At 65.6% G+C, this 54,957-nt stretch carries 52 protein-coding genes; 29 read left to right on the forward strand and 23 right to left on the reverse strand.

The genetic code is table 11. From position 1 onward, the window contains the following. The first annotated feature begins 693 nt into the window (after positions 1–693). Positions 694–1,434: a hypothetical protein gene (locus AC1DJH_RS16410; protein WP_478186377.1), complete on the forward strand. Its 741-nt coding sequence runs from the start codon at positions 694–696 to the stop codon at positions 1,432–1,434. An 86-nt stretch (positions 1,435–1,520) separates the two neighbouring features. Here AC1DJH_RS16410 and AC1DJH_RS16415 read toward each other — a convergent pair whose 3' ends face one another. From AC1DJH_RS16415 to AC1DJH_RS16440, 6 genes are all read right to left on the reverse strand, one after another. Further along, the gene (locus tag AC1DJH_RS16415; RefSeq protein WP_478186378.1) at positions 1,521–2,276 is read right to left on the reverse strand and encodes a hypothetical protein; all 756 of its coding nucleotides are present in this window, start codon (positions 2,274–2,276) and stop codon (positions 1,521–1,523) included. Positions 2,277–2,405: 129 nt separating this feature from the next. Further along, entirely contained in the window at positions 2,406–2,858 is a 453-nt protein-coding gene (locus AC1DJH_RS16420; RefSeq protein ID WP_478186379.1) for a hypothetical protein, read from the reverse strand. A gap of 240 nt (positions 2,859–3,098) precedes the next feature. Next, a complete protein-coding gene (locus AC1DJH_RS16425) occupies positions 3,099–4,379 on the reverse strand; it encodes a hypothetical protein (protein ID WP_478186380.1) in 1,281 nt (426 codons plus the stop codon). 11 nt (positions 4,380–4,390) lie between these two features. Next, the gene (locus AC1DJH_RS16430; protein WP_478186381.1) at positions 4,391–4,855 is read right to left on the reverse strand and encodes a hypothetical protein; all 465 of its coding nucleotides are present in this window, start codon (positions 4,853–4,855) and stop codon (positions 4,391–4,393) included. After that, complete coding sequence (locus tag AC1DJH_RS16435) at positions 4,842–5,297, reverse strand: DUF7665 family protein (RefSeq protein WP_478186382.1); 456 nt, start codon at positions 5,295–5,297, stop codon at positions 4,842–4,844. Before AC1DJH_RS16435 ends, AC1DJH_RS16430 begins: the two co-directional genes overlap by 14 nt. Before the next feature lie 9 nt (positions 5,298–5,306). Further along, positions 5,307–5,789: a hypothetical protein gene (locus AC1DJH_RS16440; protein WP_478186383.1), complete on the reverse strand. Its 483-nt coding sequence runs from the start codon at positions 5,787–5,789 to the stop codon at positions 5,307–5,309. A gap of 304 nt (positions 5,790–6,093) precedes the next feature. Here AC1DJH_RS16440 and AC1DJH_RS16445 point away from each other — a divergent pair, with 304 nt between their 5' ends. Then, positions 6,094–6,942, forward strand: a complete 849-nt coding sequence (locus AC1DJH_RS16445) for a hypothetical protein (RefSeq protein WP_478186384.1) — start codon at positions 6,094–6,096, stop codon at positions 6,940–6,942. A 194-nt stretch (positions 6,943–7,136) separates the two neighbouring features. Here the strand turns inward: AC1DJH_RS16445 and AC1DJH_RS16450 are convergent, their stop codons facing one another. The 3 genes from AC1DJH_RS16450 to AC1DJH_RS16460 are packed head-to-tail and all read right to left on the reverse strand — an operon-like array spanning position 7,137 to position 11,804. Continuing rightward, positions 7,137–10,478 carry a UvrD-helicase domain-containing protein gene (locus AC1DJH_RS16450; RefSeq protein WP_478186385.1) on the reverse strand — a complete coding sequence of 1,114 codons (3,342 nt, stop codon included), beginning with the start codon at positions 10,476–10,478 and terminating at the stop codon, positions 7,137–7,139. Position 10,479: 1 nt separating this feature from the next. After that, a complete protein-coding gene (locus tag AC1DJH_RS16455; protein ID WP_478186386.1) occupies positions 10,480–11,097 on the reverse strand; it encodes a hypothetical protein in 618 nt (205 codons plus the stop codon). Further along, complete coding sequence (locus AC1DJH_RS16460) at positions 11,094–11,804, reverse strand: RNA polymerase sigma factor (RefSeq protein ID WP_478186387.1); 711 nt, start codon at positions 11,802–11,804, stop codon at positions 11,094–11,096. Before AC1DJH_RS16460 ends, AC1DJH_RS16455 begins: the two co-directional genes overlap by 4 nt. A gap of 562 nt (positions 11,805–12,366) precedes the next feature. Between AC1DJH_RS16460 and AC1DJH_RS16465 the strand changes: the two genes are divergently transcribed. Then, entirely contained in the window at positions 12,367–13,218 is an 852-nt protein-coding gene (locus tag AC1DJH_RS16465; protein ID WP_478186388.1) for a hypothetical protein, read from the forward strand. A gap of 222 nt (positions 13,219–13,440) precedes the next feature. Here AC1DJH_RS16465 and AC1DJH_RS16470 read toward each other — a convergent pair whose 3' ends face one another. Genes AC1DJH_RS16470 through AC1DJH_RS16490 form a run of 5 tightly spaced genes read right to left on the reverse strand, consistent with a single transcriptional unit; the run spans position 13,441 to position 16,386 of the window. Further along, positions 13,441–14,286, reverse strand: a complete 846-nt coding sequence (locus tag AC1DJH_RS16470) for a metallophosphoesterase (RefSeq protein WP_478186389.1) — start codon at positions 14,284–14,286, stop codon at positions 13,441–13,443. Next, on the reverse strand, positions 14,286–14,735 hold the full coding sequence (locus tag AC1DJH_RS16475) for an HAD domain-containing protein (RefSeq protein ID WP_478186390.1): 450 nt from the start codon (positions 14,733–14,735) through the stop codon (positions 14,286–14,288). Before AC1DJH_RS16475 ends, AC1DJH_RS16470 begins: the two co-directional genes overlap by 1 nt. Positions 14,736–14,766: 31 nt before the next feature. Then, the gene (locus AC1DJH_RS16480) at positions 14,767–15,711 is read right to left on the reverse strand and encodes a metallophosphoesterase (protein ID WP_478186391.1); all 945 of its coding nucleotides are present in this window, start codon (positions 15,709–15,711) and stop codon (positions 14,767–14,769) included. Between the two features lie 19 nt (positions 15,712–15,730). Then, positions 15,731–15,961 carry an HAD domain-containing protein gene (locus AC1DJH_RS16485; protein ID WP_478186392.1) on the reverse strand — a complete coding sequence of 77 codons (231 nt, stop codon included), beginning with the start codon at positions 15,959–15,961 and terminating at the stop codon, positions 15,731–15,733. A gap of 2 nt (positions 15,962–15,963) precedes the next feature. Further along, positions 15,964–16,386, reverse strand: coding sequence for a hypothetical protein (locus tag AC1DJH_RS16490; RefSeq protein WP_478186393.1), 423 nt, complete (start codon positions 16,384–16,386; stop codon positions 15,964–15,966). A gap of 196 nt (positions 16,387–16,582) precedes the next feature. On the opposite strand from AC1DJH_RS16490, the gene AC1DJH_RS16495 reads away from it, so the two are divergent. Continuing rightward, complete coding sequence (locus AC1DJH_RS16495; RefSeq protein WP_478186394.1) at positions 16,583–16,828, forward strand: helix-turn-helix domain-containing protein; 246 nt, start codon at positions 16,583–16,585, stop codon at positions 16,826–16,828. 290 nt (positions 16,829–17,118) lie between these two features. Here the strand turns inward: AC1DJH_RS16495 and AC1DJH_RS16500 are convergent, their stop codons facing one another. Then, positions 17,119–17,832, reverse strand: a complete 714-nt coding sequence (locus tag AC1DJH_RS16500) for a YebC/PmpR family DNA-binding transcriptional regulator (RefSeq protein ID WP_478186395.1) — start codon at positions 17,830–17,832, stop codon at positions 17,119–17,121. 183 nt (positions 17,833–18,015) lie between these two features. Between AC1DJH_RS16500 and AC1DJH_RS16505 the strand changes: the two genes are divergently transcribed. Continuing rightward, the gene (locus AC1DJH_RS16505; RefSeq protein WP_478186396.1) at positions 18,016–19,719 is read left to right on the forward strand and encodes a M14 family zinc carboxypeptidase; all 1,704 of its coding nucleotides are present in this window, start codon (positions 18,016–18,018) and stop codon (positions 19,717–19,719) included. A gap of 10 nt (positions 19,720–19,729) precedes the next feature. Here AC1DJH_RS16505 and AC1DJH_RS16510 read toward each other — a convergent pair whose 3' ends face one another. Continuing rightward, the gene (locus AC1DJH_RS16510; RefSeq protein WP_478186397.1) at positions 19,730–20,644 is read right to left on the reverse strand and encodes a LysR family transcriptional regulator; all 915 of its coding nucleotides are present in this window, start codon (positions 20,642–20,644) and stop codon (positions 19,730–19,732) included. A gap of 100 nt (positions 20,645–20,744) precedes the next feature. Here AC1DJH_RS16510 and AC1DJH_RS16515 point away from each other — a divergent pair, with 100 nt between their 5' ends. The 6 genes from AC1DJH_RS16515 to AC1DJH_RS16540 all read left to right on the forward strand — a co-directional run bounded on the left by AC1DJH_RS16515 (position 20,745) and on the right by AC1DJH_RS16540 (position 27,831). After that, entirely contained in the window at positions 20,745–22,154 is a 1,410-nt protein-coding gene (locus AC1DJH_RS16515; protein WP_478186398.1) for an aminotransferase family protein, read from the forward strand. Continuing rightward, on the forward strand, positions 22,151–24,496 hold the full coding sequence (locus AC1DJH_RS16520; RefSeq protein WP_478186399.1) for a N,N-dimethylformamidase beta subunit family domain-containing protein: 2,346 nt from the start codon (positions 22,151–22,153) through the stop codon (positions 24,494–24,496). The genes AC1DJH_RS16515 and AC1DJH_RS16520 overlap by 4 nt, the downstream gene beginning before the upstream one ends. Beyond that, positions 24,493–25,797, forward strand: coding sequence for an MFS transporter (locus AC1DJH_RS16525; protein ID WP_478186400.1), 1,305 nt, complete (start codon positions 24,493–24,495; stop codon positions 25,795–25,797). Before AC1DJH_RS16520 ends, AC1DJH_RS16525 begins: the two co-directional genes overlap by 4 nt. A gap of 80 nt (positions 25,798–25,877) precedes the next feature. Continuing rightward, entirely contained in the window at positions 25,878–26,624 is a 747-nt protein-coding gene (locus tag AC1DJH_RS16530) for an energy-coupling factor ABC transporter ATP-binding protein (RefSeq protein WP_478186401.1), read from the forward strand. Further along, positions 26,617–27,210 (forward strand): CbiQ family ECF transporter T component, encoded by a 594-nt coding sequence (locus AC1DJH_RS16535; protein WP_478186402.1) that lies wholly within the window; start codon positions 26,617–26,619, stop codon positions 27,208–27,210. The genes AC1DJH_RS16530 and AC1DJH_RS16535 overlap by 8 nt, the downstream gene beginning before the upstream one ends. A gap of 30 nt (positions 27,211–27,240) precedes the next feature. Beyond that, positions 27,241–27,831, forward strand: coding sequence for a biotin transporter BioY (locus AC1DJH_RS16540; RefSeq protein WP_435438934.1), 591 nt, complete (start codon positions 27,241–27,243; stop codon positions 27,829–27,831). 12 nt (positions 27,832–27,843) lie between these two features. On the opposite strand, the gene AC1DJH_RS16545 is transcribed toward AC1DJH_RS16540, so the two are convergent. After that, the gene (locus AC1DJH_RS16545) at positions 27,844–28,332 is read right to left on the reverse strand and encodes a DUF6314 family protein (RefSeq protein ID WP_478186403.1); all 489 of its coding nucleotides are present in this window, start codon (positions 28,330–28,332) and stop codon (positions 27,844–27,846) included. A 268-nt stretch (positions 28,333–28,600) separates the two neighbouring features. On the opposite strand from AC1DJH_RS16545, the gene AC1DJH_RS16550 reads away from it, so the two are divergent. Both AC1DJH_RS16550 and AC1DJH_RS16555 read left to right on the forward strand, forming a co-directional pair. Then, a complete protein-coding gene (locus AC1DJH_RS16550) occupies positions 28,601–28,981 on the forward strand; it encodes a helicase SNF2 (protein WP_472125886.1) in 381 nt (126 codons plus the stop codon). 140 nt (positions 28,982–29,121) lie between these two features. Then, positions 29,122–29,712, forward strand: coding sequence for an isochorismatase family protein (locus tag AC1DJH_RS16555; protein WP_435487109.1), 591 nt, complete (start codon positions 29,122–29,124; stop codon positions 29,710–29,712). A gap of 1 nt (position 29,713) precedes the next feature. On the opposite strand, the gene AC1DJH_RS16560 is transcribed toward AC1DJH_RS16555, so the two are convergent. Continuing rightward, positions 29,714–30,508, reverse strand: a complete 795-nt coding sequence (locus AC1DJH_RS16560) for a hypothetical protein (RefSeq protein WP_478186404.1) — start codon at positions 30,506–30,508, stop codon at positions 29,714–29,716. A 241-nt stretch (positions 30,509–30,749) separates the two neighbouring features. Here AC1DJH_RS16560 and AC1DJH_RS16565 point away from each other — a divergent pair, with 241 nt between their 5' ends. The 4 genes from AC1DJH_RS16565 to AC1DJH_RS16580 all read left to right on the forward strand — a co-directional run bounded on the left by AC1DJH_RS16565 (position 30,750) and on the right by AC1DJH_RS16580 (position 34,809). Beyond that, entirely contained in the window at positions 30,750–31,355 is a 606-nt protein-coding gene (locus AC1DJH_RS16565) for a DUF6891 domain-containing protein (RefSeq protein WP_435487107.1), read from the forward strand. A 124-nt stretch (positions 31,356–31,479) separates the two neighbouring features. Then, positions 31,480–32,085: a hypothetical protein gene (locus AC1DJH_RS16570; RefSeq protein WP_478186405.1), complete on the forward strand. Its 606-nt coding sequence runs from the start codon at positions 31,480–31,482 to the stop codon at positions 32,083–32,085. A 10-nt stretch (positions 32,086–32,095) separates the two neighbouring features. Further along, positions 32,096–33,775, forward strand: a complete 1,680-nt coding sequence (locus AC1DJH_RS16575) for an FxLYD domain-containing protein (protein WP_478186406.1) — start codon at positions 32,096–32,098, stop codon at positions 33,773–33,775. Positions 33,776–33,819: 44 nt separating this feature from the next. Next, a complete protein-coding gene (locus tag AC1DJH_RS16580) occupies positions 33,820–34,809 on the forward strand; it encodes an LLM class flavin-dependent oxidoreductase (protein ID WP_478186407.1) in 990 nt (329 codons plus the stop codon). Between the two features lie 3 nt (positions 34,810–34,812). Here the strand turns inward: AC1DJH_RS16580 and AC1DJH_RS16585 are convergent, their stop codons facing one another. After that, the gene (locus AC1DJH_RS16585; protein WP_478186408.1) at positions 34,813–36,471 is read right to left on the reverse strand and encodes a long-chain-fatty-acid--CoA ligase; all 1,659 of its coding nucleotides are present in this window, start codon (positions 36,469–36,471) and stop codon (positions 34,813–34,815) included. A 273-nt stretch (positions 36,472–36,744) separates the two neighbouring features. On the opposite strand from AC1DJH_RS16585, the gene mnmA reads away from it, so the two are divergent. After that, on the forward strand, positions 36,745–37,857 hold the full coding sequence (gene mnmA / locus AC1DJH_RS16590; protein WP_478186409.1) for a tRNA 2-thiouridine(34) synthase MnmA: 1,113 nt from the start codon (positions 36,745–36,747) through the stop codon (positions 37,855–37,857). 12 nt (positions 37,858–37,869) lie between these two features. On the opposite strand, the gene AC1DJH_RS16595 is transcribed toward mnmA, so the two are convergent. The 3 genes from AC1DJH_RS16595 to AC1DJH_RS16605 all read right to left on the reverse strand — a co-directional run bounded on the left by AC1DJH_RS16595 (position 37,870) and on the right by AC1DJH_RS16605 (position 39,651). Further along, a complete protein-coding gene (locus AC1DJH_RS16595; RefSeq protein ID WP_478186410.1) occupies positions 37,870–38,358 on the reverse strand; it encodes an NUDIX hydrolase in 489 nt (162 codons plus the stop codon). 10 nt (positions 38,359–38,368) lie between these two features. Then, positions 38,369–38,803 (reverse strand): DUF4019 domain-containing protein, encoded by a 435-nt coding sequence (locus tag AC1DJH_RS16600; protein WP_478186411.1) that lies wholly within the window; start codon positions 38,801–38,803, stop codon positions 38,369–38,371. A gap of 134 nt (positions 38,804–38,937) precedes the next feature. Next, on the reverse strand, positions 38,938–39,651 hold the full coding sequence (locus AC1DJH_RS16605; protein ID WP_478186553.1) for a response regulator transcription factor: 714 nt from the start codon (positions 39,649–39,651) through the stop codon (positions 38,938–38,940). A gap of 425 nt (positions 39,652–40,076) precedes the next feature. Between AC1DJH_RS16605 and AC1DJH_RS16610 the strand changes: the two genes are divergently transcribed. The 10 genes from AC1DJH_RS16610 (at position 40,077) to AC1DJH_RS16655 (ending at position 51,461) form a co-directional block, all read left to right on the forward strand. Then, positions 40,077–41,207: a Re/Si-specific NAD(P)(+) transhydrogenase subunit alpha gene (locus AC1DJH_RS16610; protein WP_478186412.1), complete on the forward strand. Its 1,131-nt coding sequence runs from the start codon at positions 40,077–40,079 to the stop codon at positions 41,205–41,207. Positions 41,208–41,249: 42 nt separating this feature from the next. Continuing rightward, entirely contained in the window at positions 41,250–41,582 is a 333-nt protein-coding gene (locus AC1DJH_RS16615) for an NAD(P) transhydrogenase subunit alpha part 2 (protein WP_116912477.1), read from the forward strand. Further along, positions 41,579–43,078, forward strand: a complete 1,500-nt coding sequence (locus tag AC1DJH_RS16620) for an NAD(P)(+) transhydrogenase (Re/Si-specific) subunit beta (protein ID WP_478186413.1) — start codon at positions 41,579–41,581, stop codon at positions 43,076–43,078. Before AC1DJH_RS16615 ends, AC1DJH_RS16620 begins: the two co-directional genes overlap by 4 nt. A 98-nt stretch (positions 43,079–43,176) precedes the next feature. Next, positions 43,177–44,856, forward strand: a complete 1,680-nt coding sequence (locus tag AC1DJH_RS16625) for a long-chain-fatty-acid--CoA ligase (protein WP_478186414.1) — start codon at positions 43,177–43,179, stop codon at positions 44,854–44,856. Positions 44,857–44,918: 62 nt separating this feature from the next. Beyond that, the gene (locus tag AC1DJH_RS16630; protein ID WP_478186415.1) at positions 44,919–45,923 is read left to right on the forward strand and encodes an ABC transporter permease subunit; all 1,005 of its coding nucleotides are present in this window, start codon (positions 44,919–44,921) and stop codon (positions 45,921–45,923) included. A 4-nt stretch (positions 45,924–45,927) separates the two neighbouring features. Continuing rightward, positions 45,928–46,833, forward strand: coding sequence for an ABC transporter permease subunit (locus AC1DJH_RS16635; protein WP_478186416.1), 906 nt, complete (start codon positions 45,928–45,930; stop codon positions 46,831–46,833). Between the two features lie 131 nt (positions 46,834–46,964). Next, positions 46,965–48,002 (forward strand): ABC transporter ATP-binding protein, encoded by a 1,038-nt coding sequence (locus AC1DJH_RS16640; RefSeq protein ID WP_478186417.1) that lies wholly within the window; start codon positions 46,965–46,967, stop codon positions 48,000–48,002. Continuing rightward, positions 47,999–49,018: a dipeptide ABC transporter ATP-binding protein gene (locus tag AC1DJH_RS16645; protein ID WP_478186418.1), complete on the forward strand. Its 1,020-nt coding sequence runs from the start codon at positions 47,999–48,001 to the stop codon at positions 49,016–49,018. The genes AC1DJH_RS16640 and AC1DJH_RS16645 overlap by 4 nt, the downstream gene beginning before the upstream one ends. A gap of 46 nt (positions 49,019–49,064) precedes the next feature. After that, positions 49,065–50,696, forward strand: a complete 1,632-nt coding sequence (locus AC1DJH_RS16650; protein WP_478186419.1) for an ABC transporter substrate-binding protein — start codon at positions 49,065–49,067, stop codon at positions 50,694–50,696. A 3-nt stretch (positions 50,697–50,699) separates the two neighbouring features. After that, complete coding sequence (locus AC1DJH_RS16655; RefSeq protein ID WP_478186420.1) at positions 50,700–51,461, forward strand: 5'-methylthioadenosine/adenosylhomocysteine nucleosidase; 762 nt, start codon at positions 50,700–50,702, stop codon at positions 51,459–51,461. 10 nt (positions 51,462–51,471) lie between these two features. Here the strand turns inward: AC1DJH_RS16655 and corA are convergent, their stop codons facing one another. Next, positions 51,472–52,458: a magnesium/cobalt transporter CorA gene (gene corA / locus AC1DJH_RS16660; RefSeq protein WP_435438956.1), complete on the reverse strand. Its 987-nt coding sequence runs from the start codon at positions 52,456–52,458 to the stop codon at positions 51,472–51,474. 232 nt (positions 52,459–52,690) lie between these two features. Between corA and AC1DJH_RS16665 the strand changes: the two genes are divergently transcribed. Next, positions 52,691–54,832, forward strand: a complete 2,142-nt coding sequence (locus AC1DJH_RS16665) for an ATP-dependent helicase (protein ID WP_478186421.1) — start codon at positions 52,691–52,693, stop codon at positions 54,830–54,832. The last annotated feature ends 125 nt before the right edge of the window (positions 54,833–54,957 follow it).

The raw sequence follows: 54,957 nt of genomic DNA on the forward strand, positions 1-54,957 counted from the left end.
TCCAGAGTGGTGGTCGACTCTTTCCTTGATTCGTCGATTGAATCAGGCGCAAAGACATTCATATCAATTTCGGCGTATCTAAAGAATTCCAGTAGCTTGTCTGCGCGAAACGCCTCCGCAATCGGCTTTCAGCCATGAAATGGCCAAACGTTCGACATCGGTGTTCTCGCTGGCCAGCTCCTTGTTGACCCTGACGATTGCGTGAAAAGCCAGCTTGCCATGGTCCGTATGCAGCTCATTGCGCACGCAGACTTTCGTTATCTTCGCCTTCTCGTACGGCACCAACCGGCCTTGCTATTCGGTGTCGAAAAAATCTGAGAAATACCACTGTTGATAGTCAAGGTCGTCATGAATCTTCTGGCTCAGGTCGGTTGAGTAAGCAGCATGTAAAACGAGGAGCGTTCTGCGCCACCCGTGGAGACACGCAAACCGGAAGCTGCAGTGCCGTGCGTGCAAGAGCGGACAGGCCAGTGCAGCGTTCGACCCACAGCATCCGCATGCTCATCGTGCACTACTTGACGATGCAGCTGTAGCGCGGATAAAGTTTGTGCAGGCGCATGTCTGACGCCTGCTGCTCGCCTTTGGCAAACCCAGTTGGGACAGACGTTCTCCCGTAGAACACCCATCCTGATTCCCTGTACGCGGATCGGGGCAGTGAGCACCTTCGATTCGCATACAGATAAGGAATCTGAGATGCGATTCATTCCCACATTCGACACACGCGTTGAACAGCTCAAGCTTGAGGCCAAGAAGATCCAGCGCAAGCGAGGTGGTAAGCACACCGATTTGCTGAATCGGGTCGCGCGCGGCGCCGGTTACGAGCACTGGCACCACGTGATCCTCTGCAATCGACAGACGGCGTCCGCGCAAGGAGCCTCGGCGCTGCTTGCCGAATGCGGCAACATAGTCCGTGCCGAACAGGCCGGCGAGATCAAAGTTGTGATGTCAGGGCCGGAGATTCAGGTTGGCCCCTTTGTGCTGTTTTCCACCGGGATCGGTGATGCCTGGCTACTTAGCCCAGAAGAAGACATTGGCCTGTGCTTGATGTGGCATGGACAGGTGAATGAGCCGAGCATCAAAGAGACGACTCGGGAACTTCACATCGGCTGGGATGCTGCCTATGAGCTCGCCGGTCAGTTCATGCGGCTGGAGCCCTTCGATGACCGGATACCCGCCCAGGCCGTCGGTGGATATCCGCTCGAAGCGGTGCGCTCGCTCATCGATAAGGCGCTTACTTTTGAGCGCAAATTCCCAGCCGTCATCGCCCAGGGCGACGCGATTGAGCTGACCGATCCAGTCATTGCGGATCTCGTTCGGCAAGGGTGGGCAGAAGACGAGCTGCGAACACATGCCGCCGATGGATTTCGATACTCCCCCTCCCGCAATAGCTTGCTTGGTCCAATCTTCGGGAGCGAGAGCTTCGAAGAGAACTAGTTCACTGCCGACGAATGCGTGGTAGCGCATTGGTCCTTTCAACCGCTTGCGCACTTCACGCCATACGTTGATGACAACAGCTCTAGCTATGTCCCTAGACGTCTGGCGAATGTTTGAAGCATGGCTTTGACGGGATGCTGCAGGGAGTAGAGCCAATCGGTGGAGATCTCGTCATGGACCTTGCTCAGATTCCGATGCTCGGCTTCGACCCACTCCTTTTGCGCCAGCAAAGTGCCGGCAAACACCAAGGTCGGGACCTCGGCAATGTTCACGCCCCAAGTTGATTTGGGATCAACCTCTCTGAGCTCCGCGGCCAGCATAGGGCGTGACCTACCTCCACGCTGTTCGACATCCTCGTATTCGAATGCAATGCCAAACTGTTCGTAGAACCGATTCCTGCGCAGTCTGTTCGGACCTCGGCCGTCCGACGCCAACAGCGTGATTGGGTTCAGCGCTGCGCCTGGCCATTGCTTTGCCCATCGCACCATCCGGTTCATCAAGTAGGTGCCGATGTGCTGGCCCTTGAGGTCAGTGCCGAGATCTGCAATCGTGATCGCTCCGGGCACGGCGCCGGCTCCAGTCAGAGATATGCGGCACAGCAGCGGCACGTAGCTGGCGGTGAACTCGAATTGCCCCGCCTCCCGATCCGTACAACCCGGTTGGATGCGTCGAAAGTGCAACCGAAGCATCGCCTCCTCCAACTTGTCCGGCTCGCCCTTGTGGTGTTTGTAGATCGGCTCCTCTTCTACTAGGAGCCAAGCGATTGGCTGTCGGTCAAGATGATTGACATCCCGGACTTCAAGGACAACAGAAGGGGTGGTTCGTCTGTCTAAAGCTTGCATGTGAGTGTGCATAGGAGCAGCGTCACGCGGTGAGGGCGTTCGGCGCTCACCTTGATGGGTGGAAAGCGCCACCTCTCGCTTCACCGGGACGAGGCCCTCGAACGGGAGCCATGACGTGGAGATGGCACATCACTTGATCTCGGTCGATTCTGCCCACAGCGTTTTGAACAATGACTCGAAGGTCCTGTTGAAAGCGACGGTTGAATGCAGACCAACTGCGGACTCGACCTTGGTTGTCTTGCCAAAATCGGAACTTGAAACCCAAACCGTCTCGGGTGCGATCAATACCGCCTTGGCATTGCAGTTGGGATGAAGCGCTATACAAATGGCAGGAAAGATGGTCTTGAGCGCACGCGCCTCATCGTGGGCACTGGCGTCCGCCACGATGAAAATGTTATGCGGGCGTTTGCCCAGCATCCGGGAGATGTACTGCGGGTCTGGAAGTCGCCCCGTCATGATGTAGATAGGGCCGGTGACGCGTGCAATCTGGGAGAGGCGCGTATTCCATGTACTTGCGCATATGGACATCTTCGCGTCGTCGCAAGAGAAAGCAAACCCACCGGCGTCGTCGCTGAATGCCATGTCGAATTTCCGAAGCTTGAAAAGCGCCTTGCGAGAAACTGCTGAATCTCGGCGGCAACGAAGTCTATACGCGACACCTCCTACGCCGTTAGGTAAAGCGATGGCAGGACTCGCCGCTCGCCGCTCGCGGCAACCGGGAGGCCGGCGACTGCAATGGCATCATTGATGGCGCCGGCGGTTCTCGACGCGATGGTCTTGCAATCAATCCGAGGGGCAATTGAGCGACAGTATCCGACCGGACTACTGGGTGACTATGTCGGCGTGTTGCGGGTCGCGGAGATTGAGATCGATGGCCGGATACGGACTCTCACCCAGTGTGTTGCGCACCAGCGCAGAGATGGCGTGGCCTGCGGCGACGCAACCAACGAACGGCGCCCCGACGCTTCGCGTAGCGAGCGTCGTGACGCCGCAAGGGTCCGCCCCCGACGCCAGTAGATGTCTGTATGCCGCGGCGTGTTCCGCGCCGTTCACTGCCGGCTGCGAAGCCCACAGGAGCGCTGCACTCGATGGGCCCGGAAATGTTCGGATGCGCATGGCACGAAAGTCTTTGAACCCGGAGCCCAGCCCGGCGTCCACGACATGAGCAAACCCCGCGTTCTCGAGCACTCGGCGCGCCGCGGCATTGTCCACTCCGAACAGCGCGCGCTGAGGTTCAGACGGCGCCACTCGTTGGCTGCCGTCGAATCGCCGTTCGACCAGGTGAGTTTGGAAGCCACGGGCTTCGAGCCAAGCGGCCGCTACCCGAGTTTTGTGCTGGCTGATGTCACAGACGTTCGAGAGTACCGAGGTCGACAGCGTTGAGCGAGTGACCACGTCGATATCCTGCAGGAACACCTTGGCGCCGGCGGCTGCCTTCATGAAACCCATCGTCCAGGCATAGGCCTGCCCGAGGTGGCCGAGTCCAACGAGCCAGACGGAGGGCAACATCACGTCGACAGGCCCCTGCGCGCCAGGCTGGCCGCCGACCAGCTCGGGGGTCCACAGCGAGAGGTGCAACGCTCGCCGCCCGGCGTACGCATTGTCGCCGCGAAGGACAGAGAAGGCCTCCGAGATCGCAAGTCCGGCAGCTGCGACACAGGCGGGCGCGAAGAAGGGCGCCCGGCCGCCATCGTGGGTACCGATGCCGTAGCTCCAGCCGTCGGCCCAGGCGCGAATTCCGCGGGCTCCGGTCGGCGTGGATTCGCCCACCTCGATGATCGGCCAACGGGATGGCGCGATGGACAGCTCCGTCTTGACGCCAGCCCAGTTCAGAAATTCAATCAGCGGCTGGCCCTCAAAGCCGGGTGCGATAAGTCGCAGGTCGTCTGGCGCCTCGACGACTACGTTTCCGAGGAAGCTGCGCGCGGCCGTGTTGATGGCCGTCAGCGCGATAACTTGGTCGATGATGTTGTGCGCGACGCGGGATCCGAGCACGATGCGGACGCCGTACGACGCGAAGGTGCTCGCCGCGGCTTCGAGCGTGGGGGACTCGCCGCTGTCGGCGAGCACCTTTGTCAAGCGATGAAAGTTGTCCGCTTCCATGTCGAACTCTCCTAGTTATTGATGAGCGATGCCGAGTTGGCACCGTAGTAACTGTTCCATCGGCCGCCACCCGCGTAGACGTTGAAGCTGACGTCTGATGGCTTGACCGTGCCGCGAGCGAATCGGGGGACGATGAGCGCGATGTGGCCCGTTAGGGCAAGCATCGGATAGGCGCGGTCCGACCGGCTCTGATTCGGCCTGCCGGGGTGCGTGTGGATGTCCGCAAGAACCTGAACTTCGCGGTCCGCGCAGACCTGCCACAGCCGAGGGAACGCGCTGGTGTCAAGGCGGATGATGGCGTGTTTGCGGGATGCAGGGTCGAGGTCCTCGTAGGAAACCCACTCCGAAACAATCTTCGCGTCCTGCGTCACTTGTCCCAGCAGGAAGGCGCCTGACTCTCGTCGGTCACCACCCCTGCGGTGCAGGTCGGCCATTAGTCCCTTCCAGACCTCGGGAAGAAATTCAAGCCGCTTCATCGATGAGCTCGCTGCTTTGCAGAATCTCGCTGATCGCTTCGACGTACTGAAGCAGACCTCGCGCCGGGCACCAGATGAGCCAGGGATGCTCTCCAGCCCATTGCGTGTGACCAGGGATGCTCTCCCGGTCGCAAGGAATGTAGAGCGCTGTCCCGCCTTTCCATCCAGGGTTGAACACTTGGCCGACCCGGCCTCCGCGCGGCCAGTTCGCCGCGGCGAGCTGGCACCGCGCGGCCCGGTCCCACACGGTCGCCGTCGGCGCGGTTTCCGGGTAGCCTGTGCAATCGAAGCGCAGCACGACCCGACGGCCGTCGCGCGCCAGGACATCGATGAAGGCGTACGGCCACTGTACCTCCAGCAGCTTCCACCTCCCCTTGGCGGCGCCGGCGCGGAAGCGGCCGCATCTCAGATGTTCCTCAAGGGCAGCATTTCCGGTCAACATGGCTGCTTCTTAGCCGTTGACACGGGGCGACGGCACCAGGTCGAACGTGATGCGGTGTTGCGGTGCGCTGACGAGCGTGCCGACGTGCACGTCCGCATCCGGACGGTTGTCCGTGCCGCTGACCTGCAGCATCAGCTCCGACGCGTCCGACGGCGTGATGCCCAGCTCGCGCGTCGACCAGTGCTTGATACGACCCACGGTCGCACTCGGGCGAAAAGCGCGGCGGACATCGCGACCGGCGTAGCGCACGACGACATCGATGACCTTCAGACGGTGCAGGTGCACACGAATGCCTTCCGGGATGCACTCGTGCTTGCCAAAGGGAAGCTCGTCATCGTCGTCTTCGATGAACAGGAAAAGCTCTTCGGCTGGCACCGCCCCGAGCTTGCCGATGCAGGTGCGGAGAAGCACCTCATGACCCGCCTGGGCGTCGATTTCCACGACCTCGACTTCGTTGAGCAGCTCGGACTGGAGAAAAACTTGAACTTGCATGGTCAGCTCGATTTCGGTGACCGTGGAATCACGGCCTTCTACTTTCTAAACCGAGATGAGAAGCTCAAAAGGAAAGTCCAGGCCTCGTGACAGCGCGTTCGCGGTAAGCGTCCGGTGATCCCGTCTTGACGGGGACGGCGATGAGGTGTTCGCTGCGGCGATCGCCTAGCGGTGCGGCAGGAGTTCTTCGATCAAACTGGTCGGCTGCGTCGGGTGCGTTCGAGCAGGTCGCGCAAAATAGGCGTGCGGCTCCGCGCGCTTGAAATGGCGAGCCACAGCCGTCCGACCCTTACCAAACGTGCCCATGGATCTTCAGCCCTACAAAACCCGCCTTGAAGAATTTTTCGACGAAGTCGCCGTCATCCAGCACTACCAACGACTCTCCGCGAACGTCGCCAAGCAGACCATTGCGGACCTGCAGGCGCGAGACAAAGATTTGGCTGGACTAGACGCCGAGGACCGAGAGCTCCTCGGGAGCAGCGCGCACCTGTTCTCTTTTTACAGCCCATATACGGGAGCTATCCATCCTTATTCCCACAAAAGGCTGAACCTCAAAGAGACGGCAAGGCTCGTTCACCTTCATAAAAACAAGCAATATCAATGGCTGCTGGTCGAGGCCTACGAGCTGTTTGAGGACTTCGTGGTCTCGCTGTATGAACTCGTCCGAGGCGAGTCCGCCCACTTCCGGCTGAGCAAGGATGGGGGCGCGACTATGCCCTCGGCCGAGCTTAAGAAGAAAGTGCCTCAGATCATCGACATGTTCCGGAAAAAACTTCCAGAACTCGCCAAGATCGAAATCGAAAACCAGAGTGACACCAACCTTCGACTGCACACCTGCATGTCTGAGAAATTCCGGCATGTCATCGTCCATAAGAACGGTAGGGCTGGTGATGCTGAAGCAATGGCCGATAACATTCTTAAGCGAGCTAATTTGGCGGGCGACAAGGCGCGAGAGCCTGCGGCCAGGGTCTGGATCGCCAACTACGTCGGCATCGACGACGTGGCGGGCGTGATCGTTTTAGTCGAGCAATCAGTCTTCAGAGCAGGCGGGTTAGCCATGGATATCAACAGACACGAGAACCTAGTGAATTCTTTGATGGCGCATGCCCTAGTCATGTCGCAATGCCTGGTCGACCACATCGGGAAGGCATAGTTCCGTATGCGTCTATCGGCAAGTTGGGCCCATCCGCCTATGCGCTTCGCTTTGACGCAGGCACTCAACTTGACAAAAGCCTGCCATCAAGCGGCTGGGCGCACCGCAGCAGCCTAGCGAGCTGACGCTCACGGCTGCTGCCTTCAAGCGAAAATGGCCTCATCGATGAACGACGAGGCCACGCCGGAGGGGGCTTACCACCAAGCTGACGGCTTGGTCGGACAGAGCGTCGTGTAAGGACACCACGAGCAGTGCCGCTTCACAACGGCAGCCCTATCACCGGTCTTGAGCTTCTGAACTGCCTTATAGGCGGCGGTTTTCTCAATCCATCCGCTGGGGCCATCCCCGATCTCTGTCTTCTCGAGTAATCCGTGGACTTCCACGCGTTTGCCTTGCCTGGGCTGCAGGCCGTTCAGCATCGGACGCAGCATCTTGACAGTGGAGCTCAAGCTTCCGTCTGCGACCTTGATGATGTGCACGGTCTGGGCGCCTGGCTTCCCCTCGACCAGCACAGAGGAGAGCTCGATGCTCAAGCCATCGAGTGTGGCCAACGGGCTGGCGAAGCCACCTGACATCTCTTCGACAAGACTTACACCCTCGAGTAGAACCGCAAGGGCATGTTCGTGAAGTTGAGCGTCGTCCTTGCTGTCGGGCAGCTTCTTTTGTCTCCACGCGTTGTCGAAATGCACCTCGATGCCGATAGCTCGATTCGCCGACCACGCGCGCAGCGCGTCATTTACTGCCCCTTGTGAGCGAATAGCGATGTCTGTGGAACTCTCTTGAGGCAACTGCAGTTCAAACTGATACCAGTGCTGCAGGGGGCATCTCGCGTACGACTCAAACTCCTTGAGTGGCATGGGCTTTATCGGCAGAGCGACGCCTGGTTTTGAGTATGGGGATTTCTCGACAGTAAACACCAAGCCGAAATTTCGGCGGTTGACATTCGCTCCCGCGCTTGACATCTGGGGTGCCAAGTTATTGCGGTTGTCCTTCTCTCCATCCTCGTAGACAAACAATCGCTGGCGTGCGCGAGAGACGGCCACATAGAGCAGATTGTTCATCTCAATCGCTGCCTCTTCTAGGTATCGAGGCATCGTGCTGTTCAAGACCTCGGGCGGTACGATGGTCAGGAGCGTCGGCATTCGCCAAGCGGGAAGTTTGGGGCCGTAGTCGTTCGTGTTGACGTCGGTGACATGCACGGCGTCGAACTCCAGGCCCTTGCTGCCGTGTACCGTCATCATGTGGACGGCGTCCAGAGCTGCGGCTTCTGCTGGGAGCGCACGGTCATGGTAAGTCTCCCCGATGCGCTGTCTCAGTCTCTGGCGCAGAAGGAACCGCGGCAGCGTAGGAATCTTGCGTTCGGCGTCGCCTGCCCGCGTTGCATAAGCGAACTGCCAAAGTGCGATGCGAGTGGCGTGTGCATCGATGGAGGTGTCTGACACCAGGGGAAAGCCCCATCGCCGTTCAAGGAGAAGATCGCAGACGAAGCCCCACGGGTTGGAGCTGCGGCGTTGCCCGCGCAACAGCTCTCGCACGTTTGTCAGTGCGGCCGCGGCGGTAGAGGATATGCCGTCTGGATGTTCGTAGAGCCAGCCTCCGCGCTGCAGATGAGGATGGGCTGCGCAGGCGTCAATCAGAATGCGAAGGCTCTTAAGATCAACGGAGAGCCCCGGAGTGCCCATCAGTCCAACCAGTGCGCGTGGACTGCGCTCGACCAGCAACTGCATGAGACAGAGTAGCTTCTTGACCTCGAGTCGACGAGCGAGCTCGCCGATGTAGAGGACTGGAATTCCCGCTTTCCGAAGGCGCGCGGCGTACTTCTCATTGTCCAAGTTGTCCCGGCTCAAGACTGCTTGCTGACCAAAGCGAAGACCCTCGTTGTGTGCCCTGGCTACTGCATCAACGACAGCGTCTTGCATCGAGCTACCGGGGTCACAAGAGATGAGTTCTGGTATCGGGCCTGCCGGTTCGGTTGATTTGGTATCTGGGAGACTGAGCGTCTTCTCAAGGACGTGCCGCCGTCCCACGTGCTTGACTAGGTCCAGGATCTGAGGACTGCTGCGCCGGTTCAACGCCAGCGGGTACTCGCGGATGCGGGCGGTGCCCGCCTGCTCCTTGAAGACCAGGGCGAATCTTCTCAAGCTTTCCACGGAAGCGCCTCGCCAGTGATGGATGGCCTGGCGCACGTCGCCCACGACCCAGAGCGATTTGGCGTTCTGCGCCAGTTGCTTGATGAGCTGCACCATGGCGAAGGTCACGTCTTGGTACTCATCCACCAAGACGTGTTGGAACTTGTCCGCTAGATCGCCGTAGTGGGGACGATCTACGGCGAGCGCCTGCGCTGGTTTTGCAACCAAGTCGACGAAGTCAACGAACTTCCGCTGCTGCATCAGAACTTCGTGCCGCTCATAAAGCATGGCCACGTCCTCGCGCATTAACTGCTCGTCTGCAGTGGTATCGAGCGTCTTGACGGCGGCGAGGTATTGATCAGGAGTAACCATCTCCTCCTTCAGGCGCTTGATTGCAGAGGCGACGCCGGGTAGCCATGTGTAAGGATCCTGGATGCGTTTGAAGTGCTTCAGCTCGACGTTTGGTAGGTCCGCATTCAGGAGGGTGATGGCGTTGAGGCGGTCTGCGACAACAAGGTCAGCATCCAGTCCGAATCGGTGGTGGTACTTCCTGAGGAACTCGAGGCCGAACGCGTGGAAGGTGCCTGCCCAGACGTCAGAGGCTCTGGCGATTCCACCCACACGAAGTCGCTCCACGAGCTCAAGGGCAGCTTTGTTCGTGAAGGTGAGAACCAGGATTTGGGACGGAGGAACTTTCTTCTTTTCGATGAGATACCGCACCCGTTCGACGAGTGTCAACGTCTTGCCAGAGCCCGGGCCTGCGACGACGTTCGCGAACCTTTCGGTGGCCTCTGCAGCCTCTTTTTGATCTGGCGTGGGCTCGTGCCGCTTGAGCTTGGTCGCGGGCGGCGTCAGGGCAGGCAGGAGAATTGCATCCAGCATCTGTTGGCGAGCCACCTCCAAGTCGACTCCGTAGTCGAGCGAGACGCGAGCCGGCCCTAGACCTTCGGCGAACAGTTTGCGCGCTACCGCACGCGGCAATAGCAGCTCACGAGCGAACACGTTCGCGCGAAGCTCCTGACGCTCACGCAGTCCGTAGGACTCAATCTTGATCAGCGCAGGTGTGCCCTCGGCCCCCGTCAGCGCTTTCAGCGACGCAATGGTGACGTCCTCGTGCTCTTCATCCAAGACGAAGTGGCCCAGCTCGTGGGCCACCAGGTACGCGCGTTGCGATTCGCTGAAGGTCTTGCGCACGTAGATGGCGTCCTCACTGCGACGGAGGATGGCTTCTGCGTCTCCCAACTCGGTCGAGCCTTGAGCGGCGTAGAACAGTCCCAGCTCCAAACACGCCTCAATCGGCGCCGGCGTTAAGAACTCTTTGACGTGGATTGCCTTATCGGCGTGCGACCCCAGCAACCTTTGTCGAAGTGCAACTGCCTCCTCCCGCGCACGCTGAAATGGGTTCACGTTAGGCCTCGTCGGAGAAACTGAGCAGTCTGGCAGTTTCCTTCGTGTCGAGGCTGAGCCCGCGGACGGCCTCGTCCCAGGTCGCAGGTACGGCAGCGACCACCGGCTTGTCCTCGCCGCCTTTGTGAGCGGGTATCGGAGTGGAATCGAAGAACCGGGCAAACGCTTCACGCAGTGCAATTCCGGGCACGTCGAGGGCGTCAGAAATGGCCTTCAGAAGTTTTTGCGGAGCAAGCGTTCGGCCAACAAGGACACCGGCCAAGAGGGAAACGTGCTCACCGATACCCACTTTCGTAGAGAGGTCCCGTCGTTGCGCGGGAGTCTTCACCGCCTTGACCCGCTGCTGCGCGAGCTCGAGCTGGGCGCTGCTGGTCTGGTGCAGCTTGCTCAGGCCCTTGCTAACCATGCGAGTGGCCAGTTCGCCGTCGAGCTGGTACGGCTCGGTGGAGGCATCAGCGGCGTCACCGATGGCGCGAACCAGCGCGGCATCGACGAATGCCGAGGCGTGCTCAGGATGTTTGTCAGCCAGCGCCCTCCAGTCGGCCGGCGTCGGACTGTCCGTGGCATCCAGAAATTCGACGATGAGCCGCTCAGCGTCGGGTCGATTTGTTGCAGTCATTCCATTGCTCCTTTGAGCTTTTCCATTGCTTGGTCGTGGTGCTTCCGAGCCGTCGGTACAGAACAGCCCAGCAGCTCGGCGACCTTCGCCCATTCGTATTTGAACTCTTCGCGGAAATAAAAGGCGTTGCGCTCGAGCTTCGGCAGGTCCAGCAGAACCTTGTGCACCTTGGCACTCTGCTGCTTGCGCATCAGCGATTCTTCCGGGCTTTCCGTGTTGTCGTCTTCAACGTCGTCGATCGTCAGGATCGGGCCGTCGTCCTCGTTCCGCATGCTGTCGACTGAGTCCATGCTGTTCTTTTCGGCACGAAGGTGGCGCAAGAAGTCATCAACACGGTTACCGACGTAGAGTCCGAACCGGTACTCTGCATTCGAGAATGGCCCCTTTTCCTCAAGGAGCTTGTCCCAAACGTAGTCGAGAACGTCTTCGAAGGCTTGGTTACCTCGCCGAAGCACCTCCGGGCGGCTCTTCATGCCCTGCCAGCGCTTGCCGACGAGCGCCTGAATGCGCTTGATGAGAGCCTCGGCCGCAGCGTCCGTGATGCCGCGGGCTTGGCCGATACGGTTCAGGACGAGAGTTGCCAGCACCTCAGATGCGATGTGGCCCGGGTCGTGATGGTCAAGTCCGAAACGGCGTGGCAGTTCGGAAGGGGTCAGCAGCGGGACGCTGTCAAGCTGGACCTGATGGTGTGTCTCGCGTTTGCGCATGCGGTGCTTTCTTGAAGGTTCTATCGCAAGTCATGGTTCTTCCCCCGTTTGACTTCTAAACCGAGGTGACCGCTTCAAAAGCAAACAAGTCCCTTCCCATTGTGAGGGATTGAGTGTGGCTTTTCCGAAGGCTGCGAGCATCGCAGCGCGAACGGCGAGATCTAGATGACTACCACCCACATTCGGGGGATGGGCCATGTGCGCGCACCCGAGCACCCGAGTACCCGAGCACGATGGTGCACGCGGAGGCCGGTAAGGGAAATACCTTGTTTTGGGGGTAATACGACTGCTCTTGTGAATAGGCTTGCTTGTCGTCAGCTATCTTCAGGCTAGTCGTTTTTCTTGTCATTTTCCTGCTCGCGATGAGATCTGGTTTGACTGGATGCAAAACGATTGATCCGTTGCAGCCCAAGGCAAACCTATCGAAGCCTGAACCTCAGATACATGAAGGCTAGTGCCAACAACGAAAGCGCCGTCAACGTGCAGAATACGCCCGGGCGCGGCTAGACGCCTTGTCCGCGGGGTGACGGCAAATCCACCCTTTGAATGCTCCTTACGAACCATGGCCAAGATCTACGTTATTGACCAGAACGTTATGCGTAAGAAGGAGCTCGTCACGCTGATCGAAGATCAGCCGAAGTCGAAATTCGTTATCCCGGACACCGGGTTGCTTGAAATGGTCAAGAGCGACCAATGGGAGGAGACGTTCCGGCTCAGCTTCGCCGCGCTGGTGCCTGTGGTGACGCGCTGCTTTATGTCAATGTCGGTTCAGGAAGCGTGCGAACTCGAAGCCGCTAAGCGGGTATCTGCTGAAGGGTATCTTTTGCCAGACGACTTCACGAAGTTGCTTCGTGGTGCCATCGTAGACAGTCAGTCTGGTAGCGGACCGACCCTCTCGATGCTGAGGGACCGGATGACAGAGGCCCGCAAGGAACTTCAAGCTAACGAGTTGAACGCTCCGGCCAACCGTGAAGTGCTGCTGAGCGTCATGAACGAGATGCGGTCCAAGCTCACCAAGGACGAGATCAAGTCCACGAGGCAAGACGGCATGGGCGGCAGGTTGGCACGCCTGCAGCACGCTCGCAGCATTGGTGATGCGTTCTACGTCGCACACATGAGGAAGATTGAAGTACCCGACTTGGTTTCACGGCGGTTGTGGAAGAAAAAAAGCATGACGAGACGCTGGTGCTACATGCTTGCACATCACGCGCTGCAGTGGCTTGGGGATGGTGGCGTGGAGAACGCGCCCGACAAGGTGATCGTGAATGATGTTCTCGATCAGGACTACGTGCTACTCGGCTCCTTCTTCGATGATGTCTTGTCGTTCGAAACGGATGTGCGCAATGCCAGTCAGGACCTTAATTTGATGCTGGAACTGCCGCCGACTGTGAACTCGCCGGTCTCGAAGGAGTGAGTCTTCAGCGGGTCAGCGATCGCACCTTGGCGAAATGTCACACATTTCTCGGAGGACAGACTTCCGTCGGCCTTCAAAAGCGAAGAGAGAGAATCGATCATTTATGGGTTGGAAACGCACGTGCCACGATGATGCTCGCTAAGACGGCCACGTTGTAGCTCAGTTCCTTCGAAACCTCGAAGGGCTCGAACTCCGCGTGGAGGTCAGAAAGAATAGGCAGCTTCATGAGTCATCACTTCCAGGGAGAGGTTGCACGTCGATGACGAGACCAGGATCGAACGCCGTGTTCTCAATCCTGCCACTCCAGTTCACGTAGCCGCGCGGATTGCACACAACTCGGCAAGAACGGACTCGGTAGTCGAACTGTTGATGCGTGTGACCGTGGACCCAGAGCACGGGCACTTCAAAGAAGGCATCCGGAAGCTCGTTGATGAAGGCGCCTGAGGCCCAGTCATCGGCGTAGCGCTGCGCCAGCGAGCCGCGATGAGGTGCATGGTGCGTCACAACCACCGTCGGTCCGGCGAATGGTTCCACTAGCCTGTCTCGCAGCCAAGCGCGCTGCATCCGATGAATCCGAAGCGTGTCGGCTGCTTGAAGCTTTCTTCCCTGCTTGTCGCGCCAGGTATCGGGTTCTGCCGACTCGTCGACCGTGCGGACCAGCGTGTAGTCGTTCAGCAGATTGGTCGCCATCTTCATGGCACGCCCGACATCGCTGACCGGACCTTCAGGCGTCCCGATAGCGAGCGCGAAGTCGGTCCACAGCGTCGCGCCGAGGAAACGTACGCCGTCGATCACCAACTCGTCACCGTCGAGCAGATGGACATTGCTTCCTTCGGCTTCGCGGCGTGCCTCGGCCAGTGTCGTGTCCAACCGCCCGTCGTAGTACTCGTGGTTGCCAAGCAGGTAGATCACGGGCTTGCCACGAAAGCGGTCCGACGCCCACTGAACGGCACGCCTGCCTGGCGAATGAATGTCACCGGCGAGGATGACGACATCGAATTCGAGATCCGGTGCCGGCTCGAAGGGGGCGAACTCGAGGTGAAGGTCGGAAAGAATCAGAACTTTCATCAGGATGCTCTTTCAAGGCGCGCGCGAAGCTTGGCACTTGCCTTGTCGTCGAAGCCGGTGAACGAGTTGCACACCACCAGATGGTTCTTGCAGTGGTCGAACTGCCAATAGGCATCGTCGAGTGCGACCCAAGGCTCGTCGATCACATGATGGATCTGGAGCCAAGCGAGGATCTCTCCTTCACGCTTCCCATACGGCGGTGGAAGGCCGAAGCCCGAATGAGGTGTGGCTCCAAGAATTCGGGCCCGGATGTCGCTGGAGAATGGCTTTAGCAAGGTCTTGTAGTGAAGCTGCTCGCGCCAGGATGAGCTGATCACGATCTTCACGAACGGAAACTCGCGCAGCAACGCTTCAAGCCGCGGCAGGAAACAGAAGTCGGCACCGCCGTTGAGGACGTGCTGCTCCCCTTCGGGATGCAGCACACCGTCGAAGTCGAGGAACAGGATCATCCCGGACCTCTGAATCCATTTTCATCGGTCCTCATACGACACCGCCGTATTGGATGGCATTGAGCATCGATCGGAGCTTTTCCGACCCACCCCAAGCTGCGAAAGCTGCTGGCGTCTGGCCGTCGAGCAGCTTGTGCGGCTTGTCCAGCCAAGCTGGAGCCTCTGCGCCGAATACCTGCATGGCGAGGTCCAGCAAGTCTCGTGGAAGAACTTCCGATCCAGTCTCCTTTTTTGGATCTCGCGGCCACGCCAGATGCGCGCCCATATTGACGCCGAAGGCGCGGAACGGTGCTGCAGCACTCTGCATCCCTTCCGCGAGATAGTCGATGCTCTGGTGATGGTGACCGTGGACTACGAGCTGGACGCCGAGAGTTTCGGCGAGCTCGTCGATCGCTTGGCAGCCGTGCGGATGTGCTGCCGGCGCCTCGTGCGTCACCAAAATGTCGGCAGGCGGGCTACGCAGCAGTTGCTGGTAGTCGTCCGGGAAGATCGTGGAGCGATGCCGGCGGGCGATACCGCCCCTCCACCGCTCTTCGTGGCGCATGGACCGGCGCAGTGCATCGGCCGAAGCGAATGCGGCTTCTTCGATCGGCCGCCGCGGATCCCAGATCTTGCTGCGAAAGATGCCGCCCAGTCCCGCAACCTTGTACCCAGCGATCTCGACGATGCGTCCATGCAGGTTGCGGTCGGCGAGTTCTGATCCCCACAGGTTGTAGTAGTCGGTATCGGAGTCCGTGTCATGGTTCCCATGGATGAACCAGACTTCGGTGAGAGCCAGGATCGGCTGCAACTCGATGTGCAGAGGTTGGCGCGCCTGGATGTCACCCAGCAGGATGATCGCCTCGGGCCGGAAGCGCTCGACCGCTGCGATCACCGGATCGAGATCGCCGTGCGGGTCGCCGAAGAACATGAGCTTGGGCTTCGACTGGTTGTGCTCGGATCGCGCATGGAGGTCCGACGAGATGAGCGGTTTCATTTCATATGCCGAGGGCGGTTCATCGGCCAGCCGCGAACCGCAGGAAGTGCGAGCGCAGTTCCTGGAAGCTGTCTTGATCGAATGCCCTCTTGGGATCGGTGAGCACGAGCCGCGCGAACCCCGCTTCGAAGCTCGAGGGCCAATCGTCAAGCGCGACCCATTCTGCGTTGCTGCGGCCATTCCCATCGAGCCAGGCCTGGATTTCCACTTGGCGCCGGTGGTGGATCTTTACATGGGGGGCAATTCCCATGCTCAGTTGACAGGCCAAATCTGACGCTGAATGCTGAACGAATTGCGTGTGTCGTAGTGAGTGAACTGGGCCCCGCTCTGATCTTCGAGTACCAGGTGTTCGACCTGACCGTCGTCGGTACTGGTCGCCGACCAGATCTTTCGGATATCTCGAATTTCCCAACGCTCAGGATCGCTTTCCATCGGCGCCAGATACTGAACATGTCGCAGCGCCTGTGGCCCCACGCTCTCGAAGAGATTGAGGAAGTCGCTCTCATAGATCAGCAAGGCCCGTTCCGGGACCTCGAGGTCGTCTTCGTGCACCACCCAGGTGGGAAAGAAGAACGGAATCGACAAGTTCAGCTGAATCGCTCTCCAACATCTCGCGCCAGGCCCGGCCAACATCGAGGAGATCTTCACCTCATGCGAATCCATCGTCATGAACATAAAAATGAACCCTATAGGTTGGTAGCCCTGCGTGAAACTTGGTCGCGGATGACTCTCGCGTCTGACCCGCAAACAGTTCATCAAGGTGCATAAACACTACTCGCCGCGCCTCAAAGGGCTTATTTGCTACTTAAACGCATCAGGTAGCTATCTTAGCGCTGTCGATAAAAAATGCTAGGTACGTGATTCTTGGAGGATGGGTCAACCTCAACCAAGAACTCAAAGTGCAAGGCAAAGGGTGGCGTTTCATCTACGTGTCATTCGCGCGGAACGCCGCATTTCCCAGGAGCAACTTGCGGAGGCTGCCGGGCTTCATCGAACGTTTGTAGGGGCAGTCGAGAGGGAGGAGAGAAACATCTCCATCGACAACCTTGAGCGTCTTGCGTACGCCTTGGACGTGGACGTCTCGCTTCTGATTTCGCCGGCGGTTTCCCGTTCGTAGCTACGGGGAGGCTGCGGCAGCCTCAATGCGGTCGGTTGAGAGTTATCCACAACCGCTCGATCTCCCCCTGCACCCCCTCTCGAAAAAAAGTAAACAAAACCCCGATAACGGGGAAAATATTGACAAAACTAGCGGCGATGGCAGGGAAAGGTGCGAATCTCAGTGTGGAGGTATCACTCTTTACAAAAGTTTATCGCCTCTAAGTTTTTGAGCTTCTGACCCGGGTTTTCCGGTTCCGAACGCAAGGCCGGCCTCGAAAGAGGCCGGCTTTTTTCATGGCGGCCGGTGTTTCAGCCCGCCAGGCCCACGAACACGTTCTGCACGTCGTCGTTCGCGTCGATGGCGGCCAGGAAGGTCTCGACCTCTTCCAGGTCCTCCGCGCTCAGGCTCGCCGGATCGACCGGGTTCCTGGGCTTGTAGCCCAGCTTGGCCGACAGCACGGTGAAGCCCTGGGCCGGCAGCGCGCGGCTCACCAGGTCGAGGTCGGTGGGGTCCGTGAGGAACACCGCGGGGTGGTCCTCGCCGGCCGGCTCGAAGTCCTGCGCGCCGGCTTCGATGGCGGCCACTTCGGGGTCGGCGTCGGGCCTGGCGGGTTCGGCCTCGATCATGCCGACGTGGTCGAAGTCCCAGGACACCGAGCCCGAGGTGCCCAGCTGGCCCTTGCGGAACAGCACCCGCATTTCAGGCGCGGTGCGGTTCACGTTGTCGGTCAGGCACTCGACCATCAACGGCACGCGGTGCGGCGCAAAGCCTTCGTAGATCACGTGCTCGAAATGCACCGCTTCGCCGGTCAGGCCCGCGCCCTTCTTGATGGCGCGGTCCAGCGTGTCCTTGGGCATCGACACCTTGCGGGCCTGCTCCACCACCAGCCGAAGGCGAGAGTTGGAGGCCGGGTCGGCGCCGTTGCGCGCGGCGATCATGATTTCCTTGGCGAGCTTGCCGAACAGCCGGCCCTTGGCATTGGCCGCCAGATCCTTGTGTTTCGCTTTCCATTGGGCGCCCATGACTCTGTTTCCTTGAATGTGTGTTGTGCGGCCTGGTCCGGCACCTGTGCGGCTCGCGTGAGCGCTTGGCGGAAGGGCTGGATGACCGGATCGGGGCGACTACTGTAGCTGGAGCGCGTCCGCGCGGCAGCCTGCTACGCTGCGCAGCCCCTGAATCCTGTTGTTGAACGAGCGGATTTCTCCATGACGGCCACACCCGACACCCTGCACCCCACGCCCTTCGAAATCGGCAACCGCAACCAGACCGCCACCTGGGCCGAGTGCATCGCCTTCTACGAACAGCTGGCCGGGCGCTTTCCCGGCGTGCTGCAGTGGCGCCGGATCGGCGTGTCGGACACCGGCGTGCCGATGCATGCCGGCGTGGTCACGGCCGACGGCGTGTTCGAGCGCGAGGCACTCCGGCAGCAGGGCCGGCCCGTGTTCTTCAACAACAACGGCATCCACCCCGGCGAGCCCGAGGGCATCGACGCCTGCATGGCGCTGGTGCGCGACTTCTGCACGCAGCCCGAGCGGTTGGCGGCGCTGGGCGACACGGTGTTCCTGTTCATCCCGGTCTACAACGTGGACGGCTGCGTGAACCGCCAGCGCACCTCGCGCGTGAACCAGCTCGGGCCGGAGTCCTTCGGCTTTCGCGGCAACGGCCTGCACCTGGACCTGAACCGCGACTTCATCAAGTGCGACAGCCTGGCCGCCCAGGTCTTCAACCGCTTCTTCACCGCGTGGGACCCGGACGTGATGGTCGACACCCACACCTCGAACGGCGCCGACTACGCCTGCACCATGACGCTGATCCCGACCCAGCCCGACAAGCTGGGCGGCGCGCTGGGCGGCTTCCTGCGCGAGCGCATGCTGCCTGCGATCTACGGCGACATGGCACAGCGCGGCTGGCCCACCTGCCCGTACGTGAGCCTGCTGGGCGAGACGCCGGACGACGGCATCGAGGATTTTCTCGACCTGCCGCGTTTCTCCACCGGCTACGCCGCGCTGCACCACACGATCGGCTTCATGCCCGAGACCCACATGCTCAAGCCCTACGCCGACCGCGTGGCCGCCATGCGCACGCTGGTGGAGGTGGTGCTGGCGTTCACCGTGGCGCATGCGCCGCGCATCCAGGCGCTGCGCCGCGATGCCCGGGCCGCCGCCGCGCAGCAGGCGCGCTGGCCGCTGACCTGGCGCAACGACCACAGCCGCCCGGCCAGCCTGCGCTTCAAGGGCTACCAGGCGGTTCGCACGCCCAGCAGGCTCGGCAGCTACCAGCGCCTGGCCTACGACCGCAACCAGCCGTGGGAGAAGGACATCGTGCATTTCGACCGCTGCGTGGAAGACGTGGTGGTCGCCGCGCCCACGGCCTACCTGATACCGCAGGCCTGGCGCGAAGTGCTCGAGCGGCTGGCGTGGAACGGCGTCGCGCTGCGGCGCCTCGATGCCGACCAGCTGTTCGACGCGGTCCGGGTCTATCGCGTGCAGGACGTGACCGCCCGCGCGAACGCCTACGAAGGCCACATGTTCCATGACCGGGTGGTGCTGGCCACGCACACCGAGGCCTTCCAGGCGCGCGCGGGCGACGTGTGGGTGTCGCTGGACCAGCCCAACGCCCGCTACGTGGTCGAGACGCTGGAGCCCGAAGCCCACGACAGCTTCTTTCGCTGGGGCTTCTTCAACAGCGTGCTGGAGAAGAAGGAGGCCTTCTCCGCCTACGTCTTCGAAGACACCGCGCTGCAGATGCTGGAGGACGAACCGGCGTTGAAGCAGCAGTTCGAGCAGTGGAAGGCGGACCACCCCGAACAGCTGTCCGATCCGCAAGCGGTGCTGGGCTTTCTGTTCGCGCACGGGCAACGCCACGCGGAGCTCGGGTGGCGGCGCTACCCGGTGGTCGCGCTGACGTAGGTCGCTTCGGTCACGCGGGCCGGAACCCCGGCAGCGCGTGCATGCGCAAGCGCAGCGCCTCGATGAACGCCGTGACGCGCGCCGGCCGGTACAGCCCCGGCGGCAGCGCCACGTAAACGCCGATCGGCTCCAGCCACCAGTTCGGCAGCACGCGCTTCAGGCGGCCGGCCTGCATGTCTTCGTGGCACATCCAGGGTGCCGCCGCGCCGATGCCCGCGCCGTTGAGCACCGCGCGGTAGCTTGCGAGCAGGCTGTCGGTGCGCATGGGCGTGTCCAGCGCCACCATGCGCGAGCGCCCGCCGCGGTCGATCAGGCGCACGTTGCCCGTCACATACGGCACCAGGCCCACGCAGGGCAGCTGCGGCAGCCGGGCCAGCGTGACGGGGCCGATGCGCTTGAGCAGCGCGGGCGTGGCGATCAGCACGCGCTCCATGCGGCCCAGTGGCCGGCTCACCAGCCCGGGGTCGCGGACATCGCCCACGCACACCCAGCATTCGGCGCCGGAGGCCGCGAGGTCGACCACGCGGTCGGTCAGCGTGAGCTCCACGCGCACCTGCGGATGCGCGGCGCGCAGGTCGGTCACCGCGTCGGTCAGGAAGCCGGTGCCGTAGCCCGACGGGCCGATCACGCGCAGCGTGCCCTCGGGCCGGCTCTGCCCGCCCTGCAGCCGCTGGGACAGGCCCGACCAGCGGTCGGTCAGGTCGTGCGCCTCGGCCAGCAGCGAGCGGCCCTCGTCGGTGAGCGAGAAGTTGGCGGTGTTGCGAATGGCCAGCTTGCAGCCCAGCAGGCGCTCCAGCTCCAGCAGGCGGCGGCTCACCGTGGGCTGCGTGGTGCCGAGCAGGCGCGCCGCCCCGCTGAGCGATCCGCTTTCGCCGATCTTGATGAAGGTGTCGAGCAGGTCGAGCCGGTCGTGGGTGTTCTTCATGCGCCAGACGTATAGCACTTCATCGCTCCATACGTCTACCCATGCGGGCGTGCCTTGCCTATCGTCGGGCCCTTCAAGACACGCGAATGGAATTTCATCGATGAACGCCACGATCGAAGACGCCGCCCGCACCGTGGGCGACACGCCCAAGGGCGGCTCCGTGCTCGGCTTCTACGCCGCCAAGGGCACGCCCCGGCCGCCGCGCATTGCGCGCGGCGAAGGCATCTACCTGTGGGACGCGGGCGGGCGCCGCTTCCTCGACGCGACGGCCGGCGCGGTGGTCGCCAACATCGGCCATGGCAACCCGCGCGTGCTGGCGGCGATGCAGGCGCAGGCGGCGCAGGTGACGTTCGCCTACCCGCGCTTCTTCGAGAGCGAGCACAGCATCGAGCTGGCGGACCGCGTGTGCAAGCTGGCCGGCGAGGGCTTCGACCGCGCCTTCTTCGTCTCGGGCGGCTCGGAGGCCAACGAGTCGGCCCTCAAGCTGGCGCGGCAGTACGCGGTGGTCACGGGCCAGCCGCGCCGCGCCAAGGTCATTTCGCGCAACCCGAGCTACCACGGCTCCACGCTGGGCGCGCTGGCCGTCACGGGCGACGCGCACACGCAATCCCTCTACGGGCCGATGGTGCGCGAGATGCCGAAGGTGCCCGCACCGCTGTCGTACCGTGTGCCAGAGGGCCACACCGTCGAGTCGCATGCCATGGCCTGCGCCGACGAACTCGAGGCCGCCATCGTGCGCGAAGGGCCCGACACCGTGCTGGCCTTCATCCTGGAGCCCATCGGCGGGCTGTCGACCGGCGCGGTGGTGTCGGGCGCGGCCTACTTCCAGCGTGTGCGGCAGATCTGCGACCGCCACGGCGTGCTGCTGATCTGCGACGAGATCATGAGCGGCGCCGGGCGCACCGGCGCCTTCCTGGCGGCGCACCACTGGGCCGGCGCGCGGCCCGACCTCGTCACGCTGGCCAAGGGGCTGGCCGCGGGCTACACCCCGCTGGGCGCCATGCTCGCACCCAACCGCATCGTCGACGCCATCGCCGCCAGCGGCGGCTTCGTGCACGGCCACACCTACTTCACCAACCCGCTGTCGTGCGCGGTGGCCAATGCGGTGGTGGGCGAGGTGATCGCGCAGGACCTGGTGAACCGCGCGCGCGACATGGGCGAGCTGCTGATGGCCCGCCTGCGCGAGGTGGCCGAGCGCTCTCCCATCGTGGGCGACGTGCGCGGAAAGGGGCTCTTCACCGCCATCGAGATCGTGGCCGACAAGGCCACGAAGCGGCAGCTGCCCGCCAGCTTCAACGCGCCGGCGCGGCTGACCGAGCACGGGCTGAAGCACGGCATCGCGCTGTACAACCGGCGCGCCAACCTGGGCGCCTTCGGCGACTTCCAGATGATCACGCCGCCGCTGACCATCACGCCCGCCGAGATCGACGAGCTGGCCGACCTGCTGGAGCGCTCGCTGCGCGACCTGGCGAACGAGATCGCGGCCAAGGGCCTGGCCACCTCCGCATGATGGCGCCCGCCCCGATGCCGCAGATCCTGCCGCCCCACCGCAGCCTGCACGTGCCCGGCGTGCATGGCTACACCGACCGCAAGAGCGTGGCCGCCGGCGAGACGGCGCGCTTTCACCTCAGCAGCGACGTGCCCTACACGCTGTCGGTGTGCCAGCTCGGCCCCGACGTCGAGGGCCGCTCGGCCGACACGGTGCTGCACGCCTTCGCACCTTCGCCCGCGCGCGCGCATCCGATCCACCCTGGCTCCTACGTGCAGGTGGCGCGCGGGCTGGACCAGCCGCTGCGCGCGCTCACGCTGGAGTGCTGGGTGCAGGTGTGGAGCACGGGCACGCGCCAGAGCGTCATCAGCCAGTTCGACATGCCGGGCGCCTGCGGCTACGGGCTGTTCGTCGATGAAGACGGGCGCGCGGCGTTCCATCTCGGCGACGGCGGCACGTTCCGCGCGCAAGGCCGGCTCGCGGGCGGCATGTTGCGCCCCAGGCGCTGGCACCATCTGGCCGCCACCTGGGACGGCAGCGAGACGGTGCTGTGGGTCGACGGCGAAGCGGTCGCGCGCGGCTCGTTCGCCGGCCCCTTGCGGCCGGGCCACGCCCCTTTGCGACTGGGCAGCAGCGGCATCGACGGCCTGGCGGATGCGTTCCTCGAGGGCGACATCGTCATGCCCGCGATCTATTCGCACGCATTGCGGCCCGACGAGGTGCGCGCGCGATTTGCCGACCGCGGCCTGCACACGCCGCGCGGGCGCACGGTGCTGGCGTGCTGGCCGCTGCGCGAGGAGCGCGGCGACACGGTGGCCGACGCCAGCGGGCACCAGCGCACCGGTCGCATCGTCAACCACGGCACCTGGATGATCGTCGGCCCGGCCTTCGAACCGAAGCGGGTGAACGAGTTTTCGGACGACGGCTACGACCCGCTGGCCGACCCCACCCGCGGCCACGGCCTGCGCCTGGCGAGCGACGACCTCTACGACTGCCGCTGGCCCGAGAGCCACGCCTTTCGCATCCCGGCGGATGCGAAGTCCGGCGTGTACGTGGGCCGCGTGCATTTCCTGCTCGACGGCCGGCCCGCCGACTACGACATCACCTTCATCGTGCGCCGCGCCGCCCACCGGGCCCCCGCGCCGGTGCTGGTGCTGTGTGCCACCAACAGCTGGCTGGCCTATGCGAGCACGCCCTTCGCGAAGAACGTGGCGAGCGACCCGGTCTGGCCGCGGCGCTCGGTCGGGCTGGAGAACAGCCACCCCGACGCGCCGGCCTACAGCAGCTACACCTACCACCGCGGCGGCCAGCCGAGCTACCAGGTCGGCCTGCGCATGCCGTGGCCCAACGCCAGCCCCAACGCGCTGTACGACCCGGCCGACGCGGGCTTCAGCCAGTGGACCCGGCTGGAACGCCGCCTGCACGTGTGGCTCGAGCAGGCCGGCTACGACTACGACGTGGTGAGCGACCTCGACCTGCACCGCGATCCGGGCCTGCTGAAGGCCTACAAGACCGTGATGATCAACGGCCACAGCGAGTACTGGTCGCTGCCGGCGTGCGACGGGCTCGACGACTACCTGGTTGGCGGCGGCACGGCCATCGTGCTCTCGGGCAACACCATGTACCTGCGCGTGAGCTACGACGAAGAGGGCATGGTGATGGAGCAGCGCAAGGTGCTCGGCGCGAACGACCAAGACAGCGAGGAGGCGGCCAAGGTGCGCCCGCCCGCCGGCCCCTACGGCGAGCAGTACCACTCGCAGGACTGGGCGCGCGGCGGCCAGTTCCGCCAAGCGGGACGCTCCTGCGCGGAACTCATCGGACTGGAGACCGCAGGCTGGGCCTTTGCCGACGGCAGCGACTTCGGCGTGTACCACGCGACGCAGCCCGGGCACTTCCTGTTCACGCAGCCGCATGCGCTGGGGCTGACCGACGGCGCGACCTTCGGCCATGCGCCGGGCGGCGGCCTGCCGCGCGCCATCGGCCACGAGTGGGACCTGAGCGTGGCCACGCTGCGCCGCATGACGCATGTGCTGCCGGCCGGCGAGCAGCTGCCCGAGGCGCAGCGCGGCATCGAGGTCATCGCACAGGGGCGCCGGCTGCACGCCGGCCGCCTCGATGCGTACCTGGACTACTTCTCCAACGTGACCGAGTCGCTCGACGGGCTCTCGGCCGAAATGATCTATTGGGAGCGCCCGCAGGGCGGCCGCGTGTTCAACGCCGGTGCAGTCGGTGCGAGCTGGGTGCTCGGTGTCGATCCCTGTTTCGAAGGGGTGCTGCGCAACGTGCTGCATCACTTCGGCGTCCGGCCCGCCGCGGGCACGGACCGTCCGGTTCAACCATCCCTGGAGCACGCAGCACCATGAGCACCCTCGCCCCGCGCAACGCCGCCCTGTCCGAATCCGCCGACCCCGCCGAGCCTGCCGTCCGGCAGAGCACGCTGAAGGTCATCACCGCCATCTCCATCGGCAATGCGCTGGAGTGGTTCGAGATCGTGATCTACGGCTTCCTGGCCGTGACCATCTCCAAGCTGTTCTTTCCGGCGGAGAACGAGAGCGTGTCGCTGCTCATCACGCTGGGCACCTTCGGCGTGACCTTCGTGATGCGCCCGGTCGGCTCGCTGGTGCTCGGCGCCTACGCCGATGCGCGGGGACGCAAGAACGCGCTGACGCTGTCGATGGCGCTCATGCTGTGCGGCACGCTGCTGATCGCGGTGTCGCCGACCTTCGCGCAGATCGGGCTGTGGGCGCCGGGGCTCGTGATCGCGGCGCGGCTGCTGCAGGGCTTTGCCGCGGGCGGCGAGTTCGGCAGCGCCACCGCCCTGCTGGCCGAGCAGGACCCGCGCCGGCGCGGCTTCTTTGCCAGCTGGCAGTTCGCGAGCCAGGGCATCACCACCTTCCTGGCGGCGGGCTTCGGCATGGCGCTCAACACGCTGCTCACGCCCGAGCAGCTGCTGTCGTGGGGCTGGCGCATTCCGTTCTTCTTCGGCCTGCTGATCGGGCCGGCCGGCCTCTACATCCGCCGCCATCTGGACGAAGGCCTGGAGTTCAAGCGCGCGGCGCAGGAAGCCACGCCGGTGCGCACCACGCTGGTCGACCAGCGCGGTCGCACGCTGACGGCCATGGGGCTCATCATCCTGGCCACCATCGTGGCCTACACGGGGCTGTTCATGCCCACCTTCGCGGTGCGCCAGCTGGGCCTGCCGGCGACCATGGCCTTCGCGGGCACCTTCTGGTTCGGCGTGCTGCAGTTCGCGCTGGTGCCGCTGTTCGGCAGCCTGTCGGACCGGGTCGGGCGCGTGGCGATCATGCGCGGCGCGGCGCTGGTCATGGGGGTGATGATCGTGCCGCTGTTCTACCTGCTGGTGAACCATCCGTCGGTGCCGGCGCTGATGCTGGCGCTCACCGCCATGGGCGTGGTGGCCTCGGCGTACTGGGGGCCGATCTCGGCGGCGATGTCCGAGCTGTTTCCGGCGGCCACGCGCGGCACCGGGCTGTCGGTGAGCTACAGCTTCGGCGTGGCGATCTTCGGCGGCTTCGCGCCGTTCATCAGCGCCTGGCTCATCACGGCCACGGGCAGCAAGATCGCGCCGTCGTTCTACGTGGCTTTCGGCGTGCTGGTGAGCCTGGCGGCGCTGCGCGCGGCACGGCGCTACGGCGTCAAATGACCGCGAGGCACGGCTAGCCGCTTTGTCCTTCGAACGACCCTGCCGGCCCGCGGCAGTGCTTCGGGTACAGTGGGCGCCCCTTGCCGCAGCCCGCCCCGCCCGAACCCTTCTCCCCGCACAGCATCCGCCTCGAGGCGGTCACGCTGGTGCGCGGCAGCCAGCACGTCTTCGAGGGGCTGACGCTCAGCCTGCACGAGGCGCGCATCGGCCTGGTCGGCGACAACGGCGCGGGCAAGAGCAGCCTGTTCCGGCTGATCAGCGGGCTCGACCAGCCGCAGCAGGGGCGCGTGGTCGTGCACGGCTGCGACACGCAGACCGACCGCAAGCAACTGTCGAGGCACGTCGGCCTGATGTTCCAGAACCCCGACGACCAGATCATCTTTCCCACCGTGGCCGAGGAGCTGGCCTTCAGCCTCACGGCGCGCGGTGAAACGCGGCAGGCCGCACGGCAGCAGGCACGCGACTTTCTCGCACGGCGCGGGCTGCAGGACTGGGCCGGCCGCGCGATCGGCGAGCTGAGCCAGGGGCAGCGCCAGCAGGTGTGCCTGCTGGCCTTGCAGATCAGCCAGCCCGCCACGCTGCTGCTCGACGAGCCCTTCGCCAGCCTCGACCTGCTGAGCCAGGCGCGGCTCTCGGCGCAACTCGAGGCCACGGACCAGCAGATCGTGTTGTCCACGCACCTGCTCGATCACGTGCACGACTTCGAGCGCGTGCTGTGGCTGGAGCAGGGCAGGGTGCGCGCCGACGGGCCGGGCCGGGACGTGTGCGAGGCCTATGCCGCGAACGTGCGCGAGCGCGCCGCACTGGAGCGGGCCCGCCGTGCGTAGCCTCTACTCGGACCAGCCGACGTGGATGCACGCGATCGCGGCGTGGGTCAAGCTGGCGGTGCTGTCGGCGTGCGGCACGCTGCTGGTGCTGGTCGAGCGGCCCGTGGTGCTGGCCGTGGCCTGCGCGGCGGTGCTGGTCCTCTTCGCGTCGCTCGGACGGCCCGCCTGGCGCCGCGTGCGCATGCTGCTGGGCGTGGCCATCGCCGGGGCGATGATCGTCGGCTTCCACTGGGCCATGGGCACCACGCCGCTTGGCGTGGCCAGCGCGCTGCGCCTGGCCAGCGCGGCCACGCTGGCGCTGATGCTGACGCTCACCACCCGCTTCGAAGACCTGCTGGCGGTGCTCGAGGCCGTGCTGCATCCGCTGCAGCGGCTGGGTGTGCCGACCGAGCGCATCGCGCTGGGCCTTGGCCTGATGCTGCGCTTCGCCGAGAATTTCTACGTGCAGTGGCAGCGCCTGGACGACGCCTACCGCGCGCGCACCGGCCGCGGCGGTGGCCTGCGGCTGCTGGCGCCGCTGACCATCCGCACGCTGCAGACGGCCGAACGCGTGGCCGATGCGCTGGCTGCCCGGCTCGGGCGCTGACCTTTCCTTTCTTCACCGATTGCCACTGCCATGACCACCACCGGCTCCCTTGCTTCGTCCCGCTCCCTCTCGTACATCGCGCTGTTCGCCGCGCTGATGGCGGTGTTCGGCCTGATCCCGAAGATCGACTTGCCGTTCGGCGTGCCGATCACGCTGCAGTCGCTGGGCGTGATGCTGGCGGGCTGCCTGCTCGGGCCGCGCCGCGGGTTCCTGGCCATTGCGCTGTTCCTGCTGGCGGTGGCGCTCGGCCTGCCGCTGCTGCCGGGCGGACGCGGCGGGCTGTCCGTTTTCGTCGGCCCGACCTCGGGCTTCCTGTTCGGCTGGATGTTCGGTGCGTTCACCTGCGGCCTGCTGATGCGTCTGGCCATGCGCCGCATGGCGGGCGCAACGGGCCTGCCGTTGCTGGCGGCGGCTTTCCTGTCGTCGGTGGTCGGCGGGATCTTGGTGGTCTACGCCGTCGGCATCGCCGGGCTCTCGTGGGTAGCGCACATGTCGCTGTCGCAGGCCGCGCTGGCCATGCTGGTCTTCATTCCGGGCGACCTGATCAAGTGCGGCATCTGCGCCATGCTCGTGCAGACCGTGATGCGCGGCATGCCGGGCTGGCGGCTCGATCGCGACTGAACGTCCAGGCTGCTACCCGTTGCGCCGCCTGAAGACGGTGGCCGACAGGTAGTCCTTGCGCGGGCCGCGCACCGTGTGGCGGATGCCGAAGCTGCCGTCCGCCAGGAAGCGGTAGCTGCTGTCGTAGGTGTCGGGCGTGCACAGGTGCACGGCCGACCCTGCGAGCGCACTGCCGTCGCGCACCACCGCGATGGCGTGGAACAGGCGGGGCGGGGTCTCGGCAAAGTGCACCAGGAAGCCGCCAGGCGTGCGCTCGAACAGGTATTCGCGGTGCCCGTCGAACTCCTTGCCGTCGGCCAGGCGGATGCGGCCCTCTTCGCGGTACTTCAGCAGGCCCGCCTCGAAGGGGCTGAACACGGCCGTGCCCGTCATCGAGGCCTGGCCTTCGATGGTTCGTTCGAGATGCCATGCGCCCGCGAGACCGTCGAAGACGGTGTCGGGCGTGCCCCACGGGGAAAAGGAGGGGTTGGAGGTCAGGGAAGCGGAGTCCTGGGCGTGCATCCGGTCACTCTACGACAAGGCCGACAAGGCCGACATGGCCCGTCCTGGCTGAGGATTGTTTCGATAGTGTGAACACCGCGGTTCTGTTTCATAAGGGTTTTTACTTAGATGCGAGCGCACAATTCATTCACAGACCGGCCCCCCAGCTGATCTGGATGAACAGGGCCCCGAGCGAGGTGGCCGCCCCCCGGAGGGACGGTGACCCACCCAAGACCGGTTCGACATCATCCAAGTGCAAGCAAGAACAAACGAATTGAAGGAAATCCAAATGACCGCCTCGAAGCTCCTCTCCGCCGTCTCCCTCGCCCTGCTGGCCGTTGCCGGTGGCGCCCACGCTGAAACGTACAACGGCGTGCACCCCCTGACCTCGGGCGCCAGCCGCGCCGACGTCGCCAGCCAGGCCGTGGTTGCCGCCCACAGCGCCAACCCGTACGCCACCGGTGCCAACGCCGGCCCGGCCCCGGTGATCGTGTCGGTGGCCAACCGTGCTGTCGTCCGCGCCGAAGCGGTTGCCGCTGCCCATAGCGCCGACCCGTACGCCGAAGGCGCTTCCGCCGGTGTCGCGCCGATCGTCGCCAGCTCGGTGGACCGCGCTGCAGTGCGTGCCGCAGCCCGCGCTGCCGCCCACGGCGACGCGCTGCCGCTGTAATCGTCGGCCACACGCCCGCTTCGGCGGGCGCCGATCCGGACAAGAAAGGCCGGGCTTCGCCAATGCGGGGCCCGGCCTTTCTTTTTGCGCGTGCCGTGCCGCTCATGAAGGGCTCACAGGGGCCCGCTACGATGGTCCGGATGCAACCTCTCGACCTGAATCCCCGCCAGACCGCCCTCATTTCCATCGACCTGCAGCGCAGCAACGTGGGCCGCGAACTCGCACCGCACAGCGCCGCCGACGTGGTGCAGCGCAGCAGGCGCATCGCCGACGAACTGCGCGCCGCGGGCGGCACGGTGGTGTGGGTGCGTGTGGACGTGACCGCGCTGCTGAGCCTGCCGGCCGACGCCTCGATCGGCCGCCCGCCAGGCTCGCCCGTGCCGCCGCCCGAGTTCTCGGAGCTGGTGCCCGAACTGCAGGTGCAGGACGCCGACGTGCGCATCACCAAGCGCCAGTGGGGTGCCTTCTACGGCACCGACCTTGACCAGCAACTGCGTCGCCGAGGCATCCGCACGCTGGTGATGAGCGGCATCGCGACCAACTTCGGCGTCGAGTCGACCGCGCGTGCGGCCTTCGACCGCGGCTATGAACTGGTGTTCGTGGAAGACGCGATGACTTCGCTGGCCGCCGAGCCGCACGAGTTCGCGAACCGGCACGTGTTCCCGCGCATGGGCCGCGTGCGCTCGACCGACGTTCTGCTGGCAGCCCTCGCCTCGGGCACGCAGCGCTGAGTCAGCGCGCCAGCAGCCGCCGCAGCGCCGCGACGACGAAGGGCGCGCCGCCCTCCACGGCGGGGTCGTGCAGTTCGACCGACCATTGCACGGCATCGGCCGCATCGGCCGCATCGGCCGCATCGGCCGCATCGGCCGCTGGCGCCGGGCTCGCGCACAGTTCGCAGGCATAGATCAGCCGGCCCTCGCGCGCATCCTCCCGAAGCGCGACGGCTTCGTCGCAACATTCGTCCACCTGCGCCCCGCCGCCTTCGGCTTCGCCGCGGAGGGACCGCCGCATCAGGCGCATCACGATGCGCTGCGGCGCCACCGTGCGCTCGCCGTCGTGGGCAGCGGCGGCCACCGTCGCACGCAGGCGCAGGGTGAGCGGCTCGCCGACGCGAAAGCCTTCGCCCCGCTCCAGCGACATGTTCGCGAGCGCCACGCGAATCCGCCGGCGCTCGCGCAGCCGCCCCACGACCATCGTCACGCTCGTCACCGAGAAAATGCCGAACACCGGCAGCCCGACGGCCATCCAGAGCCAATGCCAGCCACCGCGCAGGGCCCATGTCATCGCCTGGAAGCCGAAGGTCGCCAGGAACAGCAGCACCGCGAGCGCGATCAGCCAGGCGACCCAGTCGGAGACCGGCTTCCTCGCGCGCTCCGTGGCCTGCGGCGCAGCGGAAGTCCATTCGGTGGGCAGTTGCTCTTGCAGCGGCGGCAGGCCGACTTCGCGCGCAGGCTCGCCGGGCGCGCGGCGCATGTGCCGCTCGTGCGGGTGGGCGACCGGGTCGATGGAAGGATGTCGCTGCGGCATGAAGAGCCGCCGAGCATAGCCAGTCGCGCGGCGCCGGTGTCGTTCGCTCGGCCTTCGCCAAAGGGCGCATTGCCTTGCCGAGGCGCATCCTTCATGATCGCGACGCACAAGGGAGGGGCACAGGCCTTCATGCTTTTGCATTACTGCGCCATCCTGGGGCGGTGGGCGAAAATACCAAGGCGTTCCCGCCCGCAAACATGAAAGCATGATCCGTTGCCGCCGAGGCGGCAGCCCCACACGCATGGCCCTCACTCTCGCCCCCGAAGACACGCGCGGACGCATCCACGACCTGGTGTGGAGCGGCTTCCATCCCGACGCCGATGTCGAATGGATGATCACCGACGAGTACCTCGACCCGGACGACCTCACGACTGAAGACCGGGCCTGGGTGAAGGCCGAGGTCGCGCGTGCCTGCGCCGCCAAGCGCACCGACGAAGCCGGCTGGCCCGCGCACACCGAGTACGACCGGCTCGAAGCGGTGTTCGCGCAGCTGCGCGGCGAAAAGATCATTGCGCTGCACCGCGCGGGCAACACGCTCGCCGACGGCCATGACGACGTGCGCGAACAGTGGCGCGCCGCGGGCCGGCAAGACTCGGGCATTCGCGGCTGCTGCTTCTATCACTCGCAGGACCTGGACACCGCGGTGCGCACCGGCCGCCTGCACCTGGCGTTCAGCGGCGGGATGATTCCCGAGATCGAGCAGCGCGAAGCCAACACCGTGGCGCTCGGCCACCGCATCGTGGCGCTGCTGCGCGCGGCCGGCTTCGGCGCGCACTGGAGCGGCAACATCGACGAGCGCATCGAAGCCGACCTCGGCCAATGGCGCAAGCGCGGCCCGTCCGCGTGAGCGTGCGCCCATTGCCGACACCGCGCCGCGCGAGCGCGCGGCTATGGCATGTACCGCGCCCCCTCGAACACACAGCGTGCGCGCGCCGGCGCGCCGCCCGCATTCCCTGAACGGAGAACACACCTTGGCATCGATCGAACAGGCCCGCGCGGCCCTGGCCCCCCACGGGGCGTTGGCAGCGCAGACGGCCGTGGAACATTGGCGCGGCGACATCGAACTGCCGCCGGCCCTCGCCACCTTCTACGAGCAGATCGGCCCGCTCGGCGAGTGGATCAACGAGCGCGTGGGGCACGCGGGCCTCACGGTGCCGACCAGCGGCAACCCCTTCAGCATTCCGCCGCTCGCGCGCCTGTGGCAACTGCAGGCCGGCTATCGCTGGCAGGGCATCACCGGCGAGCGACTGGCCGACTGGCCCGACCACTGGCTGGTGGTGGCCGACCAGGGCGCCGACCCGTTCATCTTCGACCTGCGCACGGGCGCGATCCAGTTCGCGATGCACGGCGCGGGCGCCTGGGAAGACAACGGGCCGATGTTTGCCGACATCTTCGAGATGGCCGCGTGCCTGGGCGTCATCGGCCAGGTGTGGGACGAGGCGGGCGACGAGATCTTCACGGACGAGGACGACTGCGAGGTCGACCCCGTGCATCGTGCGCGCCTGATCGAGCGGCTCACGCCGCTGCTCGGCAGCGCCGGCGCCGCCGAGGACATCGCCGACACCTTCGGCTGGTGAGAAGCGCCGCATGACCATCGACCTCCAGACGCTCAAGTGCGGCGAGTGCGGCAGCAGCGTGCTCCAGCGCACGGGCCTGAACGAATACACCTGCGCGCATTGCGGCTCGGTCACGCTGGTGGAGGACAAGGTGTCCGACCGGCTCGAGCGCGTGCTCGACCAGGTGAAGAACGAGGCCGGCCGCCGGCTCGCGGCCGAAGGGGCGCTGCGGCAGAAGCTGCTGCTGCGCAAGGCCGGCATCACGGTGGCCATCGTGCTGGGCGCGGTGCTGCTGTTCCAGGTTGCGGGCTTGCTCTTCTTCGGTTCGCGCAACGCGCCGGATGACCGGCGGCCAGCCGTCGCGGCCCTGGTCGATCGCACCATCCCGACCGACGGCCTGAAGCTCGACGAACCGCGCCAGGTGCTCGTGGGCAGCGGCAGCTCCGCGCAGCCCAAGCTGCTGGTGGTGGCGCGCAACGACACCGGCAAGCCGCTGTCGCGCGCCGGCGTGCGCGCCGTGTACTACGACGGCGACAGCCGCCTCGACGAGCGCAGCGAGACGCTGCCGATCGCCGTGCTGGAGCCCGGCGAGAGCGCGCCTGCGCTCATCGACATGCCCAGCGGCAAGAACGTCACGCGGCAGGAGTTGCGCGTGCAGAAGCTGAGCGAGCCCTACGACGCGGTGCAGGGACCGCGCCTGACCTTCGCGCGGGCGCGGCTCGTCCAGCAGGGCGAGCGCGTGCGGCTGGTGGGCCGCGTGGTCAACGACCGCAAGGACGCCGCCGCGATCGGCGGCATCGAGGTGCTGGCCACGCTGTACGACGACGCGGGCCAGGTCATCGGCTTCGGCCACGGCTACGGGCAGGCCAACGAGCTGGCGCCCGGCGCGCGGACCTCGGTGGACGTGAGCATCGCGCGCTTCGGCCGCGCGGCGGCCATCGCGGCGTGGGACTACCGCATCGGCTACAGCACGCTCGAGGCCTCCGGGTCGCGCAAGCCGGTGCTGAGCACCGACCGCGTGATCCGCACGGCCGGCGGCCCCGAGGGCTTCAACCCCGACCTGCGCCTGGGCACCGACGACCTGCTGGCCGACGACAGCGAGCGCTTCGATGACAAGCAGCTCGAGCTGCTGCCGCTGGTCGACGGGCGCAACAACATCCAGCAGCGCCTGTTCCTGGGGGAGCTGGTCAACCGCAGCGCCGACGCCGTGGTGCTCGCGCCCGGGGGCGTGATCTCGCGCTTCAGCGGCAACAAGTTCCACGGCACCACGAACATCACGGGGCTGGCGTACCTGTACCCGGGCGAGCGCTTTCCGATCTTCCTGGAGCCGGAGGACATGGAGCGCATCACGCAGACGCGCATCGAATGGAAGCCCATGCGCCGCGCCGCGCTGCCGGGTCCGCGCAAGCCCATGGAGGTGAAGGTGACGGGCACCAGGGCCGAGACCGGCAGCGTGCTGCTCAACTTCAGCCAGCGTTTCAGCTACAAGAGCGTGCAGGTGACGGGCAGCGTGAGCAACCCGGGCACTTCCATCGTCGGCAAGGTGCGCCTGTGGGTGAGCCTGCGCGACCGCAACGGGCAGCTCACGGGCTTCAAGCTGGTGGACAACCTGCCGGCCATCGCACCGGGCGAGAGCGTGCCGTTCCAGGTGAACGTGGAGCAGAACGGGCGCGACTTCGCGACCGTGACCACGCTATACCAAACCGAATAGCCCCTCCGGTGACGCCGTCGGGCGGTTCGCGCCATGATCGCCCCATGATTCCGTTATCGATCCTCGACCTTTCCCCGATCACCGAGGGCAGCGACGCCGCGCAGTCGTTCCGCAACTCGCTCTCGCTGGCGCAGCACGGCGAGAAGCTTGGCTACACGCGCTACTGGCTGGCCGAACACCACGGCATGCCGGGCATTGCGAGCGCGGCCACGGCCGTGCTGCTGTCTTACGTGGGGGCGGGCACCTCCACCATCCGCATCGGCGCGGGCGGCGTGATGCTGCCGAACCATTCGCCGCTGGTGATCGCCGAGCAGTTCGGCACGCTGGAGTCGCTGTACCCGGGGCGTGTCGACCTGGGGCTGGGCCGCGCTCCCGGCTCCGACCAGCGCACCGCGCGCGCCCTGCGTCGCAACCTCGAGTCGGACTCCGACCAATTCCCGCAGGACGTGATCGAGCTGATGGACTTCATGTCGAAGAACTCGCAGCAGGCCGTGAAGGCCGTGCCGGGAGCGGGGCTCGAAGTGCCGGTGTGGATCCTGGGCTCCAGCACCTTCGGCGCGCAGCTGGCGGCGCACCTGGGCCTGCCCTATGCCTTCGCCTCGCACTTCGCGCCGCAGCAGCTCATGCAGGCCATCCAGATCTACCGCGAGACCTTCAAGCCCTCGGCGCAGCTGAGCAAGCCGCACGTGATGCTGGGCTTCAACGTGTTCGCGGCCGCCACCGACGCCGAGGCCGAATTCCGCGCCACCTCGTGGCAGCAGGCCTTCGTGAACCTGCGCAGCGGCCGACCGGGGCGCCTGCCGCCACCGGTGGAAAACTACCGCCAGAAGGTCGGGCCGTCGGAGAACGCGCTGCTCGACTCGGTGCTCTCGTGCTCCGCCGTCGGCTCGGTCGAGACGGTGAAGCAGGGCGTGGAAGCGTTCGTCGCGCGCACCGGCGCCGACGAACTCATGATCACCTCGCAGGTGTTCGACCATGCCGCCCGGCTGCGCTCCTACGAGCTGCTGGCCAAGGCGTTCGGGCAGGCGAAGTAAAGGCTACGCCCGCTTGCGGGCTTCCTCGTCCACGAGGTCCTTCTTCGAGAGCTTGCCCACGGCCGTCTTGGGCAGCTCGGCGCGAATCTCGAGCGCGCCGATCATCTCGTGCTTGCCCAGGCGGTCCTTCAGGAAGCTCTTGAGCGCGTCGAGCGTCAGCTCGGGTGCGCCTTCCTTCAGCTTCACGAAGGCCTTGGGCGACTGGCCGCGGTAGTCGTCGGGAATGCCGATCACGCAGACCTCGGCCACCGCCGGGTGCTCGTACACCGCTTCTTCGAGCACGCGCGGGTATACGTTGTAGCCGCCGCACAGCAGCATGTCCTTGGTGCGGTCGACGATGTAGAGGTAGCCGTCGGCGTCCATCCTGGCGACGTCGCCGCTGCGGAAGTAGCCGTCGGGGGTCATCGACTCGGCCGTGGCCTTGGGGTTGTTCCAGTAGCCCTTCATCACGTTCGGGCCCTGGATGCACAGCTCGCCCGGCTCGCCGAAGGTGGCGACGTCTTTCGCCGGATCGTCCAGGCTCACGAGCTTGATGCGCACCCGCGGCAGCGGCATGCCGCATGAGCCCGCCTTGCGCACCCCGCGCGCGGGCGTGAAGGTGCCCACGGGCGAGGTCTCGGTCATGCCCCAGCCTTCGTTGAGGTGGCAGCCGGTGAGCGCGAAGAAGCGCTGCTCCACTTCCACCGGCAGCGGCGCGCCGCCCGAGCCGCAGAACTTGAGCGAGCGCAGGTCCATTTCCCTGGCCTTGGGGTGCGACAGGATGGCGGTGTACATCGTCGGCACGCCGGGGAACACGCTGATCCTGCTGGCGGCGAGCTCGTTCATCACCGCGTCGACGTCGAAGCGCGTGTGCAGCACCAGCGCCGCGCCCAGGCGCACGCCCAGCAGCATCGCGGCGCTCAGCGCGAAGATGTGGAACAGCGGCAGCACGACCAGGAAGCGCTCCTTGCCTTCGTCGAGGATGGGCGGGTCGCCCTTGGTCGATTCGAAGTACTGCGCGCAGGCCGACGTCAGGTTGGCGTGCGTGAGCATCGCGCCCTTGGGCAGGCCGGTGGTGCCGCCGGTGTACTGCAGCACCACGATCTCTTCGGCCAGGTCGCCGAGCGGGTAGGTCCGGTGCGCGCCTTCGCTTTTCAGCAGGTCGGTGAAGCGCACGTGGCGGTCGTCCACGGGCACGGGCGCGACCTGGCCGGCGGCCTGCAACTGGGCCTGCACCTTGTCGCCGGCCGCGCCGTAGTCGCCGAGGCTGCCGACCACCAGCGTCTTCAGGCGCGAATGGTCGAGCAGCCGCGCCATCAGTGGGTACAGGTTGACCAGGTCGAGCGTGACCAGGATGTCGGTGCGGCTGTCCTCGATCTTGTGGGCCAGCACGCGCTCGGCGTCGAGCGGCGAGTAGTTCACCACCGTGCCGCCGGCCTTGAGCACGGCGAAGAAGGCGATCGGGTAGTGCGGTGTGTTGGGCAGGTAGAGGCCCACGTGCACGCCGGGCTTCACCCCCAGGTCCTGCAGGCCCTTGGCGGCGCGGTCGACCGCCGCGCCCAACTCGCGGTAGCTGAGGGACTGGCCCATGAACTCGACCGCGGAATGGTCGGGCCAGCGCGCGACGGCCTCGTCGAGCATCTGCTGCACGGGCATGACGGGCAGATCTGCGTCCCAGCGCATGCCGGGTGGGTAGGCGTGTATCCAGGGAGTGTCGCCGCGGGGGGAAGCAGACGAAGCTGGTGAAACTGGTGAAACCGGGACGGGGGTGGCCATGCGTGATGTCTCCGCGATGCTGTTGCAAAGTGCGCGGGCGGATCTGTGCCGCCCTTCGAGGGCACTGTAGCGCCGGGTCTTTGTGCGGTGGCGGCCGGCCTGACAAGCCGGCGACACGGGTTTTCCCGATTTCCCACACGCGGGGAGCCCCTACCGCGAGGCTGGGACAATGGCGCCCCTATGGCAAAGCAACGGATCGTGGTGGGACTGAGCGGCGGAGTGGACTCCGCGGTCACGGCGCACCTGCTCAAGCAGCAGGGGCACGAGGTGATCGGCATCTTCATGAAGAACTGGGAAGACGACGACGACAGCGAATACTGCTCGTCGAACATCGACTTCGTGGACGCCGCCAGCGTGGCCGACGTGCTGGGCATCGAGATCGAACACGTCAACTTCGCCGCCGACTACAAGGACCGCGTGTTTGCCGAGTTCCTGCGCGAGTACAAGGCCGGCCGCACGCCCAACCCCGACGTGCTGTGCAACGCCGAGATCAAGTTCAAGGCCTTCCTCGACCACGCCATGCGCCTGGGCGCCGAGAAGATCGCCACCGGGCACTACGCGCGCGTGCGCCTGAACGGCGCCACGGGCCGGCACGAGCTGCTCAAGGGGCTGGACCCGTCGAAGGACCAGAGCTACTTCCTGCATCGCCTGAACCAGGCGCAGCTGTCGAAGACGCTGTTTCCTGTGGGCGAACTGCACAAGACCGAGGTGCGCCGCATCGCCGAAGACATCGGCCTGCCCAATGCGAAGAAGAAGGACTCGACCGGCATCTGCTTCATCGGTGAGCGGCCGTTCCGCGACTTCCTGAACCGCTACATCTCCAAGGAACCGGGCCCGATCCGGGACGACCGGGGCCGCAAGCTGGGCGAGCACCAGGGGCTGAGCTTCTACACGCTGGGCCAGCGCCAGGGGCTGGGCATCGGCGGCGTGAAGGAAAAGGGCGCGCAGCGCGGCTCGGGCGACCATTCGCCCTGGTTCGTGGCGCGCAAGGACGTCGAGAAAAATACGCTGTGGGTGGTGCAGGGGCACGACCATCCGTGGCTGCTGTCGTCGTCGCTGAAGGCGGACGATGCGAGCTGGGTGGCGGGCGAGGCGCCCGCGCCCGGCGACTACGGATCGAAGGCGCGCTACCGTCAGGCGGATGCACCCTGCGAGATGGGCGCGGGGGAGGCGAGCGGTGCGGGACCCGCATTCAGCCTGCGTTTCGGCGCTCCGCAATGGGCGGTGACGCCAGGGCAGTCCGCCGTGCTGTACGACGGCGAACGCTGCCTCGGCGGCGGCGTCATCGTCTGAAGGCCGTCTGATTCAGGGCACGGACCGCACCGATGCGTCGAGCTGGACGACGTCGAGCGGATACCGTTTGCCGGCCAGGTAGTCCTCGATGCACTGAAGCAGCAGCGGGCTGCGGTGTCGCGCCGTGCTCGCGCGGATCTCGTCCAGCGTCATCCACAGGGTGCGCACGATGCCATCGTCGAGCGCACGGCCCTCCTCGAACGCACCCAGCGTTCCGGTGAAGGCGAAGCGCATGTAGGTGATGTCTTCACTGCGCTCGGCCAGTGGCCGCGATCGCGCCATGTAGATGCCGATGAGTGCGGTCGGCATGAAATGGTGGGCGGTTTCTTCGAGCGTCTCGCGCGCGCAGCCCTCGGCAGGCGATTCGCCCGGGTCCAGATGCCCGGCGGGCGTGTTGAGCCGGAGGCCGTCGCCTGCGTGCTCCTCGACGAGCAGGAAGCGCCCGTCGCGTTCGATCACCGCAGCCACGGTGACGTTGGGTTTCCAGCGGGGTTTGGCCATGGCCCCGGTTTTATCTCAACGCGTAGCCGCTGAAGCGCCAGATGCGGTCGCTGTCGAGGTGAAAGCTCACGAGCTCGCGCACCGTGCCTTCTGGTTTGTTGGCGAAGCGGGTTTCGTATTCGATGCTGATGTATTGGCCCGCCAGGTCGACATCGGGGTCCGTGAGGACCTGCCGGTTGATCGTGACCCAGGTGCGCATCCGGGGGGCGCCGAGCGCGGCACGGCTTTTGGCGGTCTGGCTCAGGAAGTCAGCGCGGGTACCGCGTTTGCGGGCGGCTGGCGTGGCGCCGTCCCACAGTTCACCGGCCTTGCCCTGGTCGATCATCTGGATGGCCTGCATGCCACCACGCACCATGTCGCTGGCCTCGACATCCTGGGCGGCTGCGGGGCCGAAGAGGCTCCAGAGCAGCGTGGCGGCAAGCAGCAGCCGGATCATGGGTTTCATTTGTCTCCTTCGTGGGGTGGGGGCAGGCCGGAGCTCGGGGCCTCTCGATGCCGACACCGTTGGAGACTGTAGAGCGCGAGAGATTCCCCCGGAAGCGGCGAGGTGCCGCCCTGGGGCTTGAACGGACGCGGTGTCTAGCGCGGTGCGATGCTCGGCAAGGTGCTTTCATCGACGGCTTCCAGCCGGTATCCGAGGCCGTAGATGGCCAGCAGAAGGAAGCCGTTGGCCGGACGCAGGTCGAGCTTGGTTCGCAGGCGCGAGACATGCGTGTCCAGCGAGCGCGACAGCGCCTCGACGCCCAGCCCCCAGACGGCCTCGTGCAGGTGCGCCCGGGAGAGCAGCCGGCCGAGGTTCTGGAACAGGAACAGCGCGAGTTCGTACTCGCGGTTCTTCAGTTCGACCTGCTTGCCCCGAAACTTCAGCACGCGCGAAGGCGGATAGAAGTGATAGGGGCCGAAAACCAGCTCGGCCTCGTGGCGCGCCGGGTAGGAGCGGCGCAGCAGCGCATTGATGCGGGCCTCGAGTTCGCCGGCGCGAACGGGCTTGGCCATGAAATCGTCGGCGCCGGCATTGAGGCCCTCGACCATGTCGGCCTCGTCGCAGCGGTCGGTCACGAAAAGAATGGGGAGCCGGCTCTTGAGGTCGCGGCGGATGGTTTTCACCACGTCGGGGCCGGGCATGTCCGGCAGGCCCCAGTCGAGTATCAGGAAGTCGTAAGTCTGGCGGCGCAAGGCCTGCAGCAGTTTTCGCCCTTCGGCGAACAGATGGCACTCGTGTCCGAGTGTTGCCATGGTTTGATGAATCAGCGCGAGTTGATCCGGGCCATCGTCGAGTACAGCGATACGCATTTCATCCCTCTTCTTCCTCCCTTCGCCAGTCTCCATGAACAGGCGATTTGATTCGAAGTGTATCTATCTGCGACCGGGTCAGATTTTCAGGATTGCAACTACTGCACGCAAATGAAGAATTTAAAAAGTGTGCTCGAAGCAATTGACAACAGTTGCATACAAATGGAGTTTGCAATTGAGGTTCGGATCGGGTCATCCGATCGGTGGCTTGGCGTTTTGGCGGTTTTCGGATCCAACGATGCATCGCCTCCGGCACACGGGCTGCCGAACCCCTGGATTTGCTATTAATTAAATAGCATGCTTCGCAGCATCCACCGGCGCTGGCAGCGCGATTCGGCACAGCGTTCAGGCGACACCGCGCGCCTGTAATCTTGCTGTAAGCTCTGCGCGCGTTCCGTGTGCCCCCTTGCTTCGAGGAGATCTCTATGCTGATAGGCGTGCCTGCCGAGACACTGGCTGGCGAAACCCGAGTGGCCGTTACACCCGAGACCGTGAAGAAGCTGGTCGCCTCCGGACATGCGGTGCGTGTACAGGCGGGGGCCGGCATTGCCGCCAGCGTCACCGATGCCGCCTACCAGACCGCCGGCGCGGAGATCACTGATCGAACAGGTGCCTTCTCCGCCGACATGGTGCTCAAGGTGCGAACGCCGACCGACGCCGAGACCCCGCTGCTGAAAAGCGGCGCTGTCGTCATCGGCATGCTCAACCCCTTCGACGCGGCCGGCCTGCAGCGCCTGGCATCGGCCGGCGTCACCGGCTTCGCGCTCGAAGCCGCGCCGCGCACCACCCGCGCCCAGAGCATGGACGTGCTTTCGTCGCAGGCCAACATCGCCGGCTACAAGGCCGTGATGATCGCGGCGGACAAGTACCAGCGCTTCTTCCCGATGCTCATGACCGCCGCCGGCACCGTGAAGGCCGCGCGTGTCGTCATCCTGGGCGTGGGCGTGGCGGGCCTGCAGGCCATTGCCACGGCCAAGCGCCTGGGCGCAGTCATCGAAGCCTCCGACGTGCGCCCGAGCGTCAAGGAGCAGATCGAGTCGCTCGGCGGCAAGTTCATCGAGGTCTCCTACGACACCGATGAAGAAAAAGAAGCTGCCGTCGGCGTGGGCGGCTACGCCAAGCCCATGCCCGCGAGCTGGCTGGCGCGCCAGCAGGTCGAGGTGGCCAAGCGCGTGGCGCTGGCCGACATCGTCATCAGCACCGCGCTCATTCCCGGGCGCGCCGCGCCCACGCTCATCACCGAGGACATGGTCAAGGCCATGAAGCCCGGTTCGGTGATCGTCGACATCGCCGCCGGCAAGGGCGCGGACGGCGTGGGCGGCAACTGCCCGCTCTCCGAAGCCGACAAGACGGTGGTCAAGCACGGCGTGACCATCGTGGGCGAGACCAACCTCGCCGCGCTGGTGGCGGCCGATGCCTCGGCGCTCTATGCGCGCAACGTGCTCGACTTCCTCAAGCTGATCGTCACCAAGGAAGGTGCGCTGAAGATCGACCTCGAGGACGACATCGTCGCTGCCTGCCGCATGACGCAGGACGGCCAGGTCACGAAGAAGTAAGCGCTCAACGCTCAAACAAGCGATCACGCGAGGAGAAGAACCATGGATCCCGTTTCCCATACCGTCATCAACCTGATCATCTTCGTGCTGGCCATCTACGTGGGCTACCACGTGGTGTGGACCGTCACGCCCGCGCTGCACACGCCGCTGATGGCCGTGACCAACGCCATCTCGGCCATCGTGATCGTGGGCGCCATGCTCGCGGCCGCGCTCACCACCACGCCGCTGGGCAAGACCATGGGCGTGCTGGCGGTCGCGCTGGCCGCGGTGAACGTCTTCGGCGGCTTCCTGGTTACGCGGCGCATGCTGGAGATGTTCAAGAAGAAAGAGAAGAAGACGGCCGCGCCGAAGGCTGAAGAGGGAGCTTCCAAGTGAGCATGAACCTCGTCACGCTGCTGTACCTGGTGGCCAGCGTCTGCTTCATCCAGGCCCTGAAGGGCCTGAGCCATCCCACCACGTCCATCCGCGGCAACGTCTTCGGCATGACCGGCATGGCGATCGCCGTGCTGACGACCATCGCATTGATCCACGGGCAGGCACGCTCGCTGAACGTCGACTTCGGCGCCGGCATCGGCTACGTGCTGGCGGCGGTGGTGGTCGGCGGCGGCCTGGGCGCCTTCATGGCGAACAAGGTCGAGATGACCAAGATGCCCGAGCTGGTCGCCTTCATGCACAGCATGATCGGCCTGGCGGCGGTGTTCATCGGCGTGGCCGCCGTGGCCGAGCCCTGGGCCTTCGGCATCACGGCCGCACCCGTGGCCGCGATCATCGGCGCGAACACGCCCGACGGCGCCGTGCTGCTCGACGGCTTCGTGCGCTACGCCATTCCCTACGGCAACCGGCTCGAACTGTTCCTGGGCGCGGCCATCGGCGCCGTCACCTTCAGCGGCTCGGTCATCGCCTTCGGCAAGCTCTCGGGCAAGTACAAGTTCCGGCTGTTCCAGGGCGCGCCCGTGCAGTTCAAGGGCCAGCACATGCTCAACCTGGTGCTGGGCCTGCTGACCGTGGCACTGGGCCTGCTGTTCGTGGCCACCGAGAGCTGGACGGCGTTCTTCGCGATGCTGGCGCTGGCCTTCGTGATGGGCGTGCTCATCATCATTCCCATCGGCGGGGCCGACATGCCGGTGGTGGTGTCGATGCTCAACAGCTACTCGGGCTGGGCGGCCGCGGGCATCGGCTTCAGCCTGAACAACGCGATGCTGATCGTGGCGGGCAGCTTGGTGGGCAGCTCGGGCGCGATCCTGAGCTACATCATGTGCAAGGCCATGAACCGCTCGTTCTTCAACGTGATCCTGGGCGGCTTCGGCGGCGAGGCGGCCACGACCGGCGGTGCGGCCAAGGAGCAGCGCCCCGTGAAGACCGGCAGCGCCGACGACGCGGCCTTCGTGCTCGGCAACGCCGAGACGGTGGTGATCGTGCCGGGCTACGGCCTGGCGGTGGCGCGCGCGCAGCATGCGGTGAAGGAGCTGGCGGCCAAGCTCACCGAGAAGGGCATCATCGTGAAGTACGCCATCCATCCGGTGGCCGGCCGCATGCCCGGGCACATGAACGTGCTGCTGGCCGAGGCCGAGGTGCCGTACGACCAGGTCTTCGAGATGGAAGACATCAATGGCGAGTTCGGCCAGGTCGACGTGGCGATCATCCTGGGCGCCAACGACGTGGTGAACCCGGCCGCGCACACCAAGGGCAGCCCGATCTACGGCATGCCCATCCTGGAGGCCTACAAGGCCAAGACCGTCATCGTCAACAAGCGCTCCATGGCCGCCGGTTATGCCGGCCTGGACAACGAGCTCTTCTACATGGACAAGACCATGATGGTCTTTGGCGATGCTAAAAAAGTAGTGGAAGATATGGGCAAGGCCATCGAATAGGCCGAAGGTCCACGCCCGCCACGCGGGCGAGTCTTCGCGGCGCCACCTCGTGCGCCGTTTTCGTTTTCAACTGTCCGACTCCGGAGGAGACAACCCCAATGACCGACCGTCCCTGGCTCAGCAGCTACCCACAGGGTGTGCCCGCAGATATCGATGCCTCGCAGTACCCCTCGCTGGTCGCGCTCATGGAAGAGAGCTTCAAGAAGTACGCCGACCGCACGGCCTACAGCTTCATGGGCAAGGACATCAGCTACGCCGAGACGGACAAGCAGAGCAGGGCCTTCGCGGCCTACCTGCAGGGACTGGGCCTCGCCAAGGGCGACCGCGTCGCCGCGATGATGCCCAACTGCCCGCAGTACCCCATTGCGGTGGCGGCCATCCTGCGCGCGGGCCTGATCCTGGTCAACGTGAACCCGCTGTACACGCCGCGCGAGCTCGAGCACCAGCTCAAGGACTCGGGCGCGAAGGCGATCGTCATCATGGAGAACTTCGGCACCACGTTGCAGCAATGCATTGCTGCCACGCCGATCAAGCACATCGTGCTGGCCTCGATGGGCGACCGCCTCGGCTTCCTGAAGGGCGCGATCGTCAACTACGTGGTGCGCAACGTGAAGAAGCTGGTGCCGCAGTTCAGCCTGCCGGGCGCGGTGCGCTTCAACGACGCGCTCGACAAGGGCGCGAGTGCGGCGCCCAAGCCGGTGGCCATCGGCCCTGACGACGTGGCCGTGCTGCAGTACACCGGCGGCACCACGGGTGTGTCCAAGGGCGCCGTGCTGCTGCATCGCAACGTGATCGCGAACGTGCTGCAGTCCGAGGCGTGGAACGAGCCGGCCATGAACAAGGTGCCGGCCGGCGAGCAGCCCACCAGCGTGTGCGCGCTGCCGCTGTATCACATCTTCGCGTTCACGGTCGGCATGATGCTGAACATGCGCACGGGCGGCAAGCTGATCCTCATCCCGAATCCGCGCGACCTCGCAGGCGTGCTGAAGGAACTGTCGAAGCACACCATCCACAGCTTCCCTGCCGTGAACACGCTGTTCAACGGGCTGGCGAACCACCCCGACTTCAACACCGTCAACTGGAAGAACCTCAAGATCTCGGTGGGCGGCGGCATGGCGGTGCAGTCCGCGGTCGCCAAGCTCTGGCTCGAGAAGACCGGGTGCTCCATTTGCGAAGGCTACGGCCTGTCCGAGACCTCGCCCTCGACCACCTGCAACCCGACCAACAGCACGGCCTACACCGGCACCATCGGCCTGCCGCTGCCCAACACCTGGCTCAAGCTGCTCGACGACGAGGGCAACGAGGTGCCGGCCGGCGAGCGCGGCGAGATCGCCATCAAGGGCCCGCAGGTCATGGCCGGCTACTGGCAGCGCCCCGACGAGACGGCCAAGGTCATGACGCCCGACGGCTACTTCAAGAGCGGCGACATCGGCGTGGTCGACGAGCGCGGCTACTTCAAGGTGGTCGACCGCAAGAAGGACATGATCCTGGTGTCGGGCTTCAACGTGTACCCGAACGAGATCGAGGACGTGGTCGCACTGATTCCGGGCGTGCTCGAATGCGCCGCGGTCGGTGTGCCCGACGAGAAGACCGGCGAGGGCGTGAAGCTCGTCATCGTCAAGAAAGACCCCTCGCTCACCGAAGCGCAGGTGCGCGAATACTGCAGAGCAAACCTTACGGGTTACAAGCAGCCGCGAATTGTGGAGTTTCGTACCGACATGCCGAAGACGCCGGTCGGCAAGATCCTTCGCCGCGAGCTGCGCGACACCAAGAAGTAGCCTTGGGCTAAGGGTTCGGCCCGGGTAGGGCTGCGGCATCGATCTTGCATATTCGCGGGTCGATGCTTCGATTCCTCCTGACCCGTGTGAGCCTGCTGGTGCCGACCTTCATCGGCATGACGCTGCTCGCCTTCTTTCTCATCCGGCTGGTGCCGGGCGACCCCATCGAGACGATGGCCGGCGAGCGCGGCATCGACCCCGAGCGCCATGCCCAGCTGCGCGCGGCCTACGGCTTCGACAAGCCCGTGATCGTGCAGTACGGCATCTATATAGGCCGCGTGCTGCATGGCGACCTGGGCAAGTCCATCATCACGCAGGACACGGTGATGAGCGAGTTCCTCGCGCTGTTCCCGGCCACCATGGAACTCGCGGTGTGCGCCATCCTTTTCGCGCTGCTGCTGGGACTGCCCGCGGGCATTCTTGCCGCGGTGCGGCGCAACTCCATCTTCGACCACGGCGTGATGGCGACGTCGCTCACCGGCTACTCGATGCCCATCTTCTGGTGGGGATTGCTGCTCATCCTGTTCTTCTCGGTGCAGCTCGGATGGACGCCGGTGTCGGGCCGCATCGCGGTGCAGTACTTCATCGAGCCCGAGACCGGCTTTCTGCTGATCGATTCGCTGCGCGCCGGCGACACCGACGCCTTCTGGTCGGCGCTGCACCACCTCATTCTTCCGGCCATCGTGCTGGGCACCGTGCCGCTCGCGGTGATAGCGCGCATGACGCGCTCGGCCATGCTCGAGGTGCTGGGCGAGGACTACATCCGCACCGCGCGCGCCAAGGGCCTGTCGCGCTTTCGGGTGGTGGGGCTGCATGCGCTGCGCAACGCGCTGATTCCGGTGGTCACCGTCATCGGGCTGCAGGTGGGCGTGCTGTTCACGGGCGCGATCCTCACCGAGACCATCTTCTCCTGGCCCGGTGTCGGCAAGTGGCTCATCGAAGCCATCGGCCGGCGCGACTACCCGGTGCTGCAGGGCGGCATGCTGCTGCTGGGCGGCCTCGTGATGCTCGTTAACCTGCTGGTGGACGTGGCCTACGGCGTCATCAACCCGCGCATCAGGCACTGAGCTCATGGCAACGACACACGCAGTCTCCGCCGGCGCCAAGAGCGCCGCACCGCCCGGACCCTGGCGCGAGTTCTGGACGGCCTTCTCCGCCAACCGCGGCGCGGTCATCGGGCTGGTCACCATCGCCGTGCTGCTGCTGGTCGCGCTGTTCGCGCCGTGGATCGCGCCGCACGCACCCAACGAAACCAACAGCGCCGTCTTCCTGCTGCCGCCGGCATGGCAGCGCGGCGGCTCCGTGAGCTACCTGCTGGGCACCGACGCCATCGGGCGCGACATCCTCTCGCGGTTGATGTACGGCGCACGGCTGTCGCTGTCGATCGGCGTCGCGGTGGTGGCGATCTCGGTGGTCGTGGGCGTCGTGCTTGGGCTGGTCGCGGGCTTTTTCCGCGGCGTGCTCGAGATCGCGATCATGCGGCTGATGGACATCGTCCTCACCATGCCGAGCCTGCTGATGGCCATCGTGATCGTGGCGATCCTCGGGCCGGGACTCATCAACGCAATGGTCGCCGTGGCCATCGTGGTGTTGCCGCACTACGTGCGCATCACGCGCGCAGCCGTCATCGCCGAGGTGTCGCGCGACTACGTGACCGCCGCACGCGTGAGCGGCGCCGGCACGCTGCGCCTGATGTTCCGCGAGGTGTTGCCCAACTGCGCCGCGCCGCTGATCGTGCAGGCCTCGCTCGGCATCTCGACCGCCATCCTCGACGCGGCGGCGCTGGGCTTCATCGGCCTCGGTGCGCAGCCACCGTCGCCCGAATGGGGAACCATGCTCGCCGATGCACGCGAGTTCGTGCTGCGCGCATGGTGGGTCGTGACCTTTCCAGGCTTGGCGATTCTTGCTGCCGTGCTGGCCTTCAACCTGCTGGGCGACGGACTGCGCGACGCGCTCGACCCCAAGCTCAAGCGCTAGCATGAAGCACACCGCCAGGCTTGCCCACTTCGTGTGGCCTCCTTCGCCCTTGCAGGGGACAACCCCGGCGGTCCGGCAAAGCCGGTTCCGCGGTGTTCCTGGAACAGGCCTTTCGGGCCGGAGCCACTGACATGCCTTTGCTGGACATCAAGGATCTGCATGTGGAATTTCCCACGCAAGGCGGCGTGCTGCATGCGGTCGACGGCGTGAGCCTCACGCTCGAGGAAGGCGAGGTGCTCGGCATCGTCGGCGAATCGGGCTCGGGCAAGAGCGTGACGATGATGGCGCTGATGGGCCTCGTCGGCTTTCCGGGCCGCGTGCGCGCGGACCACATGCGCTTCGCCGGCAAGGAACTGCTCGGCATCTCCGACAAGGCGCGCCGCACGCTGGTCGGCAAGGAGGTCGCGATGATCTTCCAGGAGCCGACCACCAGCCTCAACCCCTGCTTCACCATCGGCTTCCAGCTGATGGAGACGCTGCGGCTGCACCTGAAGCTCGACAAGCGAGAAGCGAAGAAGCGCGCGACCGAGCTGCTGGAGCAGGTGGGCATTCCGGCCGCCTCGTCGCGCCTGGGCAGCTACCCGCACCAGCTGTCGGGCGGCATGAACCAGCGCGTGATGATCGCCATGGCCATCGCCTGCAACCCGCGCCTGCTGATCGCCGACGAGCCGACCACCGCGCTCGACGTGACCATCCAGGCACAGATCCTCGACCTGCTGCGCGACCTGCAGAAGGAGCGCGGCATGGCGCTGGTCCTCATCACGCACAACATGGGCGTGGTGAGCGAAATGGCGCAGCGCATCGCCGTGATGTATGCGGGGCAGGTCGTGGAGCACCAGCGCGTCGACCGCCTCTTCGCGGCGCCGCAGCATCCGTACACCGAGGCCTTGCTTGCGGCATTGCCCGAGCGCGCCGCGCCCGAGGGGCGGCTCGCCACCATCAGCGGCGTGGTGCCGGGCGTGCACGACCGGCCCGCCGGGTGCCTGTTCGCGCCGCGCTGCGGCTACGTGACCGAGCGCGCCTGCCAGGTGCGACCGGCGTTGCGCGAGTGGCAGAGCGCCGGGACACAGGCGCAGGTGCGCTGCCACTTTCCGCTCGGCGAGCCGGGCCGCATGGCGGCCATCGCGCAAGACCCGCCGCGGCAGCAGGTCGCGGAGGCGGTGCCATGAGCGAGGCACCCACCGACGTGGTGGTCGAAGCCCGAAACCTCCAGCGCACCTACGACATCCGCCGAGGCATGTTCCGCGCGCCGGCGCACCTGCGTGCGGTGGGCGACATCTCTTTTCGCATCGAGCGCGGCCGCACGCTGGCCGTGGTCGGCGAGTCGGGCTGCGGCAAGTCGACGCTGGCGCGCATGGTCGCGTTGATCGAAAAGCCCACGGCGGGCCAGCTCACGCTGGTCGGCGCCGACGCGGTGAACCCGCCGCAGGACCGCAGGCGCGAGTTGCGCCAGGCCGTGCAGCTGGTGTTCCAGAACCCGTACGGTTCGCTCAATCCGCGCAAGAAGATCTCGGCGGTGCTCGAAGACCCGCTGGCCATCAACACCAGCCTGAGCAAGTCGGAGCGCGCCGCCAAGGCCCGCGACATGCTCGCGCGCGTGGGCCTGCGGCCCGAGTACGCCAACCGCTACCCGCACATGTTCTCCGGCGGCCAGCGCCAGCGCATTGCCATTGCGCGCGCGCTGATGCTCTCGCCGCGCCTGCTGGTGGCCGACGAGCCGGTGTCGGCGCTCGACGTGTCGATCCAGGCGCAGGTGCTGAACCTGCTGGCCGACCTGCAGGCCGAGCTCGGGCTGGCTTACCTTTTCATCTCGCACGACCTCGGCGTGGTGCGCCACATCGCGCACGACGTGCTCGTGATGTACCTGGGCCATGCGGTGGAGCAGGGTCCGAAGTCGCGCATCTTCGCGCGGCCGCTGCATCCGTACACGCAGGCGCTGCTGGCCTCGACGCCGGGGCTCAGCAGCCAGCGCATCGTGCTCAAGGGCGAGCTGCCGTCGCCGCTGAATCCGCCCGCAGGCTGCGTGTTCAACACGCGCTGCGCGCACGTGGCGCCGCGTTGCCGCGAAGAGCGGCCGTTGCCGCGCATGCTCGACGAGCGGATGGTGGCCTGCCACTTCTCGGAGAAGTTTCTCGACGGCGTACCGGTGGTGCGCGCCGATGTCCCGATGGCGGCGAGCCTCTAGCCTTCGCCTGTTCCCCGTTTTCTCAACCGTGTCTCAAGGAGTCCACATGACGACCCAGTCCACTGTTTCGCGCCGCTCACGAAGCCTGGCGCTCCTGGCGCCGACGGCGCTTGCGGCCCTGACCCTGGCCTGTGGCGCCGTGTCCGCCAAGACGCTGGTGTATTGCTCGGAAGGCAGCCCCGAGAATTTCTATCCGGGCATGAACACCACCGGCACCTCGTTCGACGTGACCACGCAGGTCTACAACACCATCGTCGAGTTCGAGCGCGGCGGCACCAAGGTCGTGCCGGGTCTGGCCGAGAAGTGGGACATTTCCGCCGACGGCACGCAGTACACCTTCCACCTGCGCAAGGGCGTGAAGTGGCACACCACCAGCAAGAGCTTCAAGCCCACGCGCGACTTCAACGCCGACGACTTCATCTTCATGCTCGAGCGCCAGTGGAAGGAGAGCGACCCCTTCTTCAAGGTCACCAGCCAGAACCACTCGTACTTCAACGACATGGGCATGCCCAAGCTGCTGAAGACGGTGGACCGCGTGGACGACTACACGGTGAAGATCGTGCTCAACCAGCCCGAGGCGCCGTTCCTCGCGAACCTGGCCATGCAGTACGCGGGCATCCAGTCGAAGGAATACGCCATCGCCATGCTGAAGGCCGGCACGCCCGAGAAGGTCGACCAGGACCCGATCGGCACCGGCCCGTTCTACCTGGTGCAGTACCAGAAGGACGCCATCATCCGCTTCAAGGCCTTCCCGCAGTACTGGGGCGGCAAGGCGAAGATCGACGACCTCGTGTTCGCGATCACGCCCGATGCCTCGGTGCGCTGGGCCAAGCTGCAGAAGGGTGAATGCCACGTCATGCCGTACCCCAACCCGGCCGACCTCGAGGCGATTCGCAAGGACCCGAACGTGCAGGTGCTGGAGCAGCCCGGCCTGAACGTGGGCTACCTGTCGTTCAACACCACCAAGAAGCCCTTCGACGACGTGCGCGTGCGCAAGGCCGTGAGCATGGCGATCAACAAGAAGGCCATCATCGACGGCGTGTACCTGTCGACCGGCGTGGCCGCGAAGAACCCGATTCCGCCGAGCATGTGGTCCTACAACGACGCGGTGAAGGACGACCCGTACGACCCCGAGGCCGCGAAGAAGCTGCTGGCGCAGGCCGGCTTCCCCGACGGCTTCTCCACCGACCTGTGGGCCATGCCCGTGCAGCGCCCGTACAACCCGAACGCCAAGCGCATCGCCGAGCTGATGCAGGCCGACCTGGCCAAGATCAACGTGAAGGCCGAGATCAAGAGCTTCGAGTGGGGCGAGTACCGCAAGCGCCTGCAGGCCGGCGAGCACCAGATGGGCATGATGGGCTGGACCGGCGACAACGGCGACCCGGACAACTTCCTGTACACGCTGCTCGGCTGCGCCTCGGCCAAGTCGGCCAGCGGCAGCAACGTGTCGAAGTTCTGCTACCAGCCGTACGAAGACCTCGTGGTGAAGGCCAAGAGCACCACCAAGCAGGCCGATCGCGACGCGCTCTACAAGAAGGCGCAGGTCATCTTCAAGGAGCAGGCGCCGTGGTTCACCATCGCGCACGCGGTGCAGCTGAAGCCGGTGCGCAAGGAAGTGGTCGACTTCAAGCTGAGCCCCTTCGGACGCCATACGTTCTACGGCGTGGACATGAAGTAAGCCGTGGCCGCACCCGTCGCCATCGTTGCGGCCATGCATGAGGAGTTGGGCGCGCTGCTCGCGCAGATGCCCGACGAGCAGCGCGTGCGTGTCGCGGGGCGCGACTTCTGGGTCGGTCACCTGCACGGCCAGCCGGTCGTGGCGGTGCTGTCGCGCATCGGCAAGGTCGCGGCGGCGGTCACGGCCACGGTGCTGCTGGAGCGCTTCGGCGTGCGAGCCATCGTGTTCACCGGTGTGGCGGGTGGGCTGGCGCCGGGCGTGAACGTGGGCGACGTGGTGGTGGCGACCGAACTGCTGCAGCACGACATGGACGCCTCGCCGATCTTTCCGAAGCACGAGGTGCCGTTGATGGGCCTGTCGCGCTTTGCGGCGGACGCTGCGATCAGCGACGCGCTGTCGGATGTCGCCACGGGCGTGCTGCGCGACCCGGTGGCGTTGATCGGGCAGGCCGGCGTCGACGAGTTCGGCCTGTCGTCGCCGAAGGTGCATCGCGGCCTGCTGGTCAGCGGCGACCGCTTCGTGTCGACCACGGCCGAGAGCGCGGCGCTGCAGCGCGAGCTGCCCGACGCGCTGGCCGTCGAGATGGAAGGCGCGGCGGTGGCGCAGGTGTGCCACGACTACGGCGTGCCCTTCGCGGCGATGCGCACGATTTCCGACCGGGCCGACGACGCGGCGCATGGCGACTTCGCGCGCTTCGTCGCCGTGGTCGCGAGCCGTTACAGCCTGGCGCTGGTCGGCGCGTGGCTGGCCACGCTGCCTTCTTAAGACAGCGCGGCTACTTGAGCCAGCCGCGCCGGCGGAAGTACCACATCGGCACCAGCGCGCTGGCCGCCATCAGCACGATGGCGTAGGGGTAGCCCATGGCCCAGTCGAGCTCGGGCATGAACTTGAAGTTCATGCCGTAGATGCTCGCGATCAGCGTGGGCGGCAGCAGCGCCACGCTGGCCACCGAGAAGATCTTGATGGTCTTGTTCTGGTTGATGTTGATGAAACCGACGGTCGCATCCATCAGGAAGTTGATCTTGTCGAACAGGAAGGCCGTGTGGTTGTCCAGCGACTCGATGTCGCGCAGGATCTGGCGCGCTTCCTCGAACTGCTCGGCGTTGAGCATCTTGCTGCGCATCATGAAGCTCACGGCGCGGCGGGTGTCCATCACGTTGCGGCGGATGCGCCCGTTCAAGTCTTCCTGCCGCGCAATGGCGCCGAGCACCTCGCCGGCCAGCTCGTCGCTGACGTTGCCCGAGAGCACCTTCTTGCCGGCGACCTCGAGCTCGTCGTAGATGTTCTCCAGCGTGTCGGCCGAATACTCGGCGTCGGCGTCGAAGAGCTTGAGCATCACTTCTTTCGCGTCTTCGATCAGCCCCGGCGCGCGGCGCGCGCGCATGCGCAGCAGGCGGAACACGGGCACGTCCTCGTCGTGGATCGAGAACAGCACGCCGCGGCTGCGCAGGTCGGTGTTGTGCTGGTTCAGGATGAAGGCCACGCGCACGGTGCGCGGGTCTTCGTCGTCGTCGATCAGGAAGTCGGAGCGGATGTGCAGCTCGCCGTTGTCTTCTTCGTAGAAGCGGGCCGATTCCTCGATGTCCTCGTCCATCGCGTCTTCGGGAATCGACAGGCCGTAGTACTGCTTGATCCAGCGCTTCTCTTCGAGCGTGGGCGACTCGAGGTCGACCCAGATCGGGTGGAACTTGGAGAGCTCTTCGAGCGACTCGATCTCTTCCTGGACGAGGCGGCCGTTGGCGAGCGTAAAGATGTTGAGCATGGGCTCACTCCCGGGTGTGACTGACTGAAACGTGGGGCGGGGGAGGGGAGGGGCGCTTTCAATTCCCGGGCCCGACGCGCGCGAAAAGCGGGTCAGTGAAAGGGAGTTGAAAGCTGCCGAGACGGGGCGGTTTCCATGGGAAGAATCTCCGGTTGCAGCGAGCCGCGATTATGTCACCGGCCATATGACGGCCGCCGGTCGAACTGGACGGACATACAGTAAAGTCGGGCGCATGCAGACCGCTGCGCCCCTTGCTTTTCCCGCCGCACCGAAGACCCAGGCCGAGCGCCTGGCCGCCGCACTGTCGACACTCAACGAGGCGCAGCGTGCGGCGGTCGAGCATGGCGTGGGCGCCGCCATCGGCGAGGCCGATACCCATGTCGTCGAACGCGACGAACGGCCGCTGCTCGTCATTGCCGGCGCCGGTTCGGGCAAGACCAGCACGCTGGCGCACCGCGTGGCGCACCTCATCGCCGGCGGCGTGGATCCGCAGCGCCTGCTGCTGCTGACCTTCTCGCGCCGGGCCGCGCAGGAAATGGAGCGCCGCGCCGGGCAGGTCCTGGCCAGGGTGCTCGGGCTGAAGTCCGAAGCGCCGCCCGTGCTGCCATGGGCCGGCACCTTCCACGGCATCGGCGCGCGGCTGCTGCGCGAATACGCCCCACAGATCGGGCTGGACGAGAACTTCACCATCCACGACCGCGGCGACGCCGAAGACCTGATGGGGCTGGTGCGCCATGAACTCGGGCTGTCGTCCACCGTGAACCGCTTTCCGCGCAAGGGCACCTGCCTGTCGATCTATTCGCGCTGCGTGAACACGCGCGCGCCACTGGCGCAGGTGCTCAAGGAGTCCTTTCCCTGGTGCGCCGAGTGGGAGGCCGAGCTCAAGAAGCTGTTCGGCGCTTACGTCGAGGCCAAGCAGCAGCAGAACGTGCTCGACTACGACGACCTGCTGCTCTATTGGGCCGAAATGGCCGCCGAGCCCGCGCTGGCCGCGCAGATGGGCGCACGCTTCGACCATGTGCTGATCGACGAATACCAGGACACGAACCTGCTGCAGGCGTCGATCCTGCTGGGGCTCAAGCCCGACGGGCGCGGCGTGACGGTGGTGGGCGACGACGCGCAGTCGATCTACTCGTTCCGCGGCGCCACGGTGCGCAACATCCTCGACTTTCCCTCGCAGTTCACGCAGGCCGCGCGCGTGGTCACGCTGGAGCGCAACTACCGCTCGACGCAGCCCATCCTCGACGTGTCGAACCGCGTCATCGCGCAGGCGGCCGAGCGCCACGCCAAGACGCTGTGGACCGACAAGCCCTCGGCCGGCAAGCCGATGCTGGTGCTGGTGGCCGACGAGGCAGGGCAGGCGCGCTGGGTGGCCGACAAGGTGCTGGCGCACCGCGAGGGCGGGTTGGCGCTGAAGTCGCAGGCGGTGCTGTTTCGCACCTCGTCGCACAGCGCGGGGCTCGAGCTGGAGCTGGCGCGGCGCAACATTCCGTTCGTCAAGTTCGGTGGCCTCAAGTTCCTGGAAGCCTCGCACGTGAAAGACCTGCTCGCGGTGCTGCGCTTTGCGCAGAACCCGCGCGGGCGCATGGCGGGCTTTCGCGTGACCCAGCTCATTCCGGGCATCGGGCCCGCCACGGGAGCGCGGCTGCTCGACGCCATGGACAAGGTGGCCGACCCGGCGGCGGCGGTGCGCGACTTCGGGCCGCCTTCCGCAGCCCGCGCGCAGTGGGCCGAGTTCGCCGACGCGTATGCCGCCCTGCGCGCGCCGTCGCTGCCCTGGCCGGCCGATGTTGAGGTGGCGATGAACTGGTACCTGCCGCACCTGGAGCGGCTGTACGAAGACACCTCCGGCGTGCGGCGCGCCGACGTGGAGCAGCTGGCGCGGCTGGCCGCGGGGTACGGCTCGCGCGAGCGCTTCCTGACCGAACTCACGCTCGATCCGCCCGAGGCCACCAGCGACCGCCCGGGCCCGCCGCTGCTCGACGAGGACTACCTGATCCTCTCGACCATCCATTCGGCCAAGGGGCAGGAATGGAATTCGGTGCACGTGCTCAACGTGGTCGACGGCTGCATGCCGGCCGACGTGGCGCAGGGCGCGCAAGAGCTGGAGGAAGAGCGCCGGCTGCTCTACGTGGCCATGACGCGGGCGCGCGACCACCTGCACCTGCTGGTGCCGCAGCGCTTCCACATCACGCAGCAGGCGGCGCGCGGCGACCGCCACCTGTACGCCAACCGCACGCGCTTCATCGCCGATGCCGACCTCGCAGGCTTCGAGCAGCAGACCTGGCCGCCCCCGCCGGAACGTCCGCCGGCGGTGCCGCCGCCGAGCGCGGTGATCGACCTGCGCAACCGCATGCGCGCGGCCTGGCGCTGAACCGGCCGGCCCTGCCGGCGGCAGGGTCACCGGGTTTTTCGCCCTGACACACATCTGCGCAAAAAGCCGGCGAGGCCTGCGCCGCGCGCTTGCATTGCTATGGATTGATGAGCATGTGAAAAGCT

Source organism: Variovorax sp. 10N412 (genome assembly GCF_056394985.1).

What these genes read in the sequence shown, in the direction of transcription:
- AC1DJH_RS16410 (WP_478186377.1), top strand. Translation starts at nt 694, where the DNA reads ATGCGATTCATTCCCACATTCGACACACGCGTTGAACAGCTCAAGCTT.
- AC1DJH_RS16415 (WP_478186378.1), bottom strand. Translation starts at nt 2,276, where the DNA reads ATGCAAGCTTTAGACAGACGAACCACCCCTTCTGTTGTCCTTGAAGTC.
- AC1DJH_RS16420 (WP_478186379.1), bottom strand. Translation starts at nt 2,858, where the DNA reads ATGGCATTCAGCGACGACGCCGGTGGGTTTGCTTTCTCTTGCGACGAC.
- AC1DJH_RS16425 (WP_478186380.1), bottom strand. Translation starts at nt 4,379, where the DNA reads ATGGAAGCGGACAACTTTCATCGCTTGACAAAGGTGCTCGCCGACAGC.
- AC1DJH_RS16430 (WP_478186381.1), bottom strand. Translation starts at nt 4,855, where the DNA reads ATGAAGCGGCTTGAATTTCTTCCCGAGGTCTGGAAGGGACTAATGGCC.
- AC1DJH_RS16435 (WP_478186382.1), bottom strand. Translation starts at nt 5,297, where the DNA reads ATGTTGACCGGAAATGCTGCCCTTGAGGAACATCTGAGATGCGGCCGC.
- AC1DJH_RS16440 (WP_478186383.1), bottom strand. Translation starts at nt 5,789, where the DNA reads ATGCAAGTTCAAGTTTTTCTCCAGTCCGAGCTGCTCAACGAAGTCGAG.
- AC1DJH_RS16445 (WP_478186384.1), top strand. Translation starts at nt 6,094, where the DNA reads ATGGATCTTCAGCCCTACAAAACCCGCCTTGAAGAATTTTTCGACGAA.
- AC1DJH_RS16455 (WP_478186386.1), bottom strand. Translation starts at nt 11,097, where the DNA reads ATGACTGCAACAAATCGACCCGACGCTGAGCGGCTCATCGTCGAATTT.
- AC1DJH_RS16460 (WP_478186387.1), bottom strand. Translation starts at nt 11,804, where the DNA reads ATGCGCAAACGCGAGACACACCATCAGGTCCAGCTTGACAGCGTCCCG.
- AC1DJH_RS16465 (WP_478186388.1), top strand. Translation starts at nt 12,367, where the DNA reads ATGGCCAAGATCTACGTTATTGACCAGAACGTTATGCGTAAGAAGGAG.
- AC1DJH_RS16470 (WP_478186389.1), bottom strand. Translation starts at nt 14,286, where the DNA reads ATGAAAGTTCTGATTCTTTCCGACCTTCACCTCGAGTTCGCCCCCTTC.
- AC1DJH_RS16475 (WP_478186390.1), bottom strand. Translation starts at nt 14,735, where the DNA reads ATGATCCTGTTCCTCGACTTCGACGGTGTGCTGCATCCCGAAGGGGAG.
- AC1DJH_RS16480 (WP_478186391.1), bottom strand. Translation starts at nt 15,711, where the DNA reads ATGAAACCGCTCATCTCGTCGGACCTCCATGCGCGATCCGAGCACAAC.
- AC1DJH_RS16485 (WP_478186392.1), bottom strand. Translation starts at nt 15,961, where the DNA reads ATGGGAATTGCCCCCCATGTAAAGATCCACCACCGGCGCCAAGTGGAA.
- AC1DJH_RS16490 (WP_478186393.1), bottom strand. Translation starts at nt 16,386, where the DNA reads ATGTTCATGACGATGGATTCGCATGAGGTGAAGATCTCCTCGATGTTG.
- AC1DJH_RS16495 (WP_478186394.1), top strand. Translation starts at nt 16,583, where the DNA reads ATGGGTCAACCTCAACCAAGAACTCAAAGTGCAAGGCAAAGGGTGGCG.
- AC1DJH_RS16500 (WP_478186395.1), bottom strand. Translation starts at nt 17,832, where the DNA reads ATGGGCGCCCAATGGAAAGCGAAACACAAGGATCTGGCGGCCAATGCC.
- AC1DJH_RS16505 (WP_478186396.1), top strand. Translation starts at nt 18,016, where the DNA reads ATGACGGCCACACCCGACACCCTGCACCCCACGCCCTTCGAAATCGGC.
- AC1DJH_RS16510 (WP_478186397.1), bottom strand. Translation starts at nt 20,644, where the DNA reads ATGAAGAACACCCACGACCGGCTCGACCTGCTCGACACCTTCATCAAG.
- AC1DJH_RS16515 (WP_478186398.1), top strand. Translation starts at nt 20,745, where the DNA reads ATGAACGCCACGATCGAAGACGCCGCCCGCACCGTGGGCGACACGCCC.
- AC1DJH_RS16520 (WP_478186399.1), top strand. Translation starts at nt 22,151, where the DNA reads ATGATGGCGCCCGCCCCGATGCCGCAGATCCTGCCGCCCCACCGCAGC.
- AC1DJH_RS16525 (WP_478186400.1), top strand. Translation starts at nt 24,493, where the DNA reads ATGAGCACCCTCGCCCCGCGCAACGCCGCCCTGTCCGAATCCGCCGAC.
- AC1DJH_RS16540 (WP_435438934.1), top strand. Translation starts at nt 27,241, where the DNA reads ATGACCACCACCGGCTCCCTTGCTTCGTCCCGCTCCCTCTCGTACATC.
- AC1DJH_RS16545 (WP_478186403.1), bottom strand. Translation starts at nt 28,332, where the DNA reads ATGCACGCCCAGGACTCCGCTTCCCTGACCTCCAACCCCTCCTTTTCC.
- AC1DJH_RS16550 (WP_472125886.1), top strand. Translation starts at nt 28,601, where the DNA reads ATGACCGCCTCGAAGCTCCTCTCCGCCGTCTCCCTCGCCCTGCTGGCC.
- AC1DJH_RS16555 (WP_435487109.1), top strand. Translation starts at nt 29,122, where the DNA reads ATGCAACCTCTCGACCTGAATCCCCGCCAGACCGCCCTCATTTCCATC.
- AC1DJH_RS16560 (WP_478186404.1), bottom strand. Translation starts at nt 30,508, where the DNA reads ATGCCGCAGCGACATCCTTCCATCGACCCGGTCGCCCACCCGCACGAG.
- AC1DJH_RS16565 (WP_435487107.1), top strand. Translation starts at nt 30,750, where the DNA reads ATGGCCCTCACTCTCGCCCCCGAAGACACGCGCGGACGCATCCACGAC.
- AC1DJH_RS16575 (WP_478186406.1), top strand. Translation starts at nt 32,096, where the DNA reads ATGACCATCGACCTCCAGACGCTCAAGTGCGGCGAGTGCGGCAGCAGC.
- AC1DJH_RS16580 (WP_478186407.1), top strand. Translation starts at nt 33,820, where the DNA reads ATGATTCCGTTATCGATCCTCGACCTTTCCCCGATCACCGAGGGCAGC.
- AC1DJH_RS16585 (WP_478186408.1), bottom strand. Translation starts at nt 36,471, where the DNA reads ATGCGCTGGGACGCAGATCTGCCCGTCATGCCCGTGCAGCAGATGCTC.
- mnmA (WP_478186409.1), top strand. Translation starts at nt 36,745, where the DNA reads ATGGCAAAGCAACGGATCGTGGTGGGACTGAGCGGCGGAGTGGACTCC.
- AC1DJH_RS16595 (WP_478186410.1), bottom strand. Translation starts at nt 38,358, where the DNA reads ATGGCCAAACCCCGCTGGAAACCCAACGTCACCGTGGCTGCGGTGATC.
- AC1DJH_RS16600 (WP_478186411.1), bottom strand. Translation starts at nt 38,803, where the DNA reads ATGAAACCCATGATCCGGCTGCTGCTTGCCGCCACGCTGCTCTGGAGC.
- AC1DJH_RS16605 (WP_478186553.1), bottom strand. Translation starts at nt 39,651, where the DNA reads ATGCGTATCGCTGTACTCGACGATGGCCCGGATCAACTCGCGCTGATT.
- AC1DJH_RS16610 (WP_478186412.1), top strand. Translation starts at nt 40,077, where the DNA reads ATGCTGATAGGCGTGCCTGCCGAGACACTGGCTGGCGAAACCCGAGTG.
- AC1DJH_RS16615 (WP_116912477.1), top strand. Translation starts at nt 41,250, where the DNA reads ATGGATCCCGTTTCCCATACCGTCATCAACCTGATCATCTTCGTGCTG.
- AC1DJH_RS16625 (WP_478186414.1), top strand. Translation starts at nt 43,177, where the DNA reads ATGACCGACCGTCCCTGGCTCAGCAGCTACCCACAGGGTGTGCCCGCA.
- AC1DJH_RS16630 (WP_478186415.1), top strand. Translation starts at nt 44,919, where the DNA reads ATGCTTCGATTCCTCCTGACCCGTGTGAGCCTGCTGGTGCCGACCTTC.
- AC1DJH_RS16635 (WP_478186416.1), top strand. Translation starts at nt 45,928, where the DNA reads ATGGCAACGACACACGCAGTCTCCGCCGGCGCCAAGAGCGCCGCACCG.
- AC1DJH_RS16640 (WP_478186417.1), top strand. Translation starts at nt 46,965, where the DNA reads ATGCCTTTGCTGGACATCAAGGATCTGCATGTGGAATTTCCCACGCAA.
- AC1DJH_RS16645 (WP_478186418.1), top strand. Translation starts at nt 47,999, where the DNA reads ATGAGCGAGGCACCCACCGACGTGGTGGTCGAAGCCCGAAACCTCCAG.
- AC1DJH_RS16650 (WP_478186419.1), top strand. Translation starts at nt 49,065, where the DNA reads ATGACGACCCAGTCCACTGTTTCGCGCCGCTCACGAAGCCTGGCGCTC.
- corA (WP_435438956.1), bottom strand. Translation starts at nt 52,458, where the DNA reads ATGCTCAACATCTTTACGCTCGCCAACGGCCGCCTCGTCCAGGAAGAG.
- AC1DJH_RS16665 (WP_478186421.1), top strand. Translation starts at nt 52,691, where the DNA reads ATGCAGACCGCTGCGCCCCTTGCTTTTCCCGCCGCACCGAAGACCCAG.